Origin of the sequence: Marinobacter sp., from assembly GCF_041690455.1 — a bacterium.
Classification (GTDB): domain Bacteria; phylum Pseudomonadota; class Gammaproteobacteria; order Pseudomonadales; family Oleiphilaceae; genus Marinobacter.
Window position 1 is genome coordinate 1 of the sequence record NZ_JAWLHI010000028.1, and the last position, 51,492, is coordinate 51,492.

The following is a 51,492-nucleotide window of genomic DNA, read 5'->3' on the forward strand; positions in this document are numbered from 1 at the left end:
CAGACAGTCCCGGGAAGCTGTACCCGCCCGCCAATTCAATCATTGGCAGTTACCGCCCATAGCCTGGCCGACTTTCGAGCCGTTATGGCGATTCAGTTGCTGGCAAACCCAGTCGCCGGTGGCGACCAGTTTGTCCAGATCGACACCTGTTTCGATGCCAAGACCGTTAAGCAGATATAACACGTCCTCGGTCGCCACGTTGCCGGAAGCTCCTTTGGCATACGGGCAGCCGCCCAGGCCGGCGACGGAGGCGTCGATTACGCTCACGCCTTCTTCCAGCACCGCGTAGAGGTTGGCCAGGGCCTGACCGTAGGTGTCATGGAAGTGGGCGGCCAGGCGTTCCATGGGAACGTGTGTGGCCACCGCTTCCAGCATACGCTTTGCCTTCAGTGGCGTACCTACGCCAATGGTATCGCCCAGGGAGATCTCGTAGCAGCCCATGTCGTAGAGGGCTTTGGCGACTGTGGCGACCTGTTCCGGAGCAATGTCGCCCTCGTACGGGCAGCCCAGAACGGTCGAGACGTATCCGCGTACGGGAATGTTGTGCTTGCGGGCTTCCTCGACCACGGGAGCAAACCGCTCCAGGCTTTCGGCGATGGTGCAGTTGATGTTCTTTTTGGTGAAGGATTCGGAGGCGGCCCCGAACACGGCTACCTCGTCGACCTTCGCCGCCAGCGCGCCTTCAAACCCCTTCAGATTGGGGGTGAGGGCGGAATACCGGACGCCGGCCTTGCGGTTGATTCCGGCCATGACATCGGCGGCATCGCCCATCTGTGGCACCCACTTGGGTGACACAAAACTGGCGGCCTCGATGTGGCTCAGGCCGCAGTCGGCAAGCCGGTCGATCAGGCCGGTCTTGATGTCGGTGGCGATGACCGGGCCGGGCTCGTTCTGCAGACCATCCCGGGGGCTCATCTCCACCAGTCGAACCTGTTTCGGAAAAGCCATCAATCAGCCTCCTCGGTTTCGATGGCAATGAGTTCGGCACCTTCGGAGACCTGGTCGCCTTCGGCGAAGAAAATCTCGCTCACCACGCCGTCGGCCGGGGCCTTGATGGCGTGTTCCATTTTCATGGCTTCCATGATGACCAGGGTCTGGCCGGCGCTTACCTTGTCGCCCACCTTGGCCTGAACGGCAACGATTGCGCCGTTCATCGGAGCGGCCAGGCTGCCTTCGCCGGCCATTTCCTCGAAACCGTAGGTTTCGCGGTAGACGGTGCACTTGAAGGTGTCGCCTTCGTAGAACAGGACCAGTTGGTCGTCGTGCAGGTTCCCGTGAACACTGATCCGGTGGCCGTTTACCACCGCCTGCAGGTAGTCGTCGTCCAGTTTCGCGTTCAGGTGGTACACGCTGTCGCCCACGAAGACCTGGTAGCGGTCGTCCCGCTCGAGGATCTTGAGTTCGTGGATGTCATCGCCCACCTGCAGCTTCAGTGGCTGGGCGTATTCCGAGTTCATGCGCCAGCTGTTCTTGCGGCTGAACGGGGACCAGGGATCCGCGGTCACCGGCTCGGAGGATTTGCGCTGCTCCAGCACGAAGCCGGCGGCCAGCACCAGGGCCTTGTGGGTGTCGAGCCTGGATTTGGGAAACAGCAGTTCCTCGTGGGCGCTGATGAAGTTGGTGGTAAGGTCCGCTTCCCGGAACGGCTGGGCGTCGGCCAGGGCGTGCAGGAACCGGATGTTGGTTTTCACGCCGGCAATGCGGTAGTGCTCCAGCGCCTGGACCATGCGGTTGATGGCCTGGTCCCGGGTTTCGTCCCAGACGATCAGCTTGGCGATCATCGGGTCGTAGTGGATGCTGATCTCGTCGCCTTCGGTGACGCCGGTGTCCACCCGCACGTGGGCGGATTCGTCCGGGGTGCTCAGGTAGCGCAGGGTGCCGGTGGCCGGCAGGAAGTCCTGGTCCGGGTCCTCGGCGTAGATCCGTGCTTCCAGGGCATGGCCGCGGGTTTTGACCTGGTCCTGGTTCAGGGGCAGGGGCTCGCCCCAGGCCACTTTCAGCTGCCATTCCACCAGGTCCTGGCCGGTGACCATTTCGGTGACAGGATGCTCCACCTGCAGACGGGTGTTCATCTCCATGAAGAAGAAGGAGCCGTCCACGTCGTACAGGAACTCGACGGTACCCGCGCCCACGTAGTTGATGGCCTGGGCGGCGCGCACGGCGGCTTCGCCCATGGCCTTGCGGGTTTCCTCGGTCAGGCCCGGGGCCGGCGCTTCTTCCAGGACTTTCTGGTGGCGGCGCTGGACCGAGCAGTCCCGCTCGGCCAGGTAGATGCCGTTGCCGTCCTGATCACAGAAGACCTGGATCTCCACGTGCCGGGGCTGGGTCAGGTAACGCTCGATGAGCATGTCCGGGTTGCCGAAGGCATTCTTCGCCTCGCGCTGGGCGGCGGCCAGGGCATCGTCGAATTCGGACATGTTCTCGACCACCCGCATGCCCTTGCCGCCACCGCCGGCGACGGCTTTCAGCAGCAGGGGGAAGCCGCACTTCTCGGCTTCGGCACGGAGCACTTCCGGGGACTGGTCCTTGCCGTGGTAACCCGGTACCAGCGGCACGCCGGCTTTCTCCATGATGGCCTTGGCCGCGGACTTGGAGCCCATGGCTGCAATGGCGGAGGAGGGCGGACCGATAAAGACAATGCCGTTGGCTTCGCAGGCTTCGGCGAACCCGGTGTTTTCGGACAGGAAGCCGTAACCCGGGTGGATGGCCTGGGCGCCGCTCTGTTTGGCAATCTCGATGATCTTTTCGCCCCGGAGGTAGCTCTCGGAGCTGGGCGCCGGGCCGATATGGAACGCTTCGTCGGCCATGGCCACATGCCGGGCACTGGCGTCCGCGTCGGAGTAGACCGCGACACAGCGGATCCCCATGCGGTGGGCAGTCTGGATTATCCGGCAGGCGATTTCGCCCCGGTTGGCAATCAGAATCTTGCTGAACATTGTTGTTATTCCTCCGGAACCCAGTTGGCCTTGCGTTTGTTCAGGAAAGCGCTCAGTCCTTCCTGGCCTTCCACGCCCACGCGGATGTCTGCGATACGGTGTGCGGTATCGTCGATCACGGTTTCATCGATCGGCTTGTGGCTGACGGCAAATACCAGGTCCTTGGCGGCTTTCATGGCCTCGGGGCCGTTCATGGCCAGCTGCTGGAGCATTTCGTTGCAACGCTGCTCCATGGCATTCACGTCATCGCACACGATGTGCACCAGCCCATACTCCTGAGCCTGCTTCGCGGTGAAGACCTCGGCGGAGATGAAGTACCGGCGGGCCTGGCGTTCACCGATGGCACGCACCACGTAGGGGCTGATGACCGCCGGAATCAGGCCGAGCTTCACTTCACTCAGGCAGAAGCTGGATTGCTCGGTGGCGATGACGATGTCGCAGCAGGCGGCGAGGCCGACGGCGCCGCCGAAGGCCGCACCCTGCACCAGGCCAATCACCGGCTTGGACAGGTGGTTGAGTACACTCATCAGCCGCGCCAGTTCCCGGGAATCGTCCAGGTTTTCCTGGTGGGTGTTTTCGGCCATGCGACGCATCCAGCCCAGGTCCGCGCCGGCAGAGAAGTGTTTGCCCTCGGAACGCAGGATCACCACTTTGGTCCGGCTGTCGGCGTTGACGTCGGTCAGCGTATGGATCAGCTGCTGGATGATGACGTCGTCAAAAGCGTTGCGTTTCTCCGGGCGGTTCAGCACAACCTCGGTCACACCGCCTTCGCGGCGTTTCAGCAGAACCGCAGATTCCTGTTCTGACATGATCGTTCTCCTCGGTTACATGCGGAACACGCCGAAGCGTGTGGGCTTCGCGGGCCGGTTCAGTGTGGCGGACAGGCTCAGGGCAACCACTTCCCGGGTCTGGGCCGGGTCGATCACGCCGTCGTCCCAGAGGCGGGCGCTGGCGTAGTAAGGGTGGCCCTGGTGCTCGTACTTGTCGGCTATGGGCTTCTTGAATGCGACCTCATCTTCTTCACTCCAGGTCTCGCCCTTGCGCTCGAGGCCTTCGCGGCGAACCTGGGCCATAACGCCGGCGGCCTGTTCGCCGCCCATGACGGAGATGCGGGCGTTGGGCCACATCCACAGGAAGTCCGGACTGTAGGCGCGACCACACATGCCGTAGTTGCCAGCGCCGTAGCTGCCGCCGATCAGCACGGTGATCTTGGGTACTTCGGCACAGGCGACGGCCATGACCATCTTGGCACCGTGCTTGGCGATGCCTTCGGATTCGTACTTCTGGCCGACCATGAAGCCGGTGATGTTCTGCAGGAACAGCAGCGGGATGTTGCGCTGGCAGCACAGTTCGATGAAATGCGCGCCTTTCTGGGCAGACTCGCTGAACAGGATGCCGTTGTTGGCGACGATGCCCACGGGGTAGCCGTGAATATGGGCAAAACCTGTGACCAGGGTCTGGCCGTAGTAACGTTTGAATTCGTCGAATTCGGAGCCGTCGACGATGCGTGCGATCACGTCGCGCACGTCAAACTGTTTGCGCAGGTCGGTGCCGACGATGCCGTAGATTTCTTCGGAATCGTACAGCGGTGCCCGGGGCTTCTGGACTTCCACCGGAACCGGCTTGCGGCGGTTCAGGTTGGCCACGCAGCGGCGGGCAATTTCCAGGGCGTGGGCGTCGTTCTCGGCGTAATGGTCGGCAACACCGGAGATCTTGCAGTGCACGTCGGCTCCGCCCAGGTCTTCGGCGCTGACCACTTCACCGGTGGCAGCTTTTACCAGGGGCGGGCCGGCCAGGAAGATGGTGCCCTGGTTGCGGACGATGATGGATTCGTCGGCCATGGCGGGCACGTAGGCGCCTCCCGCGGTGCACAGGCCCATGACGACGGCGATCTGGGGGATGTCGTCGGCGGACATGCGGGCCTGGTTGTAGAAGATGCGGCCGAAGTGGTCACGGTCGGGGAAGACTTCGTCCTGTCTCGGCAGGTTGGCGCCGCCGGAGTCGACTAGGTAGATGCAGGGCAGGCGGTTTTCCAGGGCGATTTCCTGGGCGCGCAGGTGTTTTTTCACCGTCAGCGGGTAGTAGCTGCCGCCTTTTACCGTGGCATCGTTGGCGATGATCATGCATTCGGTGCCGGAGACGCGGCCTACACCGGCGACGACGCCCGCAGCGGGGACTTCTTCGTCGTAGACGTTGTAGGCGGCGAACTGGCCGATTTCGAGGAACGGGGAGCCGTCGTCGAGCAGGCGGTTGATGCGTTCCCTGGGCAGGAGTTTGCCGCGGTCGGTGTGGCGCTTCTGGTAGTCGGGGCCGCCGCCTTGCTGGATCTTGGTGACTTTTTCCCGCAGGTCCGCTACGGCTGCTGCCATGGACTCTTTGTTGACCTGAAACTCTTCAGATCTTGGGTTTATTTTGCTTTGGAGAATGGTCATTTTCCCAGCCTTCTGATTCGGGGCATCCGGGGGTGGCGGGCGGTCCTCCCGGGAACCGCTACGAGCACGTCCATGTGCGCTTGTTTCAGGCCTTCCCTGGCCTTCAACATTCCCGGGAGGACCACCCGCCACCCCCTCGGCTTACCGTGGGAGTTATAGTCCGTGAGTCGATTGGATCGAGCGTTCGTTACTTATTGAGGAACAGCTCGCGACCGATCAGCATCCGGCGGATTTCGGACGTACCGGCACCGATTTCATACAGCTTGGCGTCCCGCAGCAGGCGGCCTGTCGGGTATTCGTTGATGTAGCCGTTGCCGCCGAGCAGCTGGATGGCGTCCAGGGCCAGTTTGGTGGCCATTTCGGCGGAGTAAAGGATGGCGCCGGCGGCGTCTTTGCGGGTGGTTTCGCCACGGTCGGCGGATTGGGCCACCATGTAGACGTAGGATTTGGCGGTGTTCATCCAGGTGTACATGTCCGCCACTTTGCCCTGAACCAGTTCGAATTCACCGATGGCCTGGCCGAACTGTTTGCGCTCGCGGATGTAGGGGACGACCACGTCCATGGCGGCCTGCATGATGCCCAGGGGGCCGCCGGAGAGGACGAGGCGTTCGTAGTCGAGGCCGCTCATGAGGACTTTGGCGCCGTTGCCTTCGCCGCCCAGGATGTTTTCCTTGGGGACTTTGCAGTCTTCGAACACCAGCTCACAGGTGTTGGAGCCACGCATGCCGAGTTTGTCGAGTTTTTGGTGGCGGCTGAAGCCCGGGTAGTCGCGTTCGACGATGAAGGCGGTGATGCCCTTGGAGCCGCCTTTCGGGTCGGTCTTGGCGTAGATGACGTAGGTGTTGGCATCCGGGCCATTGGTGATCCACATCTTGTTGCCGTTAAGGACGTAGTGGTCGCCTTCGTCACGGGCGTGGAGTTTCATGGAGACAACGTCGGAGCCGGCGTTGGGCTCGGACATGGCGAGGGCGCCGATGTGTTCGCCGCTGACCAGTTTGGGCAAGTATTTCTGTTTCTGTTCTTCGGTGCCGTTGCGGTGAATCTGGTTCACGCAGAGGTTGGAGTGGGCACCGTAGGAGAGGCCAACGGAGGCGGAGGCGCGGCTGATTTCTTCCATGGCGATGACGTGGGCCAGGTAACCCATGTCGGAGCCGCCGTATTCTTCGCTCACGGTAATACCCAGCAGGCCCATGTCGCCCATTTTCCGCCACAGGTCCATGGGGAACTCGTTGTTGCGGTCGATTTCTTCGGCGCGCGGGGCGATTTCGGAGGCAGCAAAGCCGTTGACCTGCTCACGCAGCATGTCGAGGGTTTCACCGAGGCCGAAATTCAGCTCTGAGTATTGTGATTTCATCGTTGGCTACCTTCTTGTTTTGAAAGCTAGATGTTTGGTTTCCGTCACTTGTGGGCAACGGCTTCTTCTGTCTCTTTCGATACCAGGCCCTGTTCTTTTTTCTTCTTCTCCAGGTCGGCCAGGGCTTCGCGGCACCGGGCCTCGGCGGTATCTATTTCCATTTCCGCCTGCGCTATGTCGTTCTTCTGCTGTTCCAGCATGGCCTTACGGGCTTCCAGGATTTCCAGCATTTTCAGCAGCTGTTTTTCATTGCCGGTCAGGGTCTCGTCCCAGAGGTCGAAAAGTTCCTTGGTTTCTGCAAGGGTGAAACCCATGCGTTTACCGCGGAGAATCAACTTCAGGCGCACCCGGTCCTTGGTACTGAAAATGCGTGTCTGCCCGCGGCGCCTGGGTTTGAGCAGGCCCTGATCCTCATAGAAGCGGATGCTTCGCGTTGTGACATCGAACTCCTGCGAGAGCTCGCTGATGCTGAAGGTTCTTTTTTCGACCATGACGATTTCCTTTTTCGACTAAGGTTAGATAAAGTTTACGTAAACGTAAAGTGGTTTTCTGGTCCGATTTCACACAAGCGGATTACAAAAAGAGGAGTGAACGATGGATTTCAATAATGTACCGGCCATTGTAACAGGTGGAGCCTCAGGTCTTGGTGAGGCGTCGGCCCGGGCGCTGGCCGCTGCAGGCTGCAAGGTGGCGATCCTGGATGTGAATAAAGAGCAGGGTGAGAAGGTGGCAGCCGAGCTCGGTGGCATCTTCGTTGAGTGCGACGTGACCTCCCCGGAAAGCGCCGAGGCGGCCATCAGTGCGGCCCGGGATGCCCACGGCCTCTGCGGCATCGCCGTCAACTGCGCCGGTATTGCCCCGGCCTCGAAGATTCTGGGTCGCGATGGCGTGATGCCTTTGGAGAAGTTCAGCAAGGTTATCCAGGTTAATCTGATTGGTACCTTCAATATCCTGAGACTGGCAGCGGCGGACATGGCCCAGCGTGAGCCCAATGCCGATGGCGAGCGGGGTGTGATCATCAACACCGCTTCCGTGGCGGCGTTTGAAGGCCAGATCGGCCAATCCGCCTACAGTGCTTCCAAGGGCGGTGTGGTGGCCCTTACCCTGCAGGCCGCCCGTGAGCTGGCCCGGGAGGGTATCCGGGTGAATACCATCGCACCGGGCATTTTCATGACCCCGATGATGGCAGGTATGCCCCAGGAAGTTCAGGATAGCCTTGCCGCCACCCTGCCGTTCCCGAAGCGGCTTGGCAAGCCGGAGGAATTTGGCATGATGGTGGACCAGATGGTGCGCAACCCGATTCTCAATGGCGAGGTGATCCGCCTCGACTGTGCGCTGCGCATGGCGCCCAAGTGATTTGACGAACAGGATCTGCCACAAGCGGATCCTCAATACCCACGTGATCTGCCAAAAGCGATCTGATAACCACAGGTGAGCGACATGACCAATCCTGTCGATCAAGAAGAACTGGCGCTGTTCCGGGACTCTGTTATCAAGGCCCTGGAAACCGAAGTGGCGCCCCAATACGAAGCCTGGGAAAAGTCCGGCATCGTCCCCCGGGAACTCTGGAACACACTCGGCAACGCAGGGATGTTGTGCGTGGATGTGCCCGAAGAGTGCGGTGGCTGTGGCGCGCCTTTCCAATACTCTGTCGTGGTTGGTGAAGAGCTGGCCCGCATGGGCTTCGGTGCGCTTTCCACCAATGTCATGGTGCATTCCGACATCGTCGCTCCGTACCTCAGCCACATCGGTAACGAGGAACAGAAGCAGCAATGGCTGCCGAAGATGGTCTCCGGCGAAGCCGTCGGCGCCATCGCCATGACCGAGCCGGGCGCCGGCAGTGATCTCCAGGCCATCCGCACCAGCGCGGTCCGGGACGGGGATGACTACATCCTCAACGGCTCCAAGACCTTCATTACCAACGGCCAGCATGCCGACATGGTGATCGTTGCGGCCAAGACCGACCCGAGCGCCGGTGCCAGGGGCATCAGCCTGTTCCTGGTGGACACCTCCCTGCCGGGCTACAGCAAGGGCCGCAATCTGGACAAGATCGGCCAGCACTCCGGTGACACCTCCGAACTGTTCTTCTCGGACATGCGCGTCCCCGCCTCCGCGTTGCTCGGCGAAGAAGGGCAGGGCTTCGTTTACCTGATGCGCGAGCTGCCACGGGAACGCCTGGTTATCGGCGCCCTTGGCGTCGCCGCTGCCCGCGGCTCCCTGGACATGACCATCACCTACACCCAGGAGCGGGAACTGTTCGGCCAGAAGCTGGCCCAACTGCAGAACACCCGTTTCGAAATCGCCCGCATGGAAACCGACTACCGGGTGAACAAGGCATTTGTTGACCAGTGCATCCGCGAGTATGAGGAAGGCAAACTCGATGCCCCGACCGCATCCATGGCCAAGTACAGCGCCACCGAGATGCAGTGCCGGGTGGCCGATGGTTGCCTGCAGCTGTTTGGCGGCTACGGCTACACCACGGAGTACCCGATTTCCCGGAACTTTATCGATGCCCGGGTGCAGCGGATTTACGGCGGCACCTCGGAAGTGATGAAAGAAATTATTGCCCGCTCTGTGCTGGGTAAAGCCTGATTAAGTGAGGACATCAATGAGCAACAACGACGTAGTAATCGCAGGATCAGCAAGAACCCCGATGGGCGGCATGATGGGCTCCCTGAGCTCCATACGCTCCCCGCAACTGGGCGCCACTTCCATCAAGGCGGCCATCGAGCGGGCCGGTCTCCAGCCGGCGGACATCCAGGAAGTCATCATGGGCTGCGTACTGCCCGCCGGCCTCGGCCAGGCCCCGGCACGCCAGGCTTCCCGTGCTTCCGGCATACCGGACAGCTCTGGCTGCACCACCATCAACAAGATGTGTGGTTCGGGCATGCAGGCGGTCATCATGGCCCACGACCAGATCAAGGCCGGCACCAACAACATCATGATCGCTGGCGGCATGGAAAACATGAGCCAGGCGCCGTACCTGCTGCCCAAGGCCCGTGCCGGCATGCGCATGGGCCATGGCCAGGTGCTGGACAGCATGTTCCTGGACGGCCTGGAAGACGCCTATGAAGGCGGCCTGATGGGCGTGTTCGCCCAGCGCACTGCCGACAAGTTCGATATCAGCCGTCAGGCCATGGACGAATTTGCCATCGGCTCCCTGCAGAAATCCCTCGCCGCCATCGAAAACGGCTGGTTCAGGGACGAGATTGTTCCGGTGACTGTCTCTGGCCGCGGCGGTGACACCGAAGTGGATACCGACGAGCAGCCTGGCAACGCCAGACCGGAGAAAATCCCGCAGCTGAAGCCAGCGTTCGCCAAAGACGGCTCCGTGACCGCAGCAAACTCCAGTTCCATCAGTGACGGTGCCTCCGCCCTGGTACTGGCCTCTGCGGCTGAAGCTGACGCCCGAGGCCTGACACCCCAGGCCCGCATCGTGGCCCATGCCACCAATGCACGCCTGCCGTCCGAGTTCACCATCGCGCCGATCGGCTCCATCGAGAAGGTCCTCAAGAAAGCGGGCTGGACGCTGGACGATGTCGATCTGTTCGAGATCAACGAAGCCTTCGCAGTGGTTACCCTGGCCGCGATCAACGAGCTGAAGCTTCCGGCGGAGAAGGTGAACGTCCATGGCGGCGCCTGCGCCCTCGGTCACCCGATCGGCTCCTCCGGTTCCCGGATCATCGTCACCCTGATCAACGCGCTGAAACAGCGTGGGCTCAAGCGTGGCGTGGCTTCGCTCTGCATCGGCGGTGGTGAAGCCACGGCTGTGGCTATTGAGTTGATCTGATCGGCTTATATTCCCTGTAGCCTGTCAGTTCGGGGGCGGGCTTGCGGGGTGGCAGGTGGAGTTTTTCTTGGAAAAAGAACTCGCTTCGCTCAGGCACCTTTTTCCGGCGAAAAAGCCACCTGCCACCCCGCGCCGACTTACCTTGGCTGATTCACAAGGTTAATGATTCCTCACCTGAAACTGTCGCGGTTCGATTTTCAGTTTTTTCAGGCGTGAGGACAGGGTGGTCGGTTTGACGCCCAGTAGTGCCGCGGCGCCGTCGTCGCCGAACACCCGGCCGCCACTGATTTTCAGGGCCTGTCTGAGGTTCTGCTTCTCCAGCTCCCTGAGTTCCTGTTCTGTCATCAGCTCACCGTTGTAATGCCTCGCCGGCGGTATCGGTTCCGACGTGGGTCTGGCCGCGGAATCGGGACCCTGCAGGTCCAGATCCAGCCGGCCATCGGCTGTGATCACCTGGCGTTCGATCACGTTTTCCAGTTCCCGAACATTGCCCGGCCAGTGGTAGGCTTTCAGGGTTTCGACGTCCCGCTCTCTCAGTGCCAGTGTTGGCCGGTTGAATTTCTGACAGGCCCGATTCAGGAATTCCTGGGCGAGAATCGGGATGTCTTCCAGGCGCCTGCGCAGCGGCACGGATTCAATCGGGAAGACATTCAGACGAAAATAGAGGTCCTCCCGGAAGGTTTTCTGCTGAACCTCCGATTTCAGATCCCGGTTGGTGGCCGCGATCACCCGCACATCCACTGCCCGGGTCCGGTTTTCTCCCACCCGCTCGAACTGCTGGTCCTGCAGCACCCGGAGTAGTTTGCCCTGCAGTTCCAGGGGGATTTCGCCTACCTCATCCAGAAACAGGGTGCCACCGTCGGCCAGTTCAAACCGGCCTACGCGGTCACTGACGGCGCCGGTAAACGCACCCTTGATGTGGCCAAAGAATTCACTTTCGAACAGGTCCTTGGGAATCGCCGCACAGTTCACCCGGATCAGGGGGCGGTCACGGCGGGTGCTGGACTGATGGATGGCGCGGGCGATCAGTTCCTTGCCGGTGCCGGATTCGCCGGTAATCAACACGTTGGCATCGGTGGGGGCGACCATGCCGATCCGCCGGACGATGGCCTTGATGGCGTCGCTCTGGCCCAAGATTTCGTGGAAGTGGTATTCGGCGCTCAGTTCCTCCTGCAGGTAGGCGTTTTCCATCTCCAGCCGGTGCTTGAGGCTCTCCACTTCCTCCAGGGCCTTCTGCAGTTCCTTCTGTGCCTGCAGGCGGGGGGAGATGTCCCGGAACACCACCACGGCTCCCACCGGATGACCGTTATCCAGAATCGGCGTGCTGGTGTACTCCACGGGAAACCCGGTGCCGTCCTTGCGCCAGAACCAGTCTTCGCCCACCCGTTTCACGCTGGCGTCCCGGAAGGCGGCGTAGATAGGGCACTCTTTCAGGGGATAGAGACTGCCGTCCTCGTGGGAGTGATGCACCACCCGGTGAATGACCCGGCCCATGAGTTCGTCAATACGCCAGCCGAGCATCCGTTCCGCTGCCGGATTGGCGAAGGTCGTGCGGCCCTCGGCATCCACTCCGTAAATGCCTTCCCCCACGGCGTGCAGGATCAGCTGGTTTTCACGCTCCATGTCCTTGAACAGTTCCTCTACCCGCCGCCATTCCAGCAAGCCGCCCCGGTGGTAGTGATTGGCGTCGTGCCGCTCGCGAAGTGTGCGGAGATGGCGACGGTCCCGAAGCAAGAGCAGCACGTTCTGGGATTCGGCCTCGCCAACCCGGGATGAGGATATTTCCAGCTCTACGGTGTGGCCGCCCCGGTGCCTGATCACGAAATCCCGGCTCCAGCCATGGCTGCGGAACAGGGTTTCCTCGGTGAAGGTAATCAGTTGTGGTCGCTGGTCCGCGAAAAGGTGAGTACAGGGGGTATCTGTCAGGGATTGCCGGTCGGTGCCGATCATCCGGCCCATCGCGCTGTTCGCGGCGAGTATCAGATCCTGCGCGGCATCCACAAGTAGCGCCGCCTCCGGGAGGTGGTCAATCCAGCTTGTTGTGGCGATCGGAGCAATGGTGGTCTCGATGTTCATGAGGGTGTCCTGTGTTGTTACGAAAAGAACAGAACAAACCCTGTGCCAACTACGAAAATTCGGTGTTCCCGTCACGAAAAATCGTGAAATACGAAAAGTCGTAGCTGCGCCTGCTCGTCAGATCTTCCTGAAAAATCAATAAAAACAGAAAAGTATAAAAAATACGTAGTTGGCACGAACCCTGCGATAGCTCTCCCAGAACGCGTAGCCCGAGCCGCACGAGTCTTGCTGACGGTCCCGAGCCGCAACCTTGTCGCACCGAAAGCGTGCAAAAACAGTCCGAGAGTAGGGAGAGTGCCCCATGACTACGAAAAGCCTTGGCAATCCGTTTGACGGTGACCAATCACTGATCCACGCCAAAACCTGCGGTTGTCCGGAGTGCAAACCCGGACAGGAAATGCCGTCGGTATCCCTGAATCTTCAGCAATCATCAAGCCAGGGTGCGATCGTCTCTGAAGGCGCCCTGGATTCCGAGGCGATGATGGATCGTGCCATCGAGAGCGCGGTGGTTCGCTCGGTGTTCGGTCACAACGACCACAGCCGGCGGAGCTTCATGAAGATGATGGGGGCAGGCACCGCGGCGGCGCTGCTGAGCAGTGTGTTCCCTATGGAGAAGGCCAAGGCGGCCGTGAAGGAATCCCTGGGCAAGCTGGAGAAAACCAAACTGAATGTCGGCTTTGTGCCGATCACCTGCGCCACGCCGATCATCATGGCGCACCCCATGGGTTTCTATGAGCGTTACGGCCTCGATGTGACCGTCACCAAGACTGCGGGCTGGGCGGTGGCCCGGGACAAATCCCTGGCGGGCGAGTACGACGCTTCCCACATGCTCACACCCATGCCGCTGGCGATGACCATGGGTGCCGGCTCCACACCGGAGCCGTTCATCATGCCGGCGGTTGAGAATATCAACGGCCAGGCCATCGTTTTGCACGTGGATCACAAGGACAAACGGGATCCGAAGCAGTGGAAAGGCTTCAAATTCGGCGTGCCGTTCGAGTACTCGATGCACAACTTCCTGTTGCGCTACTACCTGGCCGAGAATGGCATCGATCCGGACAAGGATGTGCAGATTCGTGTGGTTCCGCCACCCGAGATGGTCGCCAACCTGCGCGCTGGTAACCTCGATGGTTACCTGTCTCCCGATCCGTTCAACCAGCGGGCCGTCTGGGAGAAGGTAGGCTTCATCCACATGCTCACCAAGGACATATGGGAAGGCCACCCGTGCTGTGCCTTTGCCTGCAGCCAGCAGTTCGCCACCCAGAACCCGAATACCTATGGAGCCCTGCTACGCGCCATCATTGACGCCACCCAGTACTCCAACAACCCGGATAACCGCAAGGAAATCTCCGAAGCCATCGCGCCCAAGAACTACCTGAACCAGCCGGTACCGGTAATTCAGCAGGTGCTGACCGGGTACTACGCCGATGGCCTTGGCGAGGTTCAGAACGTACCGGATCGGATCGATTTCGACCCGTTCCCCTGGCACTCCATGGGTGTCTGGATTCTCACCCAGATGAAGCGTTGGGGTTATATCGAAGGCGACGTGGACTATAAAGGCATTGCCGAACAGGTCTACCTGGCGGGCGAGACCGGCAGGATCATGGAAGAACTGGGCTACACCGCCCCGGACAAGACCTACAAGACCCACACCATCATGGGCAAGACCTTCGATCCGGACAGCGCTGAAGAGTACGCCAGCAGCTTCGCGATCGGGAGGGTGTAACCATGGCTTCCCTGAACGTTCGGGCAGCACTGCTGTCGGTGTCGTTCCTGATCTTGGCCCTGGGGCTCTGGGAAATGGCAACCCAGCCCCCGGAAGCCCAGACCGGAATGACCGAATACGAAATGCTGATGGGTGGTGCGGACCAGGAATCACGGGTTCCGCTGCCCTCCGAGGTGATCAAGCTGGCCTGGGCCGAGTTGTCCAACCCGTTCTATGACGCGGGCGCCAACGACAAGGGCATCGGTATCCAGCTGGCCTATTCGGTGTACCGGGTACTGACCGGGTACCTGGCGGCTATGGCCATCGCGCTGCCCGTCGGCTTCCTGATCGGCATGTCGCCACTGATGTACAAGGCCCTGAACCCGTACATCCAGGTGCTGCGGCCCATCTCGCCCCTGGCCTGGATGCCGCTGGCCCTGTTCATCATCCAGGATTCCGATGCCTCGGCGATCTTCGTGATCTTCATCTGCTCGATCTGGCCCATGTTGCTGAACACCGCCTTTGGTGTGGCGAACGTGAGGCAGGACTGGGTCAACGTGGCGCGCACCCACGAACTGAGCCCGATCAAGACCGCGCTGACGGTGATCCTCCCGGCAGCCGCACCCACCATCCTGACCGGCATGCGCATTTCCATCGGCATTGCCTGGCTGGTCATCGTGGCGGCGGAAATGCTCGTGGGCGGCACCGGCATCGGCTACTACGTGTGGAACGAGTGGAACAACCTGGATCTGGCCAGTGTGATCTTCTCCATCCTGATGATCGGGGTGGTGGGCATGCTCCTGGACCTGGCCCTGGGCAAGGCCCAGAAACTGGTGGAATACAAAGAATGAGCGGTCCGGCACCGGGCAAACCGGTGCCGGCCTCAACCCTCCGAACGGAGACCTGTTATGAGTAAGTCATTCCTGGAAGTAGATGGCCTGTCCAAAGTCTATCCGGACGGCCAGGGCGGCGAGCTGACCGTCTTCGAGGACATCCGTTTTGCCCTGGAGAAAGGCGAGTTCGTCTGCATCATCGGCCACTCCGGTTGCGGCAAATCCACCATCCTGAACGTGCTGGCAGGGTTGGATGAAGCCAGCGCGGGTAATGTGGTGATGAACGGAAAGGAAGTGAAAGGCCCAGGCCTGGAGCGGGGTGTGGTATTCCAGAACTACAGCCTTTTGCCCTGGAAAACAGCCCTGAACAATATCGTGTTTGCCGTCCAGGCACGCTGGCCCAAATGGACCAAGGAAAAGGTCAGGGAGCACAGCGAGCGCTACCTGAAAATGGTGGGCCTGGACCACGCCCTCAATCGGAAACCGTCCCAGCTTTCCGGCGGCATGCGCCAGCGGGTCAGTATCGCCCGGGCCTTCGCCACCCAGCCGGAATTGTTGCTTTTGGATGAGCCCTTCGGCGCGCTGGATGCGCTCACCCGGGGCGTGATTCAGGACGAACTGGTCAAGATCTGGGAAGAAACCCGCCAGACCGTGTTCATGATCACCCACGATGTGGACGAAGCCATCCTGCTCTCCGACCGCATCTTCCTGATGTCCAACGGCCCCAATGCCCGCATCGCTGAAAGCGTGAAAGTGGATATTCCCCACCCGAGGGCCCGGGCCACCATCTTCCAGAACCCGGCCTACCACAAGACCCGGGACTACCTGGTGGACTTCCTGGTCAACCGAAGCGGCTCGGCCCTGCCGGAAAAAGACGGCACCCCGAAAGTTGTCGAGCCTGCGGGTGGCGTCGCCCAGCCAACGCCGGCGGCTGCTGCATCTGAAACCGAATCCGAATCTGACACTGCCGCCCGTGCGGTGAATGCCTGACGTTAAAACCCAAGAGAGGAAACAGCCATGATGAACAAAGAACTGATGACCGCCAAAATCCTGGAAGCCAAACTTTCCAAGGGCATGACCTGGGAAACCATCGCCGAGACCATCGGCATGTCCCCGGTGTTCACCACCTCAGCGGCCCTGGGCATGAACAGCCTTACCGAGGACAAGGCCTTCGCATTGTGTGAAACCCTGGGCCTCGACAAGCCAGTGGCGGAAGCCCTGCAGGTGTGTCCAAAGAAAGCCTGGGACAGCGCCATCCCCCAGGATCCGCTGATCTATCGTCTCTATGAGATTGTCGGTGTTTATGGAGACACCATGAAGGAACTCATCCACGAGAAATTCGGCGACGGCATCATGAGCGCCATCGATTTCACCATGGACATCGAGAAGGAGGAGAATCCGAAGGGCGACCGCGTTGTGGTTACCATGAACGGGAAGTTCCTGCCCTATAAAGCCTGGTAACTTTGGAGTTAACGTCCTTGTAGCCTGTTGGTTGAGGGGCGGGCTTGCGGGGTGGCAGGTGGAGTTTTTCTTGGAAAAAGAACTCGCTTCGCTCAGACACCTTTTTCCGGCGAAAAATCCACCTGCCACCCCCGTACCTGCCCGCCAAACCTCAGGCTACGAAAAGACCAGCCCCCCAAGCCTCAGGCCGAACGAGACCGAGCCACAGAAGCCGAATCCAGGGCAACCTCGGCAACCGTGTGAAGCTTCTCCAGTTGCGACTGCAACATGGCAATCGGCCGGGTACCCTCCAGGGTAAGGGCAATATCCAGGTGCTCTTCCGCACTTTCCACCGCCATGGTGGCAATCCGGAACCCACGAATACGGACCACCTGGCAGAGCCGCTCCAGGGCCGCAGCTTCATGCGCCATTCGGCAATTGAGGGTGTAACTGGGCATTGGGATGTCCGCTTGTGGGGTCATGCTACGTTCTCCTTGTTTGCAGTGCTGGTGCGTCGGGTTTCGTCGATCATGTCGCGGTTACTGGCGCCGGGTTTGACGATGGGCCAGACGTTGTCTTCACGGCTGATGGCCACGTGCAGCAGCATCGGGCCGTTGTAGGCCAGGATGGTTTCGATGCCCCGGCGGATCTGGTCGGTGCGTTCGATGTGCAGGGCCGGGATATCGAAGGCCCGGGCCATGGCCACGAAGTCGGGGTTGTCGTCCAGGTTTATCTGACTCTCCCGGTTATCGTAGAACAGCTCCTGCTGCTGGCGGACCATGCCCAGGCACTGGTTGTCCATGATGATCAGTTTCAGCGGCAGGTTGTAGCGGCGAATGGTGGCCAGTTCCTGGGCGTTCATCATGAACGAGCCGTCGCCGGTGACGTTGATCACGGTGCTGTTGCGGTCCGCAAACTGCGCCCCGATGGCGGCGGGCAGGCCGAAGCCCATGGTGCCCAGGCCGCCGCTGGTGAGGTGGTGGCGCGGGTGATCGAACTCGTAGTGCTGTGCCACCCACATCTGGTGCTGGCCAACGTCACAGGCGATGACGGTGTCGTCCGGGGCGATGCGGGAAAGCTGGCGGATGAAGGCCGGGCCAGTGATCGGGGCCAGGGGCTCTTCATTGTCGGCCGCGTGGAAGCCACCGATGGTGTGCCAGGTGCGGCATTGCTTCTGCCAGTCACTGATGGCCAGCGGTTTGCTCCTCAGCGCGCTGGTCAACTCTTCCAGAATGCCATTCAGGTCCCCGCGGATGGCCAGGTCAGCCGGGCGCAGCTTGTTGATTTCGGCAGCATCGGCATCGATGTGAATCATCTTTGCGTTGGGGGCGAAGCCGTCCAGTTTCCCTGTGGCCCGGTCATCCAGGCGGGCGCCGATGACCAGCAGCAGGTCGCACTCATCGACAGCCCGGTTGGCGGCGCGGGAGCCGTGCATGCCCAGCATGCCGAGGTTGTAGGGATTGTGTTTGCCCGGGTTGCCGATGCCCTTGAGGGTGACAACCGCCGGCAGGGCCGATGTTTCGGCGAAAGTGCGGAAACTGTCCTCTGCGTGGGCCAGGCTGACGCCGCCGCCGCTGTAGAGCAGCGGCTTGCGCGCGGAGCGCAGCATGGCCACGGCTTCATTCAGGTCCGGGCAGTCTGCTTCACAGAATTCGGTCTGAGAGAAGGGCGCGTCGGCCACTTCGCTCAACAACAGGTCCTTGGGAATATCAACCCACACCGGCCCCGGCCGGCCACTCTGGGCCAGTTCGATGGCTTCTTCCATGATCGCGGGCAGGGTGTCCGCGTCGTCCACCAGGTAACTGTGTTTAACGATGCCCAGGGTCATGCCCAGAACGTCGGTTTCCTGGAAGGCATCGGTGCCGATCAGACCGGAGGGTACCTGGCCGGTGATCACGAGCATCGGAATGGAATCCCGGTGGGCGTTGGCCACGCCGGTGATCAGGTTGGTGGCACCGGGGCCCGAGGTGGCGATGCACACCCCCAGCTTGCCACTGGCGCGGGCGTAGCCGTCGGCGGCCAGGGCGCAGCCCTGTTCATGGCGGCACAGCACGTGCTCCACGCCCACATCATCCACCAGCGCGTCGTATAGCGGCATGATGCAGCCGCCGGGATACCCGAAAACCGTGCTGATGTTGTGGCGGTGGAACGCTTCAAGAATGTGCTGTGCGCCGTTCATGGTCGTTTTTCCCTTTTCTTTTGCCGTAAAAAAAGAAACCCCCGGGACCTTTCGGTGCCGGGGGTTTCTGGTGTCTTGTCAGGTTTGTCGCTATCTCACCCGCTTGTCCACGCAAAAGCCCCCGGACGGTACCACGACCACCAGGACAAGCTTCACAAGGACAATCACTGCGTTGAGATTCATGAAATCGACTATCTGCTCTGAATTCGTAAAAAGATTCTGTGTAGAATCTACCCCACGTTTTTAATCGGATGCAACCGTTAATTGCCGGTTTTTTTGACAAGCCGGCGGAAGGTTTCCCATTCCGTATACCTGTTCACCGTTTTCAGGCACAGCGAGCATTCAATGACGAAAGCAAGATGGGGATCCCTCGGGTTATCCCTGCTGGTGGTGGTTCTCCTGGTTATCTGGATGATGACCGGCGAGGTCAAGGTTTCATCGGATCAGGCGCCCGATCGGCAACAGGATCCGGAGGCGGAGCTGACCAGCGTGGAAGTGGAAACGCTGCAGGCGCGCCTGCACGAGCCGGGCATCCAGCTCCAGGGCCAGCTTGAGCCCTGGTTTTCCGTGAGCCTGAACGCCCGGGTGGCGGGGACCGTTGAGGAAGTGGCTGCCGATCTCGGGGAAGCTGTCACCGATGGCCAGGTTCTGGCGCAGTTTTCTGACGATGGCCGTTCGGCTCTGGTGGCCCGGTGGCAGTCGAGGGTGAAAAAGCTGGAGGCGGATCTGGTGGCGGCGCGCCGGCTGCGCTCGGAAAACTTCACCTCGCAGTCGCAGCTGCTGGACCTGGAAAGCGAACTCGCTGCCGCCCGAGCCGAATTGACGTCCGCCCGCCTGGCAGTGCAGCACCTGACGCCGACGGCACCTTTTAACGGCATTATCAATGCCCGGCATGTAGACCCGGGAACCCTGGTGCAGGTTGGCTCACCGCTTTTCGAGCTGGTGCGTATCGACCGTCTGAAAGCCACTGGCCAGGTTCCGCAGCAGTCGGTCAGCCAGGTTGCCGTGGGGCAGCCGGTCCGGATTGATCTGCTGGATGGCGGCCAACTCCAGGGTGTGGTGACCTTCGTGGCCAGTGCGGCCAACCCCGAGACCCGGAGTTTCGCGGTAGAGATTGCCGTGGAGAACCCGGAGCTGAAACGGGTTGCTGGCGGCAGCGCCAGCCTCCGGATCGCGCTACCGGAAGTCAAAGCTCTGTTTATTTCGCCCGCCTACCTCAGCCTGGGTGATGACGGCCGTCCGGGCATCAAGTACGTGGATGAGAATAACAGGGTGGTCTTTGCTGCGGTCCGGCTGCTCAGTGTCTCTACCGAGGGTGCCTGGGTAACCGGGTTACCTGATGAGATCCGTCTGATCACCCGTGGCGGCGGTTTCGTCAGCGAGGGTGAGGAAGTCATCCCCGTCGATCGCTCGGACAACAGGGGCTGATCGGTATGCGGGCACTGATCTTTGCAGCCATGGACCGGAGCAGGACCACCCTGCTGACCTTGATGTTCCTCATTCTTGGGGGGATCGCGGCGTTCAACACCATCCCCAAGGAAGCCAATCCGGATGTCACCATCCCGATCATTTACGTTTCCATGACCCTGGACGGTATCAGTCCCGAGGATGCAGAGCGCCTGCTGGTGCGGCCGATGGAGCAGGAGTTGCGGTCACTTGAAGGCATCAAGGAGATGCGCAGCACAGCCTCCGAGGGCCACGCGTCGGTGATGCTGGAGTTCGATGCCGGCTTCAATCCGGACATGGCGCTGCAGGATGTCCGGGAGAAGGTGGACACCGCGCGGACCAAGCTGCCGCAGGAGGCCGATGAGCCACGAGTAAACGAGATCAATGTGTCCCTGTTCCCGGTGCTGTCGGTGGGCCTCTCCGGGCCGCTGTCCGAGCGGGAGCTGATCACCATTGCCCGGCGGCTCCAGGACGCCATCGAGGCCATTCCCGAGGTGCTGGAGGTTGAGATCGGTGGCGACCGGGAGGATCAGCTGGAGGTTGTGGTGGATCCCCAGGTGCTGGAGAGCTATGGCATCGATTTCGACCGGCTCGCGTCCCTGGTGACCCGAAATAACCAGCTGGTGGCCGCGGGCTCCCTCGATACCGGCAACGGGCGCATGGCCCTGAAGGTGCCGGGGGTGATCGAGAACATCGAGGATGTCATGTCCATGCCGGTGAAAGTGGACGGCGACACCGTGGTGACCTTCGGCGATGTGGCGATGCTCCAGCGCACCTTCAAGGATCCCACCGGCTTTGCCCGCATCAACGGTGAGCCGGCACTGGTGCTGGAAGTGTCCAAGCGGTCCGGCGCCAACATCATCGAAACCGTGGGCCAGGTCCGGGAGCTGATCGAGCAGGCCCGACCGCGACTGCCCGAGAGCCTCGATATCCGTTACATCATGGATCAGTCGGACGAGGTGCAGGACATCCTCTCGGATCTGCTCAACAACGTGCTGACCGCCATTGTACTGGTGATCATCGTCGTGATTGCCGCCATGGGCCCACGCTCGGCGCTGCTGGTCGGGCTCACCATCCCCGGCGCCTTCCTGACCGGGATCCTGGTGATCTGGGGCATGGGGCTGACGCTGAATATCGTGGTGCTGTTCAGCCTGATCCTGGTGGCCGGCATGCTGGTGGACGGTGCAATCGTGGTGTCCGAGCTGGCGGACCGGAACCTGTCTGAAGGCGGCACCGTGCGCGCTGCCTGGGCCGAAGCGGCGAGCCGGATGGCCTGGCCGATCATTGCCTCCACCGCGACCACCCTGGCGGTATTCGTACCGCTGTTGTTCTGGCCCGGCGTTGTCGGTGAGTTCATGAAGTTCCTGCCGATCACTGTGATCATCTGCCTGACCGCCTCCCTGGCCATGGCTCTGGTATTCCTGCCGGTGCTCGGCAGCGTCAGTGGCGGGCGCCGGGCCCGTGCTTCCCATGCCGATGGCCGACTGATGGCCGGGTACCGGCTGGTGTTGTCCCGTCTGCTGCAATTTCCGGGGCTCACCCTGGTGGGTGTGCTGGTGGTGATCGTGGTGATCTATGCCGCCTATGCCCGCTTCAATCACGGCGTGGAATTCTTCCCCAGCGTGGAGCCGGATTCGGCCCAGGTGCAGGTTCGCGCCCGGGGCGATCTGTCGGTCTGGGAGCGTGATGCCATTGTTCGGGAGGTCGAGCAGCGTCTGCAGGGGATGCCCGAGGTGAAGGCCCTCTACGCCCGGTCCATGCTCAATAACAACACCCAGATGGCGCCGGATGTCATCGGGGTGCTGCAGTTCCAATTCACCGACTGGTTCACCCGCCGGCCTGCCAGCGCGATTCTGGAGGACTTCCGGGAACGGACGACCGATATCCCCGGCATCGAGCTGGAATTCCGCAAACAGGAGGGCGGGCCGGCCGAGGGCAAGCCGATCGAGATCCAGGTCAGCAGTCGCGATAACGGTCAGCTTAACGGTTTTGTGGATGCCGTCGAGGCGCGCATGCGCACCCTGGACGGGTTCGTGGAAATCGAGGACGACCGCAGCCTGCCAGGTATTGAATGGCAACTGAAGGTGGACCGGGAAGCGGCGGCGCGCTTTGGCACCGACGTGCTCAGTATCGGCAGTGCTGTGCGCCTGGTCACCAACGGCCTGGTACTGGCGACCTATCGGCCCGAGGATGTCCGGGACGAGGTGGACATTGCCGTGCGTGTCCCTAACAACTGGCGGGAACTGGATCAGTTGCAGCGCCAGACCATCCATACCTCCAGGGGGCAGGTGCCGCTCTCCGAATTCGTCAATCTTGAGCCCGGGGACAAGACCGGCAGCCTCGTGCGGGTTGACGGTCAGCGCACGGTAACCATCAAATCGGATCTGGCGCCGGGCCGGCAGGTGGATGAAATGCTGCGGGTGCTGCAGGAACAGATGCCGGAACCGCCGGAGGGTGTCACTGTCGCTTTCGCGGGTGAGAGCGAAGACCAGCAGCAGGCGGCGTCGTTCCTGGCCACCGCATTCCTGGTTGCCATCGGCCTGATGCTCCTGATCCTGGTGACTCAGTTCAATTCCCTGTACCAGACCTTCCTGATCCTCTCGGCCATCGTGTTGTCCACCGCCGGTGTTCTCATCGGGCTCCTGCTCAACGGCCAACCGTTCGGCATCGTAATGGTCGGCATGGGGATCATTGCCCTGGCGGGCATCGTGGTGAACAACAACATCATTCTGATCGACACCTACAACCAGATGCGCAGGGATGGGCTGTCGCCCTATGAATCGGCACTGGAAACCGGGTGCCTGCGTTTACGGCCGGTCCTGCTGACTGCGATCACGACGGTTCTGGGCCTGATGCCCATGGTGCTGAGCATCAACGTTGATCTGCTCAGCCCGTCCCTGGGCCTTGGTGCGCCGTCCACCCAGTGGTGGACCCAGCTCTCCAGCGCTATTGCCGGTGGCCTTGGTTTTGCCACGATTCTGACATTGCTGCTGACACCGTCCCTGCTGGTACTGGGTGAGAAAACCGGGCGGAAGGTGCGGCAGATTACAGGCCGGTTGCAGCCGGAGGCAGGGTAGGGCCATGACGAAAGGCAACCCGCTCCTGGAGCTGTACCGCGACGAGCAGCTGCTGGTGGTCCACAAACCTGCCGGCCTGCTCGTTCATCGCAGTCCTATCGACAAACATGAAACCGAGTTCGCCCTGCAGTACGCCCGCTCGCTGAACGGGGGCGAGCATGTCTATCCGGTGCATCGTCTGGACCGGCCTACGTCGGGGGTTCTGGTGTTTGCCCGGGATCCGGAGACAGCCCGCAGCCTCGGTCTGGCCATGATGTCCGGGGAAGTGAGCAAGACCTACCTGGCGATGGTCCGTGGCTGGCCGCCCGTGGAGGGCGAGATTGATCACCCGCTGCGGGAGGAGCCGGAAGACCGGCGGCTGAAAGGGCAGGAGCAGCCGGTACGTGACGCACGGACCCGTTACCGCTCCCTGGCCACCACCGAGATTCCGGTCGCCATCGAGAAATATCCGACCAGCCGCTATGCCATGGTCGAGCTGTATCCGGAAACCGGCCGCAAGCACCAGCTGCGCCGTCACATGAAGCACATCAGTCACCCCATCATTGGCGATGCCAATCACGGGCGCGGGCGTCATAACCGTTATTTTGCCGAGCGTTTCGGGGAAGGGCGGCTGATGCTGGCCGCGACCCGGATGGCCTTCGCTCACCCGGTAACCGGCAACCCGATGATCTTTGATGCCCCGCTGGAGCCGAGTTTTCTGCAGATGATGTCGATATTCCCGGGCTTCCGTTATCCCCCTGCCGAAGCGATTTCCTCGGCCTGAACCTGCCGTGCCTGCTGCGACAGTCCGGGCCAGGGTTGCTCAGCCTCCAGGGCAAAGGCGAGATCCAGCAGGGTGGCTTCCTTCCCGTGCTTGCCCATCAACTGGACCGAAACCGGCAAGTTATCTTCCGTCAGCCCCGCCGGGAGGGAAATGGCCGGTGCCCCCGTAGCATTGGCCAGGGGGGTGAAGTTGACATATCGGGTGAGCCGGTCGAACAGGGTTTCGAAGGGCACATCGGGGCTCAGATGGCCCAGGGGCGGCGTGGTATGACCCAGTATCGGGGTCAGCACCGCGTCATAGCCGTCCATTGCCCGGGCATAATCCCTCGCCGAGCGCTTGAGCCGCCACAGGGCGCCGGGTAAGCGCCAGAAATTGCGTTTGAACATCGTCGCCAGGCCATTGGTGAGACCGTCCACCTTACGCTTGTCGAAAGCGGGGTTGAGCAGTTTGTGGCCGTTGGCTTTCACACCGAAGGCAAGCAGGGCCCAGTACAGGGCAAAGTCGTCCGGGAAGGTCTCAGGCACGGGTACGGCAACAGGAACCACCTGATGGCCCAGACGCTCCAGTTGCCGGGCGGTAGACTCCACGGTTTTTCGGGTCATATCGTCGGTTCGGTGGCCATTGATGGAATCGACCACCAGACCGATCCGCAGCTTTCGGCCGGAGGGTCCGTCAACCCGACCCACGCGAGCCAGTTTCGGGTTCCGGAACCAGAGTTCGGCCTCGGCCAGGAAATTCGCGGTGTCCCGTACCGACCGACTGACAATGCCATCGCTGATGATGTTGATGGGCAGGGAATGAACCGCATCGTTGTCCACCAGCCGGCCACGGGTTGGTTTGAATCCCACCAGGCCACAGCAGGCAGCCGGAATACGGATCGAGCCACCACCGTCATTGGCGTGGGCAACCGGCACCACCCCGGCAGCCACCAGGGCGGCGGATCCACCCGAGGACGCGCCGGTGGAGTAGGCCATATTCCAGGGATTGCGGGTCGGTTCGGCGTGAGCGGGCTCCGTCGTGGCATTGAAGCCGAACTCGGGCATCGAGCTCTTGCCCAGGCACACGTATCCCTGAACCAGCAGCTGCTGGGCAAAAGGGCTGGTGTCCTTTGCGGTGTTTTCGGGGATGGCCGCCGAGCCGTGTCGGGTGGGTAACCCGGCGACATTGAGGTTGTCCTTGATGAAGGTGGGCACGCCTCGGAAAAACCCGGGGTTTCCGCCCGGCCGCTCATTGTCCAGACGCCTGGCCGCTTCCAGGGCCTGATCATAGTTTTCCGCCACCACGCCATGCAGCTGTGGTTCGACCATCCGCGCCCGCCGGATCGCCGCTTCCACTACCTCGGCATTGGAGACTTCCCGGCGGCGGAGTCGCTGCGAAAGCCCGGTGGCGTCGTCATGCCCCAGGGCGTCATCGGAAAAGGCGTGGACGGACTGCGGCAGGTCTGGGCTGGACATCGGATGAGCTCCTTGAGAAATCTTCTGTAACTCTATCCCAATCCCTAACGTGACGACATGTCATTTCAGGTAGTAAAAAGAAACTTTTCATGCGTGGTTTCAGATAATAAGCTTGCAGATCAATTCTGCAGTAAGCGCACCTGATGGATCTTATCGAACCGCTGGTCAGGCATTTCCTGGGCATCTTTTTTCTGATGATCGGCCTGCAATTCGCCGGGCGGACGCTCGGGCTCTATGACCGGCTCAAGTTTTCCCACATCAATTACGGCAAACGCGGTTCCGCGCCCTGGTGGCACCGCCATACCTTCAACCTGTTCCGTGCGGCCATCCTCGGCGTGTGCGTGGTGCGGGTGTTTGCGGATATTGATCCGTGGTTGGGGGTGTTCGGCCCGCTGTACCATTGGCCGGTGTTGCTGGTGGGGATGCTGTTGCTGCTGGCGTCCTTTGCCGGCGTGAATTACCTCCAGGCCTACATGCACGAGGACTGGCGCTCCGGCATTGACGGCGGGGAGGGGCGCCAGAAACTCGTCACGGAGGGCCCGTTTGCCCGCAGCCGCAATCCGCTGTTCCTGGCTGTGATCGCCGGCCAGCTCGGCTTCTTCCTCGCGTTGCCCAGTGTTTTTTCACTGGTTTGCCTGGTAACGGGTGTAACGGTGATTGTCAGGCAGGCGCGGGAAGAGGAAAAGGCGCTGGCACGACAGTTCGGTGATGCTTACGAGCAGTACCGGAACCGGGTGCCGCGCTGGTTCTAAGAATTAACTGGCTTTCTTGCGGGCGTCCTTGATCACGTCGTAGGCGTGGCTGATCTCGCGGGTCCGTTCCTCGGCCATTTCCCGCATGCTTTCGGGTAGTCCCTTGCCGGCGAGTTTGTCCGGATGGTTTTCACTCATCAGTTTGCGGTAGACCTTCTTGATTTCCTCGTCACTGGCGGACGGTGATACGCCCAGTGCCTTGTAGGCATCGTCGAGCTGGTCGCTGGTGGAGCGCTGGCCGGCGCCAGCCTGGCCGGCATGGGCCCCGCGCAGCATGGCTTCGAGCTGGTCGACCTGGCTCTCCGGCAGCCCCAGCCGGCGGGCAATACGCACCAGCATCTGGTGCTCTGCCGGATGGACCACGCCGTCGGCAGCCACTGCGGACACCTGCACCTGGAGAAACATTTGCAGCAGGGCCGGTTGGCGGGCGCTCACCCGCATGAACCGGTCCAGCTCGGCATCCAGGTCAAAATCCTCTGATTTGCCCCGGTTGAAGGCCTGTTTGGCCATTTCCCGCTGCTTATGATTGAGCCGGAACCGCGCGAACATGGATTCGGCCATCTGGATCTCGTCCCGGGTGACCACCCCGTCAGCCTTGCACAGCGCCCCCATCACTGCGAACACCGACTCCAGGAATCCGCTCTGGATGTTCTGGAGTTTGCCGATCAGGCGGGCCTTGGCGCGATTGAACAGAAACGCGCCGATGGCGGCACCGATGAGAAATCCGGTGAATTTTCCGAATGCGTAGCCAATCAGGCCGCCGATAATGATTGCAAACAGCATCAGGTTGTCCTTGGTCCAGCAAAAATACGACTTGAGAATATACGTGTTTTTCAGTTCCGATTCATGAACTGGCTTTCATCCACCTCATCGATCTGTTCCGGCCGAAGGTGTTGCTCACCATAGCGCCGGTAGGTACCGGAGCGCACAAACAGCTCAAAGGTCTCGCGATCGATGTGGCCGTTATCGACCATACCAGCCATGATAGCCAGTGCCTGGGTCAGGGTCTTGCCTTCCTTGTAGGGCCGGTCGACGGCAGTCAGCGCCTCGAACACATCGGCCACGGCCATGATTCGCTCCGGGATACCCATGTGATCGGCGGTCAGGCCGCAGGGATAGCCCTTGCCATCCATCCGTTCGTGGTGAGTGCCGGCAAGGCGGGGCACATTGGCCAGACGATCGGGCAGGGGCAGGGCATCGAGCATGCAGATGGTCTGCACGATGTGCTCGTTGATCTTGAACCGCTCCTCGTCGGTTAGGGTGCCCTTTGCCACCGTCAGGTTGTGGATTTCGCCCCGGTTGTAGGCATACTCGGGCAGTTTCATGTCAAAGCCCCAGACATTGCGGGGATCGTCCTTCTCAACCGGCGGGCGGTGATCCCCCCAGGGCTGGAGATGTTCGGGCTTGTCCGCCAACAGGTGCTCCGTAACGGGCAGGGCAGGCTCTGGTACATCTGCCAGTCGTCGCTGTTCGTCGGCGGACAGGCCCAGGCGGTCGCTGAAATGCCTTTTCCAGGTCTGCTGGCCAATGGCCCGGATGCGTTCGATGTCCTCTTCACTCATGGATTCGCCGCCCTTGTTGGCCCGGGCCAGGAAGGCAAACTCTTCCTGCAGCCTTGATTGGACGTGGTCACGCTGCTCGCGGGCAACGGCCTCACCCTCGCCGTCAAGGGTTGCCTGCAGGTAGGCGATGTCCGCATCTCGGTGGAGTACCTCGAAGCGGGTGCGAATCTCGTGAATGCGGTTGTGCAGCGTCTCCAGCTTCACCGCCTTGTCCACCACGTATTCCGGGCTGGTGATCTTGCCACAGTCGTGGAGCCAGGCCGCCAGTTCGAATTCATGGCGTTCGTCGTCGCTCATGGAGAACGCGGCAAACCGGCCTTCGTTGCTGGCCTCGGCTTCCGCCAGGATCATCTGCGCCAGTTTCGGAACCCGTTCGCAGTGCCCGCCGGTGTATGGGGATTTGGCGTCGATGGCATTGGCCACCAGCCGGATGATGCCTTCCAGCAGGGCCTGCTGGCTTTCCAACAACTCCCGTGTCTCGATGGCAACGGCGGCGGAGCCGGCGATTTCATCGACAAAGACAATGAGGTCATCGCTGAGGTGGGTGTGTTCTCCGTGCTCCATTTCGATCACCAGCACGCCCACCAGCTTCCTTCTGCGGTTACGCAGGATTGCGAATACCGGGTGGCCGCCGATGTGCTGTCGCAGTTCGCGGATCAGGTTGCTGTCGTCGATGCTGGTGTTGATGTTCTCCATGCGGTCGGGGAGTTCGGAGTGCTGGTCCACTGCCAGTCGCAGCTCCTGCTCCTGTTTGCTGAACAGGTAGATGCCACCGCGTTCCTGGCCGACGATGTGGACTATCTGTTCGAGGATATCCTGCAGCAGCTGGTTCAGGTCCTGGCCCCGGTTCAGGACCGAAGCAATGTTCTGGAAGCTGCGGATGGTGCTGGACATGTCGTCCAGGGCCACGCCCAGCTGATGGGCTTCCCGGATGTGGGAGTCAGAGCGGACCTGCGTGTCGAACCGGAAGCGGGACAGCCTGCCAACCTGTTCGGTCAGCCTTTCCAGGGGACGGCCCACACGCCGGCCGAGGAACCAGGCGACAACAAGCAGGGCGATACCAATGCCTCCGGCGATCAGGGTTTGCCGGGTCAGCGCGGCCCAGACATCGGCCAGCAGTTCGTCCGAGGGAATGGCCACGGCCACCTGAAGCTGTTCATCCGCCAGCGCGTTCAGCGGCTCGCGAATGCCATACCAGTCTTTGTCCTCTGCGTTGAAGAGGCGAACCGAAGCTTCGGCTACCGGGTGTCCACCCTGGTCCAGTACCGTTGAGATGACGTTACCTGCTTCCGTCCGGCCGGAGGAATCGGCGAGTACCTCACCCTGCTGGTTGACGATGGCAATTCGGGTGCCCGGGGTCTGACGCAGCTGGTTCAGATGACTACCCAGATCCGTTACTGTGACATCAATACCGAACACCGCCGAACCGGCACCGGTACCGAAACTACTGCTGCGGCGGGAGAGCGTGAGCCCGGTTTCCTGGGTGGTGAAGAACACATAGGGAGCGGACAGCTCGGTCTTGGGGGAGTCCGCTGCTGCGTTGAACCAGGGTCGGGTTCTCGGGTCAAAGGTGTAGTCGGGCACCTGCCTGCGACCGATCAGTTTCATCCCGGCATCGTAGAAATGCCACTCGCCGGCAACAGTGTCGGCGTCCCGGGTGACGATCTGAAGCAGGTAGTCGGTCCCTTCTGGCGCATCGGGGAACTGCAACGTGCCGGAGCTGCGGACCTTGCGTAGCAGAAAGAAGTCTCCATCACCCCAGCCGGCGTATACGGCACTGACAATGTCGCTGCTCCGCAGTATGTCGGCGAGTACGTCGAGGCGTTCAACCCGCTCGTCGTTGGTCTGGCTTGTGGCAAGGGGATCATGGCTCAGAACAGCAAGGGCCGTCGAGGGTGGGGCGGTGATGGCATTGATACGGTCATCGACGCTGACCGCCAGCTGCCTTGCTGTAGCACTGGCTGCCGAGACCTTGGCACTCTCCATGCCATGGAAGCTCTGCCCGAGCAGGACCAGTGCCAGCACGAGCATGCCTGAGGTAATGGCAGAGGCAATCACTAAAGCCAGGGAAATCTGGGCCGACTGGCTCTTGAGGTACATCGTTCATCCTTACTTGAAAACCCGGTTAAAAGGGTAGACTGTTTAGTCGGAACTTTCCGGTTTTTCCATACAAAGTCGTAAGTTATGACCTTTGATCTGTTTGAAGGCGAGGGTGTCGAGCCTCGCCGGGAAACCATCGCCGAAGGCGCTGTGGTGCTCAGGGGATTCGCAAGTGAGGCGGGGTCGGGGTTAATGGCCGCCATTGACCTCGTCGCCTCACAGTCGCCGTTCCGGCACATGGAAACGCCGGGTGGGCATACCATGTCGGCGGCGATGACCTGTTGCGGTGAGCTTGGCTGGGTCACCGATCGGCGGGGTTATCGCTACGAACCTCGGGATCCGGTCACCGGGCAGGCCTGGCCCCGGATGCCGGAGCTGTTTCTGAAGCTTGCATCAGAGGCGGCGGCCGAGGCAGGCTTCGAGAACTTCGTGCCGGATGCCTGCCTGATCAACCGTTACCAGCCGGGGTCAAAAATGGGTTTGCATCAGGATCGGGATGAGCGGGATTTCGATCAGCCCATTGTGTCCGTGTCATTGGGGCTGCCCATTGTTTTCCAGTTTGGCGGCCCCCGGCGCAGTGACCGGCCGGTGCGAGTGCCGCTTGGTCATGGCGATGTAGTGGTCTGGGGTGGCCCGGCCCGGCGCCATTACCATGGGGTCCTGACCCTGAAGGCTGGTGACCACCCCCTGACCGGTGTCTACAGGTACAACCTGACGTTCCGGAAGGCCGGTTAGCTTTTTCCAGGCTACTGAAACCAGGCAACCGCAAGACCCGCCACCAGAGAAACCACCATCGGCCCGGCGACAAGCAGTCCCAGCCGCCGGTTACCGATGCCCCAGGCCATGCCCGATTTGACCAGGTTGTTGACGGCAGCGGCCAGGACGATCCCGACAACCGCAGTGCCCATCGCCAGGGAGTCGTTGGACATGCGGGTGAGTGACAGGGTGATGGCATCGACATCGGCGACACCGGAGCTGGCCGCCAACAGGTAAATGCCCGCATCGCCAAGCCAGTTCTTCAGGAATTCCCCGAGCAGGAGAATGGCGGTCAGCAGCAGCCCGAACACCAGGGCTGAGGTCAGGTCCAGCGGGTTCTGGTTCAGCGTCGGCTGGGAGACTTCCAGTTTTTCCGAGTTGCGGCGCCAGATGAATAGGGCCGGACCATAGAGCAGGGCTGTCATGATCACAACCGGCCAGATCAGCAGCGGCAGCAAGTCGCGGTTGATGACAAAGCAGTACACCAGGATGCGGGGAAACATGGTGCCGCAGGCAATCAGGATGCCGGTGGCGAACTGCGGGCTCAGTTCCGGATTGCGGGCCGACTGCCGGGCGAAATGCAGGGTAAGTGCGGTGGAAGAACTGAGGCCGGCAAACAGGCTGGTAAAGAGAATGCCCCGGCGGGTGCCTGCCACCCGGATTGCGAAATAGCCGACAAAGGAAATGGAGGCGATCATCACCACCATCCACCAGATTTCACGGGGATTCAGCACCCCTCCGGGCCCCATGGCTTCGTTCGGAAGCAGAGGCAACATCACGACGGATATCAGCAGCAGTTTCAGGGCCGCGTCCAGTTCGTGGGCCTTGAGTTTGTTGACCCAGCCGTGAATCTTTTCCTTGTTGTCGAGAATGATTGCAGTCACCACGGCCGCTGCCGTCGCCATGACCGGGTCCACGACCACGGCGATGGTGCCGAAACAGAACGTCAGCACCATGCCGACCATGCCCGTGATGCTGAAGTTGCGGATGTGCTCCAGGCGTTCGCTGTAGGCAACAATGGCCATGGCTACGACGCAGACCAGAAGAACCGGGAAGGCCCATTCAGTGATCTCCCGTGCCAGTACACCGGCGATGCCCCCGAGCAGGCCAATGAGGGCAAAGGTCCGGATGCCGGCGATGCGTTCTCCGGACTTCTGCTCCCGGGCATCCCAGCCCCGTTCCAGACCGATAATGGCACCGAGGAGCAGGGCTACCGCAAGGTTGATGATGGTCTGGTTGGACGTGATGAACTGGCTCGCTACGTCATCCATGTCTGGGCAGGAACTCCGGATAATGCTGTTGCTGGGGATTAATTCGACGGGCATTTTGCAAGAGTTTTACTGTAATGGCAGGTGTTTGCAAACCCGCCCGCTGGTTCTGTTGATGCGGCTCACGTCTGTCCGGATAAATGCCGGGATCTGATTGACTTAAAACAGTCGGCGGATAAGGTGGTCATTGGCATGAAACGGACACAATAACGATCATAACGATTCCGAAGGCGAGGTAGACATGTTGAATGTAGTGGCCTGTATCGATGGCTCCCGCGCGGCTCCGGCTGTCTGCGATTACGCGGCCTGGGCAGGGCGGCACATGGAAGCGCCCCTGTTGCTCCTGCACGTTCTGGATCAGGAACGTTATCCGGCTGAGCCGGACCTTGCCGGCAGCATCGGCCTCGGTAGCCGGGAGCACCTGCTGGACGAGCTGGCAGAACTGGATCGCAAACGGGCCAAGCTTGCCCTGGAGCACGGACACCACTTGCTGGACGAGGCGGAGCAGCGCGTCAAGCAGGCCGGCATCACCGACGTGACCAAACGCCAACGCCATGACGAACTGACCGAATCCCTGCTGGCACTCGAGAGCAAGACCCGGTTGCTGGTCATGGGCCTGCACGGTGAGAGCAGTTCAGACCGGGACATTCATATCGGCAGCCAGCTGGAGACCGTGATCCGAAGTGTCCACCGGCCCATTCTGCTGGTGCCGGATGAATACGCCGAGCCGAAGAGTGCGATGCTGGCGTTCGATGGCAGTGCGACAGCGTTCAAGGGAGTCGAATTATTGGCGGGCAGCCCGGTATTGAGGGGCATGCCGCTGCATCTGGTAATGGTCGGCCCCGATACCAGCGACCGGTGGGAACAGCTGAAAAAGGCGGGGAGCATGCTCGCCGGACTCGAGAGCGAGATTACCCTTGCGATCCGTGCCGGCGATGTTGAACCGGCCCTCCATCAATACCAGGAAGACCAGGATATCGACATCCTGGTGATGGGGGCTTACGGCCACTCCCGCATTCGCCAGTTCCTGGTGGGCAGTACCACCACAACCATGCTCAAGACCGCACAGAAGCCTCTGGTTATTCTGCGCTGATCTCATACCTTGATTTCCCTCTGCCGGGGCGCAGGCACCTCCCCGGCTATTGTTCTGATTGAGAAATTCAAACCCCGCCCTCCCGATTTTTGACTAAGGTTACCGGTAACGGATCTTTCTTTTTCACGGCAACCGTGTTGTCACGTTTGTTCTGGATCTGGAAAGGAGGAGCGGTTTTGCCTCAAGTTGCGTCGAACCAGCGTCTGACCAATCTGCGGGAACGAAGGATGCCCGCATCCGAACGTTACATGGCGGAGCTGCTGACCGAGGCGGGCATTCGCCTGGATGGTCAAGCCCCCTGGGACATGCGGCTCAAGGCGCCCGGTGTTGCCGACAGCGTGTTTGCCCGGGGCAACCTGGGGCTGGGGGAAAGTTACATGGACGGCGACTGGGACTGCGACCGGCTGGACGAGTTCTTTCATCGCCTGCTCCGGGCGCGACTGCATCACAAGGTGCGACCTTCCCGCGTCCTGTTTCATGCCCTCAAGGCAAGGTTGCTGAACCGCCAGGATTCACGGCGGTCCTGGCAGGTAGGGGAGCAGCACTACGATCTGGGCAACGAGTTTTATGGCGCCATGCTCGACTCCCGGATGACCTACACCTGTGGTTACTGGAAAAACGCCAGCAACCTGGAGCAGGCGCAGGAAGCAAAGCTCGACCTGATCTGCCAGAAGCTCAAGCTGGAACCGGGAATGCGGGTGCTGGATATCGGCTGCGGCTGGGGCAGCTTCATGAGCTACGCCGCCGAACACTACGGGGTGGAGTGCGTCGGGGTGACCATCTCCAGGGAACAGGCTGCCTGGGCCCGTGACCGGTATCCGGACTTGCCACTGGAGTTCCGTCTGCAGGATTACCGGGAAGTGAACGGGAAGTTCGACCGGGTGGTCAGTGTCGGCATGTTCGAGCATGTCGGGCGCAAGAACTACCGCACCTACATGGAAGTGGCCCACCGCTGCCTGAAGGACGACGGTCTGTTCCTGCTGCATACCATCGGCAGCAATAACCGGTCTGGTGGCGCCGATCCGTGGATCGACAAGTACATCTTCCCCAACGGGGAACTGCCTTCACTCAGCCAGGTCAGCGACGCTGCCGATAGCCTGTTCGTGGTGGAAGACTTGCACAACTTCGGCGCGGACTATGACCGGACGCTGATGGCCTGGTACGACAACTTCAAGGCCGCCTGGCCACAGTTCCGGGAGCAGCTCGGCAAGCGCTTCTACCGGATGTGGGAGTATTACCTGCTGTCCTGTGCCGGAGCCTTCCGTGCCCGGGATATCCAGCTGTGGCAGTGGGTGTTGTCGAAGAATGGCCTGGAAGGTGGTTATCGGCGGGTCAGCTGATGGCTGGCCCTCAGGCCACATTCCCGGCAGCAACGCCGGACGCCCAGGCCCACTGGAAATTGTGGCCGCCCAGATGGCCGGTGACATCCACCACTTCCCCGATGAAATACAGGTTCGGCCGGTCCAGAACCGCCATAGTTTTGGACGAGAGTTGGCGGGTGTCGATGCCGCCGAGGGTGACTTCGGCTGTGCGGTAACCCTCCGTGCCGGCGGGCTTGATGGTCCAGTCTCCCAGGGTGCTTGCGACCTGTTCGATATCGGCGTTCTTGTACTCCTGCAGTGGGCCGGTCCAGCCGTGGAGTTCATTGAAAGCGCTGGCAAAGCGTTTCGGCAGGTACTCCGCCAGATACTGGGCGACGGTGGTGCGAGGTTTCTGCTTGCGCAGGCCAATCAGGTCGTCTTCGATCCGTCGGGTCGGCAGCAGGTTGATGCTGATGTCATCCCCCGGATACCAGTAACTGGAGATCTGCAGCATGGCCGGGCCACTCAGGCCCCGGTGGGTGACCAGCATGGGTTCCCGGAAATGCTGTTGGTTGCACTCGGCATCCACCGGGCAGCTGATCCCGGCCAGCGGCGCCAGCTGGGTTTTCAGCTCCGGCTGGAGCGTGAAAGGCACGAGCCCGGCACGGGTGGGAAGCACCTCCAGGCCGAATTGCCGGGCGATCTCGTACCCGAAGCCGGTGGCGCCCATGGTCGGAATCGAGAGCCCGCCGGTGGCAATTACCAGGGATTCGCAGGTCAGTGCGCCACTGCAGGTTTTCAGGCGGTAGCCCGCATCTGTCTCATTGACGGAAGTGACGGACGTCTTCAGCCGGATTTCCGCTCCCGCCCATTCGCACTCGGTCAGCAGCAGGTTCAGGATGTCTTTGGCACTGTCCCGGCAGAACAGCTGACCCGGGGCTTTCTCCTCGTGCTCGATACCGTGGCGATCCACCAGCTCCAGGAAATCCTGGGGGGTATAACGCTTCAGTGCCGAGATGCAGTAGTGCGGGTTATCGGACAGGAAATTCGCCGGCGTGCTGTTCAGGTTGGTGAAATTGCAGCGCCCGCCGCCGGACATCAGGATTTTCTTTCCGGGCTTGTTGGCGTGGTCGATCACCAGTACCCGGCGCCCCCGGTAGCCCGCGGTGGCAGCGCACATGAGCCCGGCGGCACCGGCGCCAATGATGATTACGTCGTAGTGGGATGCCGAGGATGCTGTCATTACTGCCCGCCGGTGTGAGTGAACGGCGGGCAGTATACCAGTCTCAGGGCAGGTGTACGGAACCTTCCATGTAGAACGCGGCCTGGCCGGCGATATCGATCCGGTCGCCCTTCAGCTCACAGCGCAGCAGACCGCCCCGGGCTGACAGCTGTCTTGCCTCAAGGGACGATTTGCCCAGCTGGCTTGCCCAGTAGGGCACCAGAACGCTGTGGATGGAGCCGGTCACCGGGTCCTCGTCGATGCCCGCGCCGGGGGCAAAATAGCGGCTGACAAAGTCGCAGTCCTCGCCCCGGGCGGTGACGATCAGCCCCTGGTTGCCGAGGGCCTTGAGCTTGCGGATATCGGGCTCGGCCGACCGGACCGCCGCTTCGTTTTCCAGCACCACCATGTAGTTGGTGTCATTGGGCACGTAGAAGGCGGTCTCCGGAGCGCCCTCAAGGGCTTCATGGATGATCGCGGGTGTCTGGCGCTCCTCGAAGGCAAGATTGGGGAAATCGAGTACCAGCCAGTCACTGTTCATGCGAACACCCAGATGGCCGCTTTTTGACTGCAGGGTGATCTTCTCCCGGGGCCAGTCCAGCTTGTTGAAGATGACCCAGGCACTGGCAAGCGTGGCATGGCCGCACAGGGGCACCTCCACTGTGGGGGTGAACCAGCGGATGTGGAAATCGGCCTCATCTGCCTCTGGTAGTCGGACCAGGAAGGCGGTTTCGGACAGGTTGTTTTCCATCGCCAGGGCCCGGAGGGTGTCATCCGGCAGCCAGTGGTCCAAGGGCATGACGGCGGCCGGATTGCCGCCAAAAACACGGTCGGTGAAAGCGTCGACCTGGAAGATCGGATGCATCATCGGATTGTCTCCTCGAGTGTGCGTCCAGCGTAATCATGGGCCTTGTATCTGGCAAACTGTTCGAGTTCGCCCTCGCTGTACAGGTGCACCTCCGGCGTGGGGCGGCCGAGTGTCAGAATCCAGTGCCCGTGGCTTGCCCGGCGGATGGTGAACCCGAGGTCTTCCAGCCATTTCCGGGTGACCTCCGGTCGGATAGTGCCCAGGGGCAGGGTGGGTGAGGCCAGTCCCAGGAGATCCTTGCGGGTAGAGGCAGGGATGTCCGGGAGCAGGACAGGAACGGCTGAGTGCCGTGCAGGAACAGTGGCGGATCCCATGGTGAAACTCCTTCTTCAATGAGCTTGTCATCATTGTCCTGCTTCGCTGACACGCATAACAGATTCAGTTAATCTTTTTTTGAACCGGTACAGAGGGGTCTCAAGAGGGTCTGTACCGGTTCATTTGCTGCCGATCTGTACTGCCCCGATGCCGGACAGGTCTGGTGAAATAGGAGAAGGAGCTCACGGGCATGAGGGAGACAAACATGGGAGTTCTATACAGCCAGGTGGCGGATCAGTTGCAGGCACTGATCAAGGAAGGGGTTTACCGGGAAGGTGACCGGTTGCCCGGTGTACGGGTATTGAGCCGCCAGTTTGGAGTGTCAATTTCGACGGTATTGCAGGCCCACCAGACCCTGGAGGCACGGGGGTACCTGGAAGCCCGGGAGCGAAGCGGCTATTTCGTGCGCCTGCCGGTCCAGGATGTGCCGGAGCCCAGGATGCCAAAGCACCGGAGCCGGCCGGTCCCGGTGACCGCACGGGAAATGACCCTGGACCTGTGTGCGGATGAGCAGAAACGCATGGTGCCTCTGGCCACCGCGATTCCTCACCCGGATTACCTCCCTGTACGGCAGATCCAGCAGAGCACGCTGTGGGCGGCACGCCGGGGCCTGGAAACCCTGGATTACGCCTTTCCCGGCAAGGAATCGTTCCGCCGCCAGATTGCCCAGCGCATGGCCGCCATCGGCGTGCCGGTGACGCCGGATGATATCCTGGCAACCAATGGCGCCCAGGAAGCCATCATTCTGGCCCTGCGGGCGGTCACCCAGCCAGGCGATATCGTGGCGGTGGAGTCGCCGTCGTTCCCCGGCATTCTCCAGGCCCTGGAAGTGGTGGGCCTGCGGGTGATAGAAATTCCCACTCACCCCTCGGAAGGCCTGAGCCTGGAGGGTCTCGAACTGGCCCTGGAACAGTGGCCCCTGAAAGCCTGTGTGGTGGTGACCAACCACAGCAATCCCATGGGGGCGCGCATGTCCGATGAGCGCAAGAAACAGCTGGTGTCCATGCTGGCGGCGGCGGATGTGCCCCTGATCGAGGACGATATTTACGGCGACCTGTACCACACCGGTGAGCGGCCCCGGCCCGCCAAGGCCTTCGACCGGGCTGACAACGTGATCTATTGCAGTTCCTTTTCCAAGACCATTTCCCCGGGCCTGCGCCTGGGCTGGATGATCCCTGGCCGTCACATGGCCAGCGCCCGCCAGCACAAGTATTTCGTGAACCTGGCGACCTCCTCCATTCCCCAGCTGGCGGTCGCCCACTTTCTGGAGCAGGGCGGCTATGACCGGTACCTGCGCTCCGCCCGACAGCACTACCGGGAAGCGACCGAGCGAATGCGGTCGGCGGTGGCCCGCTCATTCCCGGAAGGGACCGCGGTGAGCCGGCCCCAGGGCGGGTTTGTGCTCTGGGTGCAGCTACCGGAGGGAGTCTCCGGCACGGAGGTGTACCAGCGGGCAAGGGCGGAGAACATCAACGTGGCTCCCGGACTGATGTTCTCCACCACCAACAAGTTCGATAACTGCCTCCGCCTGAACGGCGGCAACCCCTGGACCGGAACCATCGAAAAGGCCGTCGCCAGGCTCGGTGCGCTGGTCCACGAGGAGATGGGACGTTAACTTTCGCGGCGCAGATCCAGGGGGTCAACGAGTCCCGCTGCAATGGCGATGCCGGTTACATCCGGCAACCGCTCGGCGCCCAGGCGTTTCATGACCCGGGCCCGATACAGGTCGATGGTCTTCACGCTGACTCCCAGTTGATCGGCAATCTCACGGCTGGTATAGCCCTGCGCCAGAGGCAGGAAAACATCCCGCTCCCGGCGGGTGAAGGTGTCGATCAGTGCCTCGGTGCGGGCATTGCCATGGAAACGCTGGCCGCTCTGCCGCTCCTGGAGAGCCTGCTGTACACTGTCGAGCAGAAGCTGCTCGTTGAACGGCTTCTCGATGAAGTCAAACGCGCCGGATTTGAAGGCCCGGACGACGATAGGCACGTCCGCATGGCCGGAGACAAAAATGATCGGCACCTCCAGTCCCCGTTTCTGCAGTTCCTCCTGGACGTTGAGGCCACCGAGCCCGGGCATCCGTACATCCAGCACGACACAGCCGGCGCTGGTGTGGCCCACCGCATCCAGGAATTTCCGGCCGTCGCTGTAGGCCTCAACCCTCAGTCCCACGGACTCGAGCAGCCATTGGGTCGACTCGAGCATGCCGGCGTCGTCGTCGACCACGTAAACGGTGGTGGGCTGGTTACTGGGTGATTCAGTCATTCCGGGAAATCTCCGTTGTTGCAGTCTTGTTCTTGTGTGTGCTGGCGGGGAAGCGACAGGTGAGGGTAAGGCCACCGGTCTTTGCCGGCCTGGCATCCAGGAATCCGCCAAAACCTTCGATAATGGAACGGCTCATGGACAAGCCAAGGCCGAGACCCTGGGGCTTGCTGGTATAGAAGGGCTGGAACATCTGGCGAATTTCCTGCTCGCCCAGACCGGCGCCCTGGTCGGTAACCTCGATCAGCGTCTCATTCCGGTCATTGATACAGGTGGTCAGCGTAAGCTCGGCCGGGCCTCCCTGGTCAGTGCTGCCCGTTTGCCGGGACTCGACGGTGGCTTCGATCCCGTTGCGGATGAGGTTGATCAGGACCTGCTCGAGTAACACGGGATCGGCGGTGATCACCGGGGCAGCATCACACAGCCGCTCCCGGATCCTGACCCGGTTCTTGTCCGCTTCCCACTGACACAGCCTGGCCACGTTGCCGACTACGTCATTGACGGAAATCGGGGCGGTTCGTTTCTGGCCCTTGCGCAGGAAGGCCCGGAGCCTTTTGATCACTTCCGAGGCCCGGTTGGCGTGGTGAACGATCTTCTGCAGGCCGTCGTCCACCCGGTCCAGGCATTCGGGGTTGCTTTGGGCGTTCTTCAGGTAGCGCTGGCTGGCGCTGGCAAAGTTCACGATGGTGGCCAGTGGCTGGTTCATCTCGTGAGCGATGCTGGAGGCCAGTTCGCCCAGGGTCGCCAGCCGCGCGGCATGGGCCAATTCGTCTGCCAGGCGCCGGTTGTTCTCCTCGGATTCCACCCGGGCGGTGATATCCCGGGACACGCTGATGACTTCCACCACCGCACCGGTGTAGGTCTCGCGGATGGCCCGGCTGGCAATTTCGAACCAGCGCTTGCTGCCGTCCCGGTGGAGGATTTCCAGGGTCATGGTGGCGTAACCGTCGTCCCGCAGGCGGTTACGGGCTTCCACCAGCTGCTCGACCACGTGATCGCCCCGGAATACCTCTTCCAGCGGCTTGCCCCGCAGCTCCTCGGGCCAGTAGCCGAGCAATCGCCACGACGCCGGTGTTGCGTCGATGAACCGGCCGTCCGGGGCGTGGCGGGAAATCAGATCGGTGGTGTTCTCGGTAATCAGCCGGTACAGGCGGTTGGACTGCACGGCCTGCTCCCGGGTGCGAACTTCCTCGGTGGCATCCCGGCCCCGGAGCAGTACCTGGTTGCTGGTGTGGTCCGGTATCAATGTCCACAGCAGGATATGGCCGGGTATCCGGGATTCAACATTCTCGATGGCCCGGTTCTGCTGCAGGGACGAATGCAGCAGGGCCTGTGTGTTCACCGGGAGCAGGTCCACGGCACTCTCAAGGCCGGCACTGCTGACCAGCTCGATGGCACTGCGGCTGGCCTTGAGTAAAGCGGCGTCCCGGTCAAGGATCAGTCCGGGTTGCGGGTCGGCGTCAGGCAAACTAAATACCGTATCAGGGGGAAAATCGGTCATATCATCGTTGTTATAGTAAAAGAACTATAATACCTTGGTGTAGTTTCTAGGATTTGCTCCATCAAATACCATTCTGACCAGCGTGAATTATAGCCAGATTAGCGATTTTCCTGAATACGCCATAAGAACAACAGAGCTCCAAGAGGAACCCGTCATGACCTCGATTTTTGACCAGGGCCTGGCGCCCGTCGATGCCAACTACGCCGTCCAGTCGCCGATTGATTTCATCGAGCGTACCGCGAGTGTTTATCCGGAATACCCGGCCATCATTCACGGCGCGATCCGGTACAACTGGGCACAAACCTACGAGCGTTGCCGTCGCCTGGCCTCGGCCCTGCAGGGTCGCGGGATCGGTCAGGGTGATACCGTTGCCGTGATGCTGCCGAACATCCCCGCGATGGTCGAATGCCATTTCGGCGTGCCCATGATCGGTGCCGTGCTCAATACCCTGAACGTGCGCCTGGACGCCGACGCCATTGCCTTCATGCTTGAGCATGGAGAAGCCAAGGTGGTGATTGCCGATCGCGAATTCGGTCAGGTCATCAAGGATGCCGTCCGTCACCTGGAGCACAAGCCGCTGGTGATTGACGTGGATGACCCGGAGTACGGCGAAGGCGTGCAGGTCAGTGACCTTGATTACGAGGCGTTCCTGCAGGAGGGTGATCCGCAGTTCCAGTGGAGCTTCCCCGAAAACGAGTGGGACGCGGTTTCCCTGAACTACACCTCCGGTACCACCGGCAACCCCAAGGGCGTCGTCTATCACCACCGCGGGGCCTACCTCAATGCGCTGGGTAACCAGGCCGTCTGGTCCATGGACATGCATCCGGTCTATCTGTGGACCCTGCCGATGTTCCACTGCAACGGCTGGTGTTTCCCCTGGACGGTTACCGCCATGGCCGGCACCCATGTTTGCCTGCGCCGGGTGGACCCGGAGAAGATCCTGCAGCTGATCCGCGATCACCAGGTCACCCACATGTGTGGCGCCCCGATCGTTCTGAACGCGCTGCTCAATGCGCCGGCAGCCGCCAAGGCCGGGATCGATCACGAAGTGAAATCCATGACCGCCGGTGCGGCGCCCCCTGCCCAGGTGATTGGCGCTGTCGAGGAAATGGGCATCAAGGTGACCCACGTTTATGGCCTGACCGAAGTGTACGGTCCGGTGACCGTGTGTGCCTGGAAGTCCGAGTGGGATGAGCTTCCGCTGCACGACCGTGCCCGGAAAAAGGCACGCCAGGGCGTTCGCTACCATACCCTGGCCGGCACCATGGTCGGTGATCCCAACACCATGGAACCGGTGCCCAGAGACGGCAAGACCATCGGCGAGATCTTCCTGCGCGGCAACACCGTGATGAAGGGTTACCTGAAGAACCCGAGCGCCACCGAAGAGGCGTTCCGCGGTGGCTGGTTCCACACCGGTGACCTGGCGGTCTGGCACGAGGACGGTTACCTGGAAATCAAGGACCGCCTGAAGGACATCATCATTTCCGGTGGCGAGAACATCTCCACCATCGAGGTGGAAGACACCCTGTACCGCCATCCGGCCGTGCTGGAAGCGGCGGTGGTTGCCCGTCCGGACGAGAAATGGGGCGAGACTCCCTGCGCCTTTGTCACGCTGAAGCCGGAAGCCGGCGAGGTCAGCGAAGAGGACATTATCGCCTTCTGCCGCGAGCACCTGGCTCGCTTCAAGGTACCGAAAACGGTCGTCTTCACGGAGCTGCCCAAGACCTCCACGGGCAAGATCCAGAAGTTTGTGCTGCGGGATCAGGCCAAAGAGCTGGACTGATCTGCTGACCGGCTGCGCCACCCCGGCGCAGACCGTTATTCCCTCTGTGTGTCCTTGGGGGGTATCGGCCTGGCCATACCTCCCTTTTTTGTTCCCTCCAAATCTCGCCGCATTGTCATTTAATGACAAAGTGTCAGTTATTTTCGCTGGGTGCCTTCCGTCGGTTTTATGATCGGGTTTACACTGAGCCTCTGGTTACGTTTTGTCCGTTGTTGATTGCATAACAAAAACATTCCCGACAACAGGAGGCCACCATGTCAGTCAGCTCGACCCCGGACGGGGTGTCTGTCGCACCCCGGCACATCCACTTTGATGTCAGCGAGGATCTGAAATCCTTCTGGCATGGCAATGACGCCTTCCGTACCGCCTTTTTCAATGCGTTGTCTCTCCAGTTTCCCGATGGGGAGCAACAGTTCATCAATGCGGTGCGTCTGTATCGGGACCGGATTGACGATCCCAAGCTCAAGCAGGAGATCCGGGGCTTTATCGGCCAGGAGGCTCTGCACAGCCGAGAGCACAAGAGCTACAACGAGGCACTGAAGGCCTGTGGCTATGACATTGATGCGATCGACCGGCGCTTCCTGAAGCACATGGAGTGGGTAGGCAAGTTGCCCCCGAGCCGTCAGCTGGCGGGCACCTGTGGCGCGGAGCACTACACGGCGGTCCTGGCCAACGCGATCCTGAAGAATCCGGAGTGGATGGAGGGCGCCACGCCTGCCATGAAACAGCTCTGGCGCTGGCATGCCATCGAGGAAACCGAGCACAAGTCCGTTGCATTCGATGTCTACCGGGCCTGCGTGGGTAACGAGCGGCTGCGCCGGATCGTGTTCCTGTTCGTGACCTGGAATTTCTGCAAGTACACTTTCCTGAATACCTGCAGCCTGCTGCGCACCGATGGCAAGCTCTGGAGCGTCCGGACCTGGTTAGGCGGGCTGAACTTCCTGTGGGGAAAACCGGGAGTCATCCGCCAGTGCCTGCCAGAGTTCCTGGCCTACTTGCGCGAGGGCTTCCACCCCTGGCAACAGGATAATCGGCGGCTGCTCGCCGAGAATCTGCAGGAGTTGGAAGGTCTGGATGCACCGAATTGAGCGGGTGCTGAAATTCCGCCCCGCTTATGTAAAACTTGGCGACTCAAAATAACGATAAGATAAAGGGCGTTCCCGTCGAGGAATGGCCCGCAGCTGGAGAGTCTCACCATGCGAGTAGGTTTGATCGTGGATTCCGCGTGTGATCTGCCCTATGAGTTCAGTCGCAAGCACGACCTCTTTATCCTCCCCGTGACCGCTGTCATCGACGGCCAGACCTACATCGACGAACACGACCCGGTGCGCACCCAGGAGTTCTACCAGAGCGGGCTGCTGCAGAAAGGGCATCATGCTGAGACCCGGGCCTTCACGGAGGAACAGATCCATGACTTATTCATGGAGAAAATCGTCACCCAGTTCGACGTCGCCATCTGTGAAACCGTCACCCGCAGTCGCAGCCTGATCTTCGAGAACGCCACCAAGGCCATGAATAGTGTGCTGGCCAATTACGAGAAGGCCCGGGCAGCTGCCGGCCGGGACGGCAAGTTCTCCATGCGGGTGATCGACAGCAAGCAGATCTTTGCCGGCCAGGGATTGCTTGCAGCCCATACTTTGAGGTTGATCGGCCAGAAACTGCCCAAGAACGCCCTGCGCCATGAGGTTGAGTCCTTCACTGACAAGATCTATACCTGTGTCATCCCCAGGGACCTGCACTACATCCGCGAGCGTGCCCGCCGCCGCGGTGACAAGAGCATCTCGGCGGTTGTCGCCTTTCTGGGTAAGGCTCTAAATATTACGCCGGTGATTTTCGGGCAGGGTGCCGAGGGCCAACCGGTGGCGAAAACCCGCAATTTTGACGTGGCCGTGGAAAAAGTCATGAACTACGCGGCGGCGCGGGTGGATGCCGGCCTGCTGACGCCCTACGTCAGCCTTTCCTGTGGCCTGACCTGGACCGAGATCGAGGACCTGCCCGGCCTGAACCGGTTGCGGGATGCCTGTGAACGCAACGGCGTCGAGTTGCTGCTGTCCCAGATGGGGATTACCAGCAGCATCTATGTCGGCCCCGGTAGCCTGTGTCTTGCCCTGGCAGCCGAACCCCATACCTTCAACGATTTCCAGTGACTGCGGGCACGGTGCTGTCAATGCTTCCTTAGCTGCTTGGCCTGTCCGCATCCGTGATTCCGTAGTTTGGGCAAACCCCCGGTTGTCGGCTTCGTGTTAGCCTCGGGGTTGTTGTTTCCATCGCCCACAAGGATTGACCCTACCATGACCAAGTCCACCGGCAGTCTGGCCGACAGACTGTATGAAGAGCATGTCCGCCACGAGATGGCCGCCCTGAAGGGGGCGAAACCGAAGAAGTTCCTGGAGCGGGAGCTGGACGAGCTACTGGATCATGCCGGACGGATTACCCTGAACCGGGTAGCCAGTATCGATCAGGTGATGGGCGTGATCGAGCGCGTCGTCGTTGACATGGAGCTGGATGCCGGCATCCCGGAGCTGGCGGCCGAGATGGCAACCGAAGTCATGAACTCGCCGGTCCAGGCCGAGACCACCCTTGGCGAGATCATCTCCCGGGAGCAGGCCACGGGGTTCCTGGAAGAGGCCCTGGAGCTGAGGCAGCAAAGGGAGCGGGTCATCAGCGAAATCATGGCCCATCCGGTCTACCAGGAACTGGTGTCCAATGTGGTCTACCACGGGCTGGTCAACTACCTGTACGAAGACAACCTGATCGCCCGCTCCGTGCCCGGGGTGGGCTCCATGATGAAGTTTGGCAAGAAGGTGGCCAACCGCGCGGTGCCGGGCCTGGACGAGACCTTCGAGCGGCGCATCAAGGCCTGGCTCGCGGACAGCCTGCCGGGCCTGATCGCCCGCAGCGAGGCATTCCTGCATCGGGCACTCAGCGATGACGAACTCCGGGACAGCGTGATGGCCGCCTGGGTGGCGGTGGAAGACAAGACCATCGCCGAGCTCCGTGAAGGGTTGGGGGATGTCGAGTTGCAGGAATTCGTGGTCCTGGGCTATGAATTCTGGTTGCAGTTCCGCAAGACCGGCTATTTTGAAGGCTGTGCCCGGGCCGTGGTGGAGCATCTGTTCGCCAAGTACGGTGACCGGCCGGTGACGGACCTGCTGAATGATGTGGGAGTCACCCGCGAGGTGATTCGCACGGAAATCGAGGCCCACGGGATTCCGGTTATGGACGTCCTGCGGGAAGAGGGCTATCTTGAGGCCCTTGTCCGTCGCAGACTTTCCTCATTCTATCGCTCTGCGGCGGCAAAGAAACTGCTGGCCGGGGAAGAGTAGCGACAAGCCCCGGTAAATTGGGGGTAGCGTGTTTCCTGACCTGATCTGGACCTATCTGATTGCCATAACCCTGCTGACCATCACGCCGGGCGTGGACACCTTGCTGGTGTTGCGCAATACCGGCCGGGGTGGCCTCAGGGACGGTTGTGTCACCAGCGTGGGTATCTGCAGCGGGCTATTCATCCATGCCACACTCTCCGCACTGGGCATCTCCATCCTGTTGGTCGAGACGGCGTGGGCCTTCAACGCGCTGAAGTGGCTCGGTGCCCTATACCTGGTGTGGCTTGGCATCGGTTCCCTGCGCCAGGCGCTCCGGGGCAGGGTGGAAACCGCCCCGGTCCAGGTCCGGGAATCGAGAAGCGCCAGTATGGCCGTCTCATTGCGGGAGGGGCTGCTGTCGAACGTCCTGAACCCAAAGACCGCACTGTTCTATATGGCGTTGCTTCCCCAGTTCGTGGATCCGGCCGGTAACGCCTTCCAGCAGTCGCTGGTGCTGGCGGCCCTGCACTTTGTGCTGGCCATGGTGTGGCAATGCGGGCTGGCCTGGATCGTGGCCACCTTTCGCCATCTGCGTGCCAGTGCGCGGCTGAGCCGGGCACTCAATACCCTCACCGGCGGGTTCTTCGTGGCCATGGGCGCAAAACTCGCGACCGCCTGAACCTAGGGCCGGCGACGGGCCAATAAAAAAGGGAAGCCGCAGCTTCCCTTTCTGATCCGGAACCGGAACTCAGCGCTCCAGGTACTGCAGTTTGTTGGGCTTGCCGTCCCATTCCTCTGCGTCCGGCAGAGGATCTTTTTTCTCGGTGATGTTCGGCCACTTGGCCGCCAGATCGGCGTTGATTTCCACAAACTGGACCTGATCCGCCGGCAGCTCGTCCTCGGAAAAGATCGCTTCGGCCGGGCACTCGGGCTCACACAGTGCGCAGTCGATGCACTCGTCCGGGTCGATTACCAGAAAGTTCGGGCCTTCATAGAAGCAGTCCACGGGGCAGACTTCCACGCAGTCCGTGTATTTGCACTTGATGCAGTTATCAGTAACGATAAAAGCCATAGTCAGATCCCTGGTCGTAGAGTGTTCAGTCTCATCAGGAGCCGGATAGTGCGAGCCCCTACCTTATAATTTAGTGCGCGATATTGTAGGGAGCGGTCCCTGAAGGGGCAAGCCTTCGCCTGCTATATCCTTATTACATAGGTCATTTCCGCGCAATTTTCCTGTCATTTATTGATTAAATCCCGCAGCTCGTAAAGCCGGTTCAGGGCCTCTCGCGGCGTCAGGTCATCGAGGTCCAGCTTCTTGAGTGCTTGTTCCACGGCGCTGGGCTCGAGGCTGGCAAACATATCCCCCTGGAGCACAGGTTCGCTCACCGTCTGCCTGACCCCGGCCTGGCTCTCGGAATGGCCGGATTCGGCCGGCTCCGGTACCCGGTTAGTCACCGGGGCGCTGGGTGTTGCGCTGCCCTCGAGATGGGTCAGCTGCGCCTTGGCGTTGCGGATGACATCCTGGGGCACACCCGCCAGTTGGGCGACCTGCAGGCCGTAGCTCTGGCTGGCGGGGCCATCGTGAACGTTGTGCAGGAACACGATACTGTCGTCGTGTTCGGTCGCGGTCAGATGCACGTTGACAGCATGCTCCAGATCATCGGCCAGCTGGGTCAGTTCGAAGTAGTGGGTTGCGAACAGGGTATAGCAGCGGATGTTCTTCGCCAGATGCTCTGCGGTGGCCCACGCGAGGGACAGCCCGTCAAAGGTGCTGGTACCCCGGCCCACTTCATCCATCAGCACCAGACTGTGCTCGGTGGCGTTGTGCAGGATGTTAGCGGTTTCGGTCATTTCCACCATGAACGTGGAGCGACCGCCGGCGATGTCATCGGAGGAGCCCATGCGTGTGAAGATGCGATCCACCGGTCCGAGCACCGCCCGGTTGGCGGGAACGAAGCTGCCGGTGTAGGCCAGGAGGGCAATCAGGGCCGCCTGGCGCATATAGGTGGACTTACCGCCCATGTTCGGGCCGGTAATGACCAACATGCGGCGTTTGGTGTCCATCAGCAGGTCATTGGGCACAAACGGCTCGTCCAGTAGCTGCTCGACCACCGGGTGCCGGCCTTCCTCTATGTCAAAACCCGGTTGGTCGGTGAATTCCGGCGCGGCAAAACGCAGGGAGGTGGCCCGTTCGGCGAAGTTGCTCAGCACATCCAGCTCCGAGAGGGCCTGGGCGGCATCCTGCAGGGGTGCCAGCTGCTCGGCGACGCTTTCGAGCACCTCGTCATACAGCGCCTTTTCCCGGGCGAGTGCCCGGCTCTTGGCGCTCAGGGCTTTGTCTTCGAATTCCTTCAGCTCCGGGGTGATGAAGCGCTCGGCGTTTTTCAGGGTCTGCCGGCGGATGTAGTCCGCCGGTGCCTGGTCCGATTGCGCCCGGCTGATCTCGATGTAGTAACCATGCACCCGGTTGTAACCCACCTTCAGGGTGCTGATACCGGTGCGCTCCTTCTCCCGGGTCTCCACATCCAGCAGGTACTGGCCGGCGTTCTCGCTGATGTTGCGCAGTTCATCCAGCTCCTCGTCAAAACCTTCCCGGATAACGCCGCCGTCCCGGATCACCACTGGCGGGTTGTCGATGACAGCCCGTTCCAGCAGGTCGGCCAGCTCCGGATACTCGCCGATGGTGGTGGCCAGCTTGACCACGTGGTGGGAGTTCACCGGTTTCAGGGTTTCCTGAAGCTCCGGCAGGGTCTGGAAAGCATCCCGCAGCCGGGCCAGGTCCCTGGGGCGTGCCGATCGCAGCGCCACCCGGGCCAGTACCCGTTCAATGTCGCCCACCTGTTTGAGCAGATCGTGTACCGGCTCGTAATGGAAACCGTCGAGCAGGGCGGAGACCGCCTGCTGGCGCTGGCGGACCACGTCGACGTCCCGCAGCGGGCGGTTCAGCCAGCGGCGCAGCTCACGACCGCCCATGGCGGTGGCGGTACGGTCCATGACCCAGGCCAGGGTGTGCTGGTGGCCGCCCATGAGGTTGGTGTCGATTTCCAGGTTTCGACGGCTGGTGGCGTCGAGGATTACCGCCTCTTCCCGGCGCTCCCGGGTCAGCTTGCGGATATGGGGCAGGGCGGTACGCTGGGTTTCTTTCGCATACTGCAGCAGGCAGCCGGCGGCGCAGATGGCCAGGTGCAGGTCTTCGCAGCCGAAACCGGTGAGGTCGCGCACCTGCAGCTGCTGGGTAATCACCCGGTGGGCGGTGTCCCCCTCGAACAGCCAGGGTCCCTGGCGACGGATGCCGGTGAAACCTTCGAGGATCTCGCCGTAGGGAAAGTCTTCGCTGATCAGGATTTCCGCCGGGCGCAGGCGTTGCAGCTCACCCTGGAGTGCCTCCAGCCCGTCCAGTTCCGAGACCGCAAAACGACCACTGGAAATATCCAGGGAGGCAAAGCCGAATTGTTCCCGGTGGCTGTAGATGGCCACCAGCAGATTGTCCCGACGGTCCTCGAGAAAGGCATCGTCGCTCAGGGTGCCCGGCGTGACAATCCTCACCACCTGCCGCTCCACCGGCCCCTTGCTGGTGGCCGGGTCGCCTATTTGTTCACAGATGGCGATGGATTGACCCGCCCGTACCAGACGGGCAATGTAACTCTCGGCGGAATGATACGGCACGCCCGCCATGGGAATCGGGTTGCCACCGGATTGGCCACGGGCGGTCAGGGTGATGTCCAGGAATTCGGCGGCCTTCCGGGCGTCCTCGTAGAACAGCTCGTAAAAATCCCCCATGCGGTAGAACACCAGCTCATTGGGATGCTCGCCCTTGATTTTCAGGTACTGCTGCATCATGGGAGTGTGTGAAGTTTTGAGATCGTCTGTGCTCACTGGTAGTTCGCCCGTAAAATAGCTTAAAACCGCCTTTTGACAGGGGGTTGTCTGGTGAATTTGTCTGTGTAGCATCTAAAGGAGTCTGATGAAATCTGCTGAAATCCAATTCAAGAGTATAGGTTTTGGTATAGCTTTTGGTGTAGGGTTGTGGGCGCCTTAATAGAAAAGGCTGTTGATGATGAAAAGCTATACTTATGGCCAGAGTTTCATCAATGCCATCGATGGCTATCGTTCCAATCAGTTAATGGATCAAAGCATGCAGAATAACAAACACGGCAACAAGCCACTATCGGCGAGAGCCATCGAGACGATGCGGCCTGGCGATAAAGTCAAAGTGGACACTGGAGAGAATGCCGGTCTGCGTGTGACTTGCGGGGCTAGCGGGGGCAAGTCGTTCATCTATCGCTACCGGAGCCCCGAAACGGGCAAGCTAACTCAAGTCAAGATAGGGAATTACCCCTCGATGAGTCTGGCTGAGGCTCGCCTAGAGCTTGCTCGGATGAAGGCTTTACGACGAGATGGCGTATGCATTCGTGCCGAAATTCAGCGGGAGAAAGCACGTCAAAGTGCAAAAATCGAACAGGAAAAGGAAGCGGCAGAGGTGGCCGCGTTTACTGTTCGTGACTTGGTTGATCTGTACTTAACTGAAGTGATTGAGGATCGACTGGTTGTAAATCGTCGAACCGGGGCACAGAAACGAGTTCCTGGTGCACGGAAACCTAAGGGGCAGGCCGAGACTAGGCGCACCCTGTACGGTGATGCTGTACGCACTCTGGGGGATCGATCTGCGGCAGAGGTCCGGCGTAAGCATGTGGTAGAGATGGTGAAGGGCATTCTTGACCGAGGGGCAAACGTTCAGGCCGGGAATGTGTTGCGTGAGCTCAGTGCCGCCTACGACTATGCGATTGGCCTTGGCAAGTTTGATGATGATTTTGCGAACCCGGCTTTGTTGGCAAAGTCGAGCCTGAAGCAGGCTAGAGTCCGGCTTACGTCTGTTCGGGGCAAACGGGTTTTGTCTGATGCGGAGTTGAAGGAAGTGTTAGCGTGGTTGCCAGGCTCTGGTTTCTCGGTAACACAGAAGAACGTCATTCGTTTGACTCTGTGGACCGGCGCTCGCACGGGTGAGGTTTGTAAGGCGCGTTGGTCTGATGTAGATCTCGATCGAGCAGTTTGGCATATGCGAGACTCCAAGAACGGAGCCGAGCGGTATGTGCAGTTGCCGAGCCAAGCTGTTGCCTTTCTTCGTCAGCTTCGTTTAACCACCAATACCTATTTGTTTCCCTCCACTCGGACGGGATTGCCGATTCAGCAGAAATCGCTCACCGAAACAAAATGGTATCTGCGGAATTCTGCTAAGGCTCGAAGTGGCACTTACTTTAAGCCAGGCCAAGCTTGGCTGGATAGCATTCCTGATTGGTCTCCACATGATCTGCGCCGTACGGTTCGTACGGGGTTGTCTCGTTTAGGCTGTCGCAATGAGGTAGCTGAAGCCGTTATAGGTCATTCGAGAAAGGGAATTGAAGGGACTTATGATCTGCACGATTATGAACCCGAATGTCGCGAGTGGTTGCAAAAGTGGGCTGATCATCTGGAAACTCTTGACGGTGGGGGTTAGTTAGTTGGCATAACCCGTCTTAATTTCGCAAATTGCAGCAACCAGGCGCATATGGGAAAGGACACGCTGAATTGCGCCATTTTCAGGAGCACCCCAGTGCGGAGCGAAGTCTGACTTAATTATAGAACGCTCTCCAAGAGTCAATCTGGCGCATTGTTGATGGGCCGGTTGGGCCGAGAGAAATCAATTTCTATCTGTCTTTCTTAGGTCCAGCAGTCCCTGATCCGCCGGCCTGCGGCCTCCGCCGGACGGCTCGATCGGTCCGTGCAAAATCATGTGTAACGGGAAAGAGGTTTATCTGGCTAGCTTGCCAACCAGTATTGGGAGACCTAGGGAGGGTCTGATTAACCGCCAATTTTCACCAACATCGGTATGAGCCGGCAAAAAACCGAGGATTCAGACACTATCCTCCTGTTATTTGTATGTTT

41 protein-coding genes are annotated in these 51,492 nt (G+C 60.9%); 21 read left to right on the forward strand and 20 right to left on the reverse strand.

Annotated features, from left to right (window positions below; all coding sequences use genetic code 11):
- Positions 1-39: 39 nt before the first annotated feature.
- The 6 genes from ACESMW_RS08540 to ACESMW_RS08565 form a co-directional block, all read right to left on the reverse strand.
- On the reverse strand, positions 40-948 hold the full coding sequence (locus ACESMW_RS08540; protein ID WP_372986617.1) for a hydroxymethylglutaryl-CoA lyase: 909 nt from the start codon (positions 946-948) through the stop codon (positions 40-42).
- Positions 948-2,936, reverse strand: coding sequence for an acetyl/propionyl/methylcrotonyl-CoA carboxylase subunit alpha (locus ACESMW_RS08545; protein ID WP_372986618.1), 1,989 nt, complete (start codon positions 2,934-2,936; stop codon positions 948-950). Before ACESMW_RS08545 ends, ACESMW_RS08540 begins: the two co-directional genes overlap by 1 nt.
- Positions 2,937-2,941: 5 nt before the next feature.
- Positions 2,942-3,745, reverse strand: coding sequence for an enoyl-CoA hydratase-related protein (locus ACESMW_RS08550; RefSeq protein ID WP_372986619.1), 804 nt, complete (start codon positions 3,743-3,745; stop codon positions 2,942-2,944).
- Between the two features lie 15 nt (positions 3,746-3,760).
- Positions 3,761-5,368 carry a carboxyl transferase domain-containing protein gene (locus tag ACESMW_RS08555; protein ID WP_372986620.1) on the reverse strand — a complete coding sequence of 536 codons (1,608 nt, stop codon included), beginning with the start codon at positions 5,366-5,368 and terminating at the stop codon, positions 3,761-3,763.
- A gap of 187 nt (positions 5,369-5,555) precedes the next feature.
- On the reverse strand, positions 5,556-6,722 hold the full coding sequence (locus ACESMW_RS08560) for an isovaleryl-CoA dehydrogenase (RefSeq protein ID WP_372986621.1): 1,167 nt from the start codon (positions 6,720-6,722) through the stop codon (positions 5,556-5,558).
- Between the two features lie 44 nt (positions 6,723-6,766).
- The gene (locus tag ACESMW_RS08565; RefSeq protein ID WP_372986622.1) at positions 6,767-7,213 is read right to left on the reverse strand and encodes a MerR family transcriptional regulator; all 447 of its coding nucleotides are present in this window, start codon (positions 7,211-7,213) and stop codon (positions 6,767-6,769) included.
- Positions 7,214-7,316: 103 nt separating this feature from the next.
- Between ACESMW_RS08565 and ACESMW_RS08570 the strand changes: the two genes are divergently transcribed.
- The 3 genes from ACESMW_RS08570 (at position 7,317) to ACESMW_RS08580 (ending at position 10,512) form a co-directional block, all read left to right on the forward strand.
- Positions 7,317-8,078, forward strand: a complete 762-nt coding sequence (locus ACESMW_RS08570) for an SDR family NAD(P)-dependent oxidoreductase (RefSeq protein WP_372986623.1) — start codon at positions 7,317-7,319, stop codon at positions 8,076-8,078.
- A gap of 84 nt (positions 8,079-8,162) precedes the next feature.
- Entirely contained in the window at positions 8,163-9,314 is a 1,152-nt protein-coding gene (locus tag ACESMW_RS08575; RefSeq protein WP_372986624.1) for an acyl-CoA dehydrogenase family protein, read from the forward strand.
- Between the two features lie 16 nt (positions 9,315-9,330).
- Positions 9,331-10,512: an acetyl-CoA C-acyltransferase gene (locus ACESMW_RS08580; RefSeq protein WP_372986625.1), complete on the forward strand. Its 1,182-nt coding sequence runs from the start codon at positions 9,331-9,333 to the stop codon at positions 10,510-10,512.
- Between the two features lie 159 nt (positions 10,513-10,671).
- Here ACESMW_RS08580 and ACESMW_RS08585 read toward each other — a convergent pair whose 3' ends face one another.
- Positions 10,672-12,588: a sigma 54-interacting transcriptional regulator gene (locus ACESMW_RS08585; protein ID WP_372986626.1), complete on the reverse strand. Its 1,917-nt coding sequence runs from the start codon at positions 12,586-12,588 to the stop codon at positions 10,672-10,674.
- A 301-nt stretch (positions 12,589-12,889) separates the two neighbouring features.
- Here ACESMW_RS08585 and ACESMW_RS08590 point away from each other — a divergent pair, with 301 nt between their 5' ends.
- The 4 genes from ACESMW_RS08590 to cynS are packed head-to-tail and all read left to right on the forward strand — an operon-like array spanning position 12,890 to position 16,587.
- Positions 12,890-14,314: an ABC transporter substrate-binding protein gene (locus ACESMW_RS08590; protein ID WP_372986627.1), complete on the forward strand. Its 1,425-nt coding sequence runs from the start codon at positions 12,890-12,892 to the stop codon at positions 14,312-14,314.
- A gap of 2 nt (positions 14,315-14,316) precedes the next feature.
- Positions 14,317-15,144, forward strand: a complete 828-nt coding sequence (gene ntrB / locus ACESMW_RS08595; RefSeq protein ID WP_372986628.1) for a nitrate ABC transporter permease — start codon at positions 14,317-14,319, stop codon at positions 15,142-15,144.
- Positions 15,145-15,201: 57 nt separating this feature from the next.
- The gene (locus ACESMW_RS08600) at positions 15,202-16,116 is read left to right on the forward strand and encodes an ABC transporter ATP-binding protein (RefSeq protein ID WP_372986629.1); all 915 of its coding nucleotides are present in this window, start codon (positions 15,202-15,204) and stop codon (positions 16,114-16,116) included.
- 27 nt (positions 16,117-16,143) lie between these two features.
- A complete protein-coding gene (cynS, locus tag ACESMW_RS08605; RefSeq protein WP_372986630.1) occupies positions 16,144-16,587 on the forward strand; it encodes a cyanase in 444 nt (147 codons plus the stop codon).
- Between the two features lie 182 nt (positions 16,588-16,769).
- Here cynS and ACESMW_RS08610 read toward each other — a convergent pair whose 3' ends face one another.
- Both ACESMW_RS08610 and ilvG read right to left on the reverse strand, forming a co-directional pair.
- The gene (locus ACESMW_RS08610) at positions 16,770-17,048 is read right to left on the reverse strand and encodes an ACT domain-containing protein (RefSeq protein WP_372986631.1); all 279 of its coding nucleotides are present in this window, start codon (positions 17,046-17,048) and stop codon (positions 16,770-16,772) included.
- Entirely contained in the window at positions 17,045-18,745 is a 1,701-nt protein-coding gene (gene ilvG / locus ACESMW_RS08615) for an acetolactate synthase 2 catalytic subunit (protein ID WP_372986632.1), read from the reverse strand. Before ilvG ends, ACESMW_RS08610 begins: the two co-directional genes overlap by 4 nt.
- Before the next feature lie 345 nt (positions 18,746-19,090).
- On the opposite strand from ilvG, the gene ACESMW_RS08620 reads away from it, so the two are divergent.
- From ACESMW_RS08620 to ACESMW_RS08630, 3 genes are read left to right on the forward strand one after another with little or no spacing between them, the layout of a single operon-like run.
- Positions 19,091-20,173 (forward strand): efflux RND transporter periplasmic adaptor subunit, encoded by a 1,083-nt coding sequence (locus tag ACESMW_RS08620; RefSeq protein WP_372986633.1) that lies wholly within the window; start codon positions 19,091-19,093, stop codon positions 20,171-20,173.
- Between the two features lie 5 nt (positions 20,174-20,178).
- Positions 20,179-23,268 carry an efflux RND transporter permease subunit gene (locus ACESMW_RS08625; protein WP_372986634.1) on the forward strand — a complete coding sequence of 1,030 codons (3,090 nt, stop codon included), beginning with the start codon at positions 20,179-20,181 and terminating at the stop codon, positions 23,266-23,268.
- A gap of 4 nt (positions 23,269-23,272) precedes the next feature.
- On the forward strand, positions 23,273-24,031 hold the full coding sequence (locus ACESMW_RS08630; protein WP_372986635.1) for a pseudouridine synthase: 759 nt from the start codon (positions 23,273-23,275) through the stop codon (positions 24,029-24,031).
- On the opposite strand, the gene ACESMW_RS08635 is transcribed toward ACESMW_RS08630, so the two are convergent.
- Positions 23,998-25,485, reverse strand: a complete 1,488-nt coding sequence (locus tag ACESMW_RS08635; protein ID WP_372986636.1) for an amidase — start codon at positions 25,483-25,485, stop codon at positions 23,998-24,000. The two genes, ACESMW_RS08630 and ACESMW_RS08635, sit on opposite strands and share 34 nt — an antisense overlap.
- Positions 25,486-25,628: 143 nt before the next feature.
- On the opposite strand from ACESMW_RS08635, the gene ACESMW_RS08640 reads away from it, so the two are divergent.
- On the forward strand, positions 25,629-26,237 hold the full coding sequence (locus ACESMW_RS08640; RefSeq protein WP_372986637.1) for a methyltransferase family protein: 609 nt from the start codon (positions 25,629-25,631) through the stop codon (positions 26,235-26,237).
- Positions 26,238-26,240: 3 nt separating this feature from the next.
- Here the strand turns inward: ACESMW_RS08640 and djlA are convergent, their stop codons facing one another.
- On the reverse strand, positions 26,241-27,020 hold the full coding sequence (djlA, locus tag ACESMW_RS08645) for a co-chaperone DjlA (protein WP_372986638.1): 780 nt from the start codon (positions 27,018-27,020) through the stop codon (positions 26,241-26,243).
- Between the two features lie 50 nt (positions 27,021-27,070).
- A complete protein-coding gene (locus tag ACESMW_RS08650) occupies positions 27,071-29,899 on the reverse strand; it encodes an HD domain-containing phosphohydrolase (RefSeq protein WP_372986639.1) in 2,829 nt (942 codons plus the stop codon).
- A gap of 84 nt (positions 29,900-29,983) precedes the next feature.
- Between ACESMW_RS08650 and alkB the strand changes: the two genes are divergently transcribed.
- A complete protein-coding gene (gene alkB / locus ACESMW_RS08655; protein ID WP_372986640.1) occupies positions 29,984-30,634 on the forward strand; it encodes a DNA oxidative demethylase AlkB in 651 nt (216 codons plus the stop codon).
- Positions 30,635-30,645: 11 nt separating this feature from the next.
- Here the strand turns inward: alkB and ACESMW_RS08660 are convergent, their stop codons facing one another.
- A complete protein-coding gene (locus ACESMW_RS08660) occupies positions 30,646-31,926 on the reverse strand; it encodes an MgtC/SapB family protein (RefSeq protein ID WP_372986641.1) in 1,281 nt (426 codons plus the stop codon).
- Positions 31,927-32,164: 238 nt separating this feature from the next.
- On the opposite strand from ACESMW_RS08660, the gene ACESMW_RS08665 reads away from it, so the two are divergent.
- Together ACESMW_RS08665 and cfa are read left to right on the forward strand one after the other, a co-directional pair.
- Positions 32,165-33,016 carry a universal stress protein gene (locus ACESMW_RS08665; RefSeq protein WP_372986642.1) on the forward strand — a complete coding sequence of 284 codons (852 nt, stop codon included), beginning with the start codon at positions 32,165-32,167 and terminating at the stop codon, positions 33,014-33,016.
- 227 nt (positions 33,017-33,243) lie between these two features.
- Positions 33,244-34,356: a cyclopropane fatty acyl phospholipid synthase gene (gene cfa, locus ACESMW_RS08670; RefSeq protein WP_372986643.1), complete on the forward strand. Its 1,113-nt coding sequence runs from the start codon at positions 33,244-33,246 to the stop codon at positions 34,354-34,356.
- A 10-nt stretch (positions 34,357-34,366) separates the two neighbouring features.
- On the opposite strand, the gene ACESMW_RS08675 is transcribed toward cfa, so the two are convergent.
- The 3 genes from ACESMW_RS08675 to ACESMW_RS08685 are packed head-to-tail and all read right to left on the reverse strand — an operon-like array spanning position 34,367 to position 36,721.
- Complete coding sequence (locus ACESMW_RS08675) at positions 34,367-35,560, reverse strand: NAD(P)/FAD-dependent oxidoreductase (protein ID WP_372986644.1); 1,194 nt, start codon at positions 35,558-35,560, stop codon at positions 34,367-34,369.
- A gap of 43 nt (positions 35,561-35,603) precedes the next feature.
- Positions 35,604-36,407, reverse strand: coding sequence for a PhzF family phenazine biosynthesis protein (locus tag ACESMW_RS08680; RefSeq protein WP_372986645.1), 804 nt, complete (start codon positions 36,405-36,407; stop codon positions 35,604-35,606).
- Positions 36,404-36,721, reverse strand: a complete 318-nt coding sequence (locus tag ACESMW_RS08685; RefSeq protein ID WP_372986646.1) for a hypothetical protein — start codon at positions 36,719-36,721, stop codon at positions 36,404-36,406. The genes ACESMW_RS08680 and ACESMW_RS08685 overlap by 4 nt, the downstream gene beginning before the upstream one ends.
- Before the next feature lie 206 nt (positions 36,722-36,927).
- On the opposite strand from ACESMW_RS08685, the gene ACESMW_RS08690 reads away from it, so the two are divergent.
- Complete coding sequence (locus ACESMW_RS08690; RefSeq protein WP_372986647.1) at positions 36,928-38,337, forward strand: PLP-dependent aminotransferase family protein; 1,410 nt, start codon at positions 36,928-36,930, stop codon at positions 38,335-38,337.
- Here the strand turns inward: ACESMW_RS08690 and ACESMW_RS08695 are convergent.
- Together ACESMW_RS08695 and ACESMW_RS08700 are read right to left on the reverse strand one after the other, a co-directional pair.
- A complete protein-coding gene (locus ACESMW_RS08695) occupies positions 38,334-38,984 on the reverse strand; it encodes a response regulator transcription factor (RefSeq protein ID WP_372986648.1) in 651 nt (216 codons plus the stop codon). The two genes, ACESMW_RS08690 and ACESMW_RS08695, sit on opposite strands and share 4 nt — an antisense overlap.
- Positions 38,977-40,482: a sensor histidine kinase gene (locus tag ACESMW_RS08700; protein WP_372986649.1), complete on the reverse strand. Its 1,506-nt coding sequence runs from the start codon at positions 40,480-40,482 to the stop codon at positions 38,977-38,979. Before ACESMW_RS08700 ends, ACESMW_RS08695 begins: the two co-directional genes overlap by 8 nt.
- 154 nt (positions 40,483-40,636) lie before the next feature.
- Between ACESMW_RS08700 and ACESMW_RS08705 the strand changes: the two genes are divergently transcribed.
- The 5 genes from ACESMW_RS08705 to ACESMW_RS08725 all read left to right on the forward strand — a co-directional run bounded on the left by ACESMW_RS08705 (position 40,637) and on the right by ACESMW_RS08725 (position 46,249).
- Positions 40,637-42,265: an acyl-CoA synthetase gene (locus ACESMW_RS08705; RefSeq protein ID WP_372986650.1), complete on the forward strand. Its 1,629-nt coding sequence runs from the start codon at positions 40,637-40,639 to the stop codon at positions 42,263-42,265.
- 254 nt (positions 42,266-42,519) lie between these two features.
- Entirely contained in the window at positions 42,520-43,353 is an 834-nt protein-coding gene (locus tag ACESMW_RS08710; protein WP_372986651.1) for a metal-dependent hydrolase, read from the forward strand.
- 108 nt (positions 43,354-43,461) lie between these two features.
- Complete coding sequence (locus ACESMW_RS08715) at positions 43,462-44,412, forward strand: DegV family protein (RefSeq protein ID WP_372986652.1); 951 nt, start codon at positions 43,462-43,464, stop codon at positions 44,410-44,412.
- A 144-nt stretch (positions 44,413-44,556) separates the two neighbouring features.
- Positions 44,557-45,591: a hypothetical protein gene (locus ACESMW_RS08720; RefSeq protein WP_372986653.1), complete on the forward strand. Its 1,035-nt coding sequence runs from the start codon at positions 44,557-44,559 to the stop codon at positions 45,589-45,591.
- 28 nt (positions 45,592-45,619) lie between these two features.
- Positions 45,620-46,249: a LysE family translocator gene (locus tag ACESMW_RS08725; RefSeq protein ID WP_372986654.1), complete on the forward strand. Its 630-nt coding sequence runs from the start codon at positions 45,620-45,622 to the stop codon at positions 46,247-46,249.
- Positions 46,250-46,318: 69 nt separating this feature from the next.
- Here ACESMW_RS08725 and fdxA read toward each other — a convergent pair whose 3' ends face one another.
- A complete protein-coding gene (gene fdxA, locus ACESMW_RS08730) occupies positions 46,319-46,642 on the reverse strand; it encodes a ferredoxin FdxA (RefSeq protein ID WP_372986655.1) in 324 nt (107 codons plus the stop codon).
- A gap of 164 nt (positions 46,643-46,806) precedes the next feature.
- Complete coding sequence (gene mutS / locus ACESMW_RS08735) at positions 46,807-49,410, reverse strand: DNA mismatch repair protein MutS (protein WP_372986656.1); 2,604 nt, start codon at positions 49,408-49,410, stop codon at positions 46,807-46,809.
- A 214-nt stretch (positions 49,411-49,624) separates the two neighbouring features.
- Here mutS and ACESMW_RS08740 point away from each other — a divergent pair, with 214 nt between their 5' ends.
- Positions 49,625-51,064, forward strand: a complete 1,440-nt coding sequence (locus tag ACESMW_RS08740; RefSeq protein WP_372986657.1) for a tyrosine-type recombinase/integrase — start codon at positions 49,625-49,627, stop codon at positions 51,062-51,064.
- The last annotated feature ends 428 nt before the right edge of the window (positions 51,065-51,492 follow it).

Bases quoted from the DNA above. Each gene is read 5' to 3' on its own strand.
- ACESMW_RS08540 (WP_372986617.1), bottom strand. From the start codon at position 948: ATGGCTTTTCCGAAACAGGTTCGACTGGTGGAGATGAGCCCCCGGGAT.
- ACESMW_RS08545 (WP_372986618.1), bottom strand. From the start codon at position 2,936: ATGTTCAGCAAGATTCTGATTGCCAACCGGGGCGAAATCGCCTGCCGG.
- ACESMW_RS08550 (WP_372986619.1), bottom strand. From the start codon at position 3,745: ATGTCAGAACAGGAATCTGCGGTTCTGCTGAAACGCCGCGAAGGCGGT.
- ACESMW_RS08555 (WP_372986620.1), bottom strand. From the start codon at position 5,368: ATGACCATTCTCCAAAGCAAAATAAACCCAAGATCTGAAGAGTTTCAG.
- ACESMW_RS08560 (WP_372986621.1), bottom strand. From the start codon at position 6,722: ATGAAATCACAATACTCAGAGCTGAATTTCGGCCTCGGTGAAACCCTC.
- ACESMW_RS08565 (WP_372986622.1), bottom strand. From the start codon at position 7,213: ATGGTCGAAAAAAGAACCTTCAGCATCAGCGAGCTCTCGCAGGAGTTC.
- ACESMW_RS08570 (WP_372986623.1), top strand. From the start codon at position 7,317: ATGGATTTCAATAATGTACCGGCCATTGTAACAGGTGGAGCCTCAGGT.
- ACESMW_RS08575 (WP_372986624.1), top strand. From the start codon at position 8,163: ATGACCAATCCTGTCGATCAAGAAGAACTGGCGCTGTTCCGGGACTCT.
- ACESMW_RS08580 (WP_372986625.1), top strand. From the start codon at position 9,331: ATGAGCAACAACGACGTAGTAATCGCAGGATCAGCAAGAACCCCGATG.
- ACESMW_RS08585 (WP_372986626.1), bottom strand. From the start codon at position 12,588: ATGAACATCGAGACCACCATTGCTCCGATCGCCACAACAAGCTGGATT.
- ACESMW_RS08590 (WP_372986627.1), top strand. From the start codon at position 12,890: ATGACTACGAAAAGCCTTGGCAATCCGTTTGACGGTGACCAATCACTG.
- ntrB (WP_372986628.1), top strand. From the start codon at position 14,317: ATGGCTTCCCTGAACGTTCGGGCAGCACTGCTGTCGGTGTCGTTCCTG.
- ACESMW_RS08600 (WP_372986629.1), top strand. From the start codon at position 15,202: ATGAGTAAGTCATTCCTGGAAGTAGATGGCCTGTCCAAAGTCTATCCG.
- cynS (WP_372986630.1), top strand. From the start codon at position 16,144: ATGATGAACAAAGAACTGATGACCGCCAAAATCCTGGAAGCCAAACTT.
- ACESMW_RS08610 (WP_372986631.1), bottom strand. From the start codon at position 17,048: ATGACCCCACAAGCGGACATCCCAATGCCCAGTTACACCCTCAATTGC.
- ilvG (WP_372986632.1), bottom strand. From the start codon at position 18,745: ATGAACGGCGCACAGCACATTCTTGAAGCGTTCCACCGCCACAACATC.
- ACESMW_RS08620 (WP_372986633.1), top strand. From the start codon at position 19,091: ATGACGAAAGCAAGATGGGGATCCCTCGGGTTATCCCTGCTGGTGGTG.
- ACESMW_RS08625 (WP_372986634.1), top strand. From the start codon at position 20,179: ATGCGGGCACTGATCTTTGCAGCCATGGACCGGAGCAGGACCACCCTG.
- ACESMW_RS08630 (WP_372986635.1), top strand. From the start codon at position 23,273: ATGACGAAAGGCAACCCGCTCCTGGAGCTGTACCGCGACGAGCAGCTG.
- ACESMW_RS08635 (WP_372986636.1), bottom strand. From the start codon at position 25,485: ATGTCCAGCCCAGACCTGCCGCAGTCCGTCCACGCCTTTTCCGATGAC.
- ACESMW_RS08640 (WP_372986637.1), top strand. From the start codon at position 25,629: ATGGATCTTATCGAACCGCTGGTCAGGCATTTCCTGGGCATCTTTTTT.
- djlA (WP_372986638.1), bottom strand. From the start codon at position 27,020: ATGCTGTTTGCAATCATTATCGGCGGCCTGATTGGCTACGCATTCGGA.
- ACESMW_RS08650 (WP_372986639.1), bottom strand. From the start codon at position 29,899: ATGTACCTCAAGAGCCAGTCGGCCCAGATTTCCCTGGCTTTAGTGATT.
- alkB (WP_372986640.1), top strand. From the start codon at position 29,984: ATGACCTTTGATCTGTTTGAAGGCGAGGGTGTCGAGCCTCGCCGGGAA.
- ACESMW_RS08660 (WP_372986641.1), bottom strand. From the start codon at position 31,926: ATGGATGACGTAGCGAGCCAGTTCATCACGTCCAACCAGACCATCATC.
- ACESMW_RS08665 (WP_372986642.1), top strand. From the start codon at position 32,165: ATGTTGAATGTAGTGGCCTGTATCGATGGCTCCCGCGCGGCTCCGGCT.
- cfa (WP_372986643.1), top strand. From the start codon at position 33,244: ATGCCCGCATCCGAACGTTACATGGCGGAGCTGCTGACCGAGGCGGGC.
- ACESMW_RS08675 (WP_372986644.1), bottom strand. From the start codon at position 35,560: ATGACAGCATCCTCGGCATCCCACTACGACGTAATCATCATTGGCGCC.
- ACESMW_RS08680 (WP_372986645.1), bottom strand. From the start codon at position 36,407: ATGATGCATCCGATCTTCCAGGTCGACGCTTTCACCGACCGTGTTTTT.
- ACESMW_RS08685 (WP_372986646.1), bottom strand. From the start codon at position 36,721: ATGGGATCCGCCACTGTTCCTGCACGGCACTCAGCCGTTCCTGTCCTG.
- ACESMW_RS08690 (WP_372986647.1), top strand. From the start codon at position 36,928: ATGGGAGTTCTATACAGCCAGGTGGCGGATCAGTTGCAGGCACTGATC.
- ACESMW_RS08695 (WP_372986648.1), bottom strand. From the start codon at position 38,984: ATGACTGAATCACCCAGTAACCAGCCCACCACCGTTTACGTGGTCGAC.
- ACESMW_RS08700 (WP_372986649.1), bottom strand. From the start codon at position 40,482: ATGACCGATTTTCCCCCTGATACGGTATTTAGTTTGCCTGACGCCGAC.
- ACESMW_RS08705 (WP_372986650.1), top strand. From the start codon at position 40,637: ATGACCTCGATTTTTGACCAGGGCCTGGCGCCCGTCGATGCCAACTAC.
- ACESMW_RS08710 (WP_372986651.1), top strand. From the start codon at position 42,520: ATGTCAGTCAGCTCGACCCCGGACGGGGTGTCTGTCGCACCCCGGCAC.
- ACESMW_RS08715 (WP_372986652.1), top strand. From the start codon at position 43,462: ATGCGAGTAGGTTTGATCGTGGATTCCGCGTGTGATCTGCCCTATGAG.
- ACESMW_RS08720 (WP_372986653.1), top strand. From the start codon at position 44,557: ATGACCAAGTCCACCGGCAGTCTGGCCGACAGACTGTATGAAGAGCAT.
- fdxA (WP_372986655.1), bottom strand. From the start codon at position 46,642: ATGGCTTTTATCGTTACTGATAACTGCATCAAGTGCAAATACACGGAC.
- mutS (WP_372986656.1), bottom strand. From the start codon at position 49,410: ATGATGCAGCAGTACCTGAAAATCAAGGGCGAGCATCCCAATGAGCTG.
- ACESMW_RS08740 (WP_372986657.1), top strand. From the start codon at position 49,625: ATGATGAAAAGCTATACTTATGGCCAGAGTTTCATCAATGCCATCGAT.